This is a genomic window from Idiomarina abyssalis (genome assembly GCF_900116625.1).
GTDB lineage: Bacteria > Pseudomonadota > Gammaproteobacteria > Enterobacterales > Alteromonadaceae > Idiomarina > Idiomarina abyssalis.
Genome location: NZ_FPBE01000004.1, coordinates 115,344 through 171,418 on the forward strand (window position 1 = coordinate 115,344; position 56,075 = coordinate 171,418).

Sequence of the window (56,075 nt, forward strand, 5' to 3'; positions counted from 1 at the left end):
AGCTGACTCTCCCTACGTGATTTTGTCAGCTCCCTTGTTGTTGGAAAACGGTCTGGAAAAATACTGCCAGCGAGTGCTGGTGATCGATGTTCCTGAATCTTTGCAAATATCGAGAACTATTCAGCGCGATGACAGTCCTAAAAAAGAAGTGGAAGCTATTATGAAGGCACAGCTAAGTCGCAGCGAGCGGCTAAAAAAAGCAAATGATGTGCTAAACAATGATGGCAGTCTGGAACAGCTGAAACAACAGGTACTTCAGTTACATCAGCGCTACCTGGCGGCAACCGTTGCACAGGAAAAGTAATACGCTATTATAGGAACAGAGTTCACCAATCGGCAATCGCATGGCATCGACTGATAACGACAACATTCTCTACGAATACCCTCTTCAGGAGCGCATGCGAACCTATTTGCGATTGGAGCACGGCTTTGAGCAGCTAAAAGCCAGTCAACTTTGTTTTGAAGAACAAGCTGAACCCTTCTTTAATGCGTTATTCGCCGTTACCGAGCTACTGGAACGCTTTGATATTCGGACCGAACTCAGTAAAGACTTAGATCTCGATAAACAACGTTTGCAAAAATGGGAAGCGCATCCTGACGTTGACCGCGAAGCGCTGCGCAATACCATTCAGGAAATTGAGCAGTGTCTTAACCAGTTACAGGATATTCCAAAATACCTTCGGCAACTTAAAGACGATGCTCTGCTAGCCAGTATCAGGCAACGTTTTAGCCAACCCGGCATGAGCGGTTTATTTGAATTACCACAACTGCAGCTTTGGTTAAGCCAGTCCACTGAAGACAAAGCCAAACAATGCGAAGAATGGCGCAAGACGTTAGCTTTTGTGGAGTTAGCTATCACGCTGAAGCTGACGCTGTTACGCGAGCAATCTGTTTTTGTTCCCATGCAGCTACAAAATGGTTTCTTACAGGAAAGTTCGGATCAGCTACTGGCAATGTTGCGCATTAAAGTTCCTCGCTCAGCCAATATTTACCCCGTCATTAGTGGGCACAGACAACGTTTTACGGTACGATTCATGCCCTTACCGGGGGAGAGTAATGAAACCTCTCTTCAAGACATTGAATTCGAAATCGCAAGGTGTAGTCCATGAGTGTTAGCGTTAACTGCCCAACCTGCCAAAAACAAGTTGAATGGTCAGAAGAATCACCCGCCCGCCCCTTTTGCAGTGAGCGTTGTAAACTGATTGATTTAGGTGAATGGGCTAACGAAGAGAAAAGTATTCCTGGCGAGCCTGTTGTCATTGCTAATGATGATTACAACAACGACGAACAGGATTATTAATAGGCGTTTAAAGACTGCATAATGCATTCAACAATGGGCTGGTTAGCTTCAGGAAACTGAAATGCGTCAAGTTGGTTTTTATCAACCCAACACCAGTCCTGACCTTCTAACTGACGCACTTCACCGTCGTAAGCAAGAACCCACCAGACATCGAGTAAGACCCGTTTATCTTTATACTGATGCTCGATAACCGTTAGTGGGGCCATATCGGTCACATCAATACCGCACTCTTCTTTTAGTTCGCGTTGCAGCGCTTGCTGGACATTCTCTTCGGCTTCGACTTTACCGCCCGGGAACTCCCATTTTCCACCCTGATGTTGTTCAGGATGACGTTGGGCGATAAAAATTTCACCCTGTTCATTCTCAATAACGCCCACTGCAACATGTACAGCAGGCGATGCTTCGGTTTTCATAGTAACCTACAGTTTACCGTGACAATGTTTGTACTTTTTACCAGAACCACAAGGGCAAGGTTCATTACGACCCACTTTGGCACCTTTACGAACAGGTTGCCCCTGTGCGTCAGCATTGTTTTGCTGCGTTGGCTCTTCTGCAGCGGGACCGCTTTGCTCATGGCGGAACTCACGAGGAGCACTATCCGCTGCCTTACGTTGTTCATCAACCGCATCGACGTCTTCCGGAGCCCGAACCTTAACCTTACTTAAAATGGTTACCACGTCGAGCTTCAATGCCTCCAGCATATCGGTAAAGAGCGCAAAGGCTTCTTTCTTGTATTCTTGCTGAGGGTTTTTCTGCGCATAGCCACGCAGGTGAATCCCCTGACGCAGGTGATCCATTGCCGCCAGGTGTTCTTTCCAGTGTTGGTCGAGGCTTTGCAGCATAATAGACTTTTCGAAACGGCGTAAAACTTCCGGCCCGACCATCTCTTCTTTTTCCTGATAGGACTCAACCAGCTTTTCCAGAACGCGTTCACGCAGAACTTCTTCGTGGAAATGCTCTTCCTCTTCCAGCCATTTCTGCAGTGGCACCTCAATATGGAAGTCACCGCGCAGGCGCTCTTCCAGACCTTTTAAGTCCCATAACTCGGCTAAAGACTGAGGCGGAACATACTCGCTAATGACACTGTTGATAACATCTTCGCGAATAGCAACGATGGTCTCAGAAATGTCGCCTTCATCGAGCAACTCATTGCGCTGTTCATAGACAACACTCCGCTGATCATTGGCAACGTCATCGTACTCCAACAACTGCTTACGCACGTCGAAGTTACGGCCTTCCACTTTACGTTGAGCATTTTCAATGGCACGAGTTACCCAAGGGTGTTCAATTGCTTCGCCTTCTTTCATGCCTAAACGCTTCATCATGGTAGCCATTCGCTCTGAAGCGAAAATGCGCATGAGCGAATCTTCTAACGACAGATAGAAACGCGACGAACCCGGGTCACCCTGGCGACCGGCACGACCGCGCAGCTGGTTATCGATACGACGTGATTCGTGACGCTCAGTACCGATAATATGCAAACCACCGGCTTCAATAACAGCATCATGCAGTTTTTGCCATTCTTGCTTTATCTTTTCAATTTTCTCGTTGGTAGGCTCATCCAGCTTTTCAACTTCAGCCATCCAGCTACCACCTAACACGATGTCGGTACCGCGACCGGCCATGTTGGTTGCGATAGTCACCGTACCCGGACGACCTGCCTGAGCGATGATATCGGCTTCTTTTTCGTGGAACTTGGCGTTTAATACCGCGTGAGGAATTTTCTTCTTCTTCAACAGGTTCGACAGCAGTTCAGAGTTTTCGATAGATACCGTACCCACCAATACCGGTCGTTTCTGCTTACGGCATTCTTCTATATCTTCCGCTATCGCTTCGTATTTCTCCAACGTAGTCAGATAGATAAGGTCTGCTCTGTCATCGCGGATCATAGGTTGGTTGGTTGGCAGTACGATAGTTTCCAAGCCGTAAATAGACTGGAACTCAAAAGCTTCAGTATCGGCTGTACCTGTCATACCCGCCAGTTTGTTATACAAACGGAAGTAATTCTGGAAAGTAATAGAAGCTAAGGTCTGGTTTTCATTTTGAATTGGAACGCCTTCTTTGGCCTCGACGGCCTGATGCAGACCTTCGGACCAGCGGCGGCCTTCCATAGTACGACCTGTATGTTCATCAACAATAACGATTTTGTCGTCTTTAATGATGTAATCAACGTCTTTCTGGAACAGGTGATGTGCACGTAATGCCGCATTAATGTGGTGCAGTAAGCTGATGTTGGCCGCCGAATACAGCGAATCGTCCGCTTCCAGCATGCCTTTTTCTTTCAACAGCTCTTCAATATGCTCTTGTCCGTGTTCGGTCAAATGCAGCTGCTTAGCTTTTTCATCGATAGTGAAGTCGCCGTCGCCTTTTTCTTCTTCCGTATCTTCTTTTTCCTGACGCACCAAATGGGGAACCAGTTCATTCATTTTACGGTACATTTCCGAGCTGTCTTCGGCTGGCCCGGAAATAATAAGCGGTGTACGGGCTTCATCAATTAGAATTGAGTCAACTTCATCGACCAGAGCGTAGTTTAATTCGCGCTGGACTCTGTCCTGTGGAGCAAAAGCCATGTTGTCACGAAGATAGTCGAAGCCAAACTCGTTGTTGGTACCGTAGGTAATGTCTGCCTGATAAGCCGCTTTTTTATCTTCCGGTGCCATGCCCGGAATATTAAAGGCAACTGTCAGCCCCAGAAAGTCGAATAATGGCTGATTGAACTCAGCGTCACGCTTTGCCAGATAGTCGTTCACCGTAATGATATGAACACCTTTACCAGGCAACGCATTTAAATAAGCTGGCAGGGTTGCAGTTAAGGTTTTACCTTCACCGGTTTTCATTTCAGCAATGCGATTATCATTCAGTACCATGCCGCCAATGAGCTGCACATCAAAATGACGCATACCAAAGACGCGCTTACTGGCTTCACGAACCGTAGCAAAAGCTTCAGGTAAAATTTGATCTAAACGCTCGCCGTCATTCAGGCGCTTTCGAAACTCCGTTGTTTTCTCTTTTAGCTCGGCATCACTTAACGCTTCAAACTCGGGTTCCAGCGAGTTGATTCGCTCAACGTCTTTCTTCATGGTTTTTAGAATGCGATCGTTGCGACTACCAAATACTTTTCGAAACAGACTGCCTAGCATGAGATTGATTTATCCTGTGTTACTTTCCTGAACAACAAAAGCGGTACCGAAGTACCGCCTACGTTCTAAATTAATTTACCGAGTTATTTTGAGTCAGCTTTACGATACACAAATTGGTTAGGGTCAATTTGACGACCATTACGCAAAACTTCGTAATGAACGTGCGGGCCAGTAGAACGACCGCTACTACCCATTTCAGCAATTTGCTGGCCACGGGTGACAACATCCCCTACTGATACCGATAGCTTATCGTTATGTCCGTAGCGCGTTTTTAAACCACCGCCATGGTCAATTTCGACCAACATACCGTAACCGTATCGGTCGCCCGCCCAAGTCACTACACCTGCGCCGGTAGCAATAATTTTGACGTCTTCATTATAACTGGCAAAGTCTAACCCTTTATGCATGGCTGGTGTGCCATTAAAAGGGTCTTTACGGACACCATACTGCGACGACAACCAACCATCTGAGATTGGGCGCCCCGCAATATAAGCATCATTATTAAGTTGGTGATTCATCATCACAGATTCAAGTAGTGATAGCTGTTTTTGTTTGTCAGAGATTTGCGACAACATATCTTCAATTTCGCGAATAACGTCTGTACCTGAGCTTTGCGGCAACTCGGCAACTTCAATTTCCGGACCACCTATGGGCAGTTCCTGATTAAAGTTAAACTCGCCGTTATCCAAATTGGCAACGCCAGCTAAACGTTCCCCCAGAGCATCCAGACGACGCATTTGAGCTCTTAATTCACCCAGGTATACAGTCATTGCACCCAAACGCTTTTGGGTATCCTCTTTCAGGTCTTTTAATGCTTGCTCTTGTAGGACAAGCTTTTTCTGCTCTGCAGAAATTTTTGATTGCGCCAGTTCAGGATCGATTCCCTGATACTGCCATGGCTGCCAACTGGCAAGTCCGATAAAAGCAGCAATGCCAACATAGGACAAAAACCGACGTCGACTTAACCGAATACGAAAACGTACTTTGGAGCCTCGATAAAAGACTGATAAACTCATCTGAACTCTCTTATTATTTGCCTACTACGCAATTATGTCACGACACCCGAAAACCCCATCAGAATGGCTCCGTTCCGGACAACGGACTTTGTCGACAACTTTACGACACTATGCACAGTTTGCCGCCCAACTTTCGCATTGGCAACAATTGTTTCAACAATGCGTTGATAAAAACACCAACCAACATTGCCAATTGCTGAATATCCGTGATGGTCAAATGATCATTCAGGTGGATAACGGTAGTTGGGCAACCCGGCTAAAACTTCAGCAAGCGGCCATTATAACGCATTTTCGTGACAATGCGACGGTCCCGGTACACAGCCTTTCTATTAAGGTGTCTCCGTCAATGAACAGTTTTCAGAAAACGATTAAAAATCAGAAGGATTCAAGCAGTTCAGAACGCTTGTTAGCAATGGCGGAAGGCTGCGACGAGCCGTTGAAATCGGAGTTAAAAGCGTTGGCGGCAAAATTTACCGCCAACGATAAAGACTAAGCTGTGGTTGTTGCTGGTGACCAAAAGGCGATAGGCGCTTTTTCCTGCTCACCGTCAAAGGTCACAAATTCCCACGCAGATTCTTGCGCTAATAAAGCCTGAAGTAACTGGTTATTCAGTGCATGCCCTGACTTATAAGCACGCAGGTGACCCAGAATACTGTGTCCCCCCATGTACAAGTCACCAATAGCGTCCAACATTTTATGTTTTACGAACTCATCGTCGTAACGTAAGCCGTCACTGTTGAGAATGCGGAATTCATCCAGCACAACGGCGTTATCAAAACTGCCGCCCAGTGCCAGGTTGTTTTCCCGTAAAAATTCAATGTCTTTCATGAAGCCAAAGGTACGGGCACGACTAATTTCTTTTATAAAGGCATTAGCACTAAAGTCGATGCTGACTGTTTGCCCTGTGTCTGCAATAGCCGGGTGTTCAAAGTCGATAGCAAAGTCGATACGGAAACCATCGTGGGGTAGCAGTTCCGCCCACTTATCACCGTCTTCGACACGCACCGGCTGTTTGATCCGGATGAACTTTTTCGCTGCTGACTGCTCTTCAATACCCGCGCTTTGTAGCAGGTAAACAAACGGGTGCGAGCTGCCGTCCATAATTGGAATTTCATGCGAGTCGACTTCGATTATCGCGTTATCAATTCCAACGCCGGCCAGCGCAGCGAGCAAATGCTCGACGGTAGAGATGCGAACGTTCTCTTCGTTGATAAGACAGGTACACAGCTGCGTATCACGCACCCAGTCGGCCCGTGCTGGAATATCCACCACAGGATCAAGGTCCACACGACGGAATATCAAACCGGTATTAGCCGGCGCAGGACGTAAAGTAAGGTTTACTTTATTGCCTTTGTGCAGCCCAACACCCGTGGTTGATATTGCTTGCTGTAATGTACGTTGCTTAATCATGGTACTTGTTCACCTACCTTTTCTATTCGGTTCGCCCTGGCTGACGCCAAAGCGGCCGCATATTATACGACATTTGTCATGGTTCGATCAAATTTTACGCATACTTACACAGAGTTACGCCAAATTAGTCGACCTGTTTTCGTAAAAATGCCGGAATATCCAGGTAATCGAGTTCTTTATCCTGTTTAGCTTTGGCAGCAGGCTGACGTTTTGGTTCAGCTTTTGCTTCCGCTTGAACTTCTTCCTGCTCTTCGTAACGAGGAGCCGCCGCACCGCGGTCTATATCACTGCTACGATATGCCGGCTGAGGTTCGCGCTTAGGCGCAGCCTGGCTGGTATTGTTCACCAGAGAAATATCCGGTTTACGCTCAGCGCCGATGCCGGTTGCAACAACAGTAACGCGCAGTTCGTCGGACATTTCGGTATCGATAACGGTACCCACAATCACTGTAGCGTTATCTGAGGCGAAGGCTTTAACCGTATTACCGACGGTATCGAGCTCTTCAATGCTCATATCCATACCAGCAGTAACGTTAATTAATACGCCACGAGCACCAGACAAGTCGATGTCTTCCAGTAACGGGCTGTTAATTGCCATTTCTGCAGCTTCCTGCGCACGGTCTTCACCGCTGGCAACACCGGTACCCATCATGGCCGTACCCATTTCCTTCATAACCGCGCGAACGTCGGCAAAGTCAACGTTGATAAGACCCGGACGAGTAATCAGCTCAGCAATACCCTGAACCGCACCCAACAATACGTTGTTTGCTGCGCTGAAGGCATCCAGCAAGCTGGTTCCACGACCCATAACTTTAAGCAATTTCTCGTTTGGAATGGTAATTAACGAGTCGACACTTTGTGCCAGTGCGTTAATACCTTCGTCGGCGACAGCCATGCGCTTTTTCCCTTCAAACGGGAAAGGCTTGGTCACAACGGCAACAGTCAGAATGCCCAGTTCTTTGGCAACTTCAGCAACCACAGGTGCTGCACCGGTTCCGGTACCACCGCCCATGCCAGCTGCAATAAAGACCATATCAGCGCCTTCTAAGTGGACTTTGATGTTCTCGCGGTCCTCTTCTGCAGACTGGCGACCCACTTCAGGGTTGGCGCCAGCGCCAAGCCCTTTAGTGATGTCCTGCCCTAATTGAATGGTGACATCTGCCGTATGATTACGCAGAGCCTGCGCATCGGTATTGGCTGCAATAAACTGCACACCTTCAATTGATTCTTTTACCATGTGCTGAACAGCGTTTCCGCCGCCACCACCGACGCCAATCACCTTAATGACGGCTTCGCTTTCATAATTGTCCATCAGTTCGAACATAATAATTCTCCCTACCTGCTTTTAACGTGCTACCCCAAGTTAAAACTCACCTTTGAACCAACTCTGCACTTTTTGCCAGAGTCCGATCACGTCAGTTTTAGAGCTTTCTTTTTGTGACACAGCGGCATCTTCCTGCCCATACCGTAACAGTCCCACCGCTGTGGCATAAACCGGATCTTCGACGTAATCCCGCAGGCCTTTCATGCCCAGAGGAACGCCGATACGAACCGGCATTTGAAAAATTTCTTCAGCAAAATCGACGCAGCCTTCCATCTTCGCGCTGCCGCCGGTAATAACTACCCCGGCTGCAATTTGCTCATCTAATCCGCTTTGCTGGATCTCGTCCCTGACCAGCTCAAACAATTCCTGATAACGCGGCTCTACCACTTCCGACAAGGTATGACGTGACATCACCCGTGACGGACGCCCACCCACCGACGGTACTTCAATGGTGTCTTCCATACTGACCATTTGTCGCAACGCACAGGCGTGCTTAGTTTTAATTTCTTCCGCGTGGTTGGTCGGTGTACGGAAAATTTTGGCAATGTCACTGGTGACCTGATTGCCCGCCGCAGGAATAACTGCGGTATGACGCAATACACCGCCCGCATATATACAAATATCAATGGTGCCGCCGCCTAGATCGACCAGCGCCACACCTAAATCTTTTTCATCATCGGTCAGTACCGATATGCTCGAGGCCAGCGCGGAGAAAATCAGTTTGTCCACCGACAATCCGCAACGCTCAACCGCTTTAATAATATTTTTCGCCATGTCATTCGCACAGGTAATAATGTGCACTTTAGACTCCATGCGAACACCCGACATGCCAATTGGGCTGCGAATGCTTTCCTGAGAGTCAATCACATACTCCTGCGGTAACACATGCAAAATACGACGCTCTTTTGCAATAGGTACTGACTGTGCGGCGTGAATCACGCTGTCGACATCGTCCTGTGTCACTTCGGCTTCGTTAATCGGTACCATGCCACTTTCGTTCTGGCAGGAAATATGACGGCCGGAAATGTTCAGGTACACCGATGCCACGCGACAGTCAGCCATCAGTTCGGCTTCATCAACAGCACGCTGGACCGACTGAACAACCAGGTTAAGGTCGTTAACGCCGCCTTTGTCCATACCACGCGAGGTCGCTGTACCAACGCCAACAACGCTGATCTCATTATCTGGCAGCAATTCGCCAATAAGCGCCGTCACTTTGCTGGTACCTATATCCAGACCTACAACCATATTGTGTTCCGATGTTTTCGACATAACCGTCTAACTCTCACTTTTTGCTTCACGCCAGGCCACTGCAGCCCCGGTGTCATATCGTAAATCCACAGTATCGATTTCGTTGTTTTTACTTTTTTCATGTTCAACGATGCTGGGAAACACATCGATAAACCGTTTTATTCTCTCTAGCGTTGCTTCGCGCCCCAGTTTCACTTCAATTCCCTGAGCTAAAACTACGCTCACGGCAAATCGCTCTGTTAACCTTAGTGCCCTTACCTGAAAGCCATTCACTGCCAACATTTGCTGCACCCGGTTAAATTCTTTCCAGGTTTCCTCTACGGCGTTTTCCGGCCCAAACAACTGCGGCAAAGCCGTACCCACCTGTTCTATATTTGCCCGAAAAACGTCACTTTCCTCATTTATCAGGCGGTCACCGTTCCACATGGCTACCGGTTTGTGTTCCGTCACATAAACCGACAATTTGTCAGGCCAGACTTTGCGAATCGAGACTTTTTGTATCCAGGGTAACTGCTCTACCCGGCGTCTTAATTCGTTCACATCTGCCGTAAAAAAACTTCCCAACGGCTCTGCCGTTAAGGCCTTTCTGACCTCTTCGTTGGCGGTATACTGCAACTCGCCTTGTACATTTAATTCAGCTAACGGCACTTGTTGCTCGTCAGTCAGCACCTGGTTTAACTGATAAATACCAACCAGGGCACCTGCTATAGTCAGGCATAGCACTGTCACACCCGACCAAAAGTTCACAGAACGCAGGCGCTGTTCAGCTGCCATCATCAGCGCTCCAGTGTTTGCGCTAAAATGCGCTCCACTAAATCGTTAAAACTTAATCCGGCGGCTCTTGCAGCCATAGGTACCAGGCTCTTTTCGGTCATGCCGGGAACGGTATTGGCTTCGAGTAAGAACCACTCGCCATTGCCGTTGCGCATAACATCGATACGCCCCCAACCACTCGCTCCAATCGCTGAAAATGCCCGCTCAGCCAAGCTGCGAAGTTTCGCTTCGTCTTCATCACTTAACCCGGCAGGGCAGTGATACTGCGTGTCATTCGCCTGGTACTTCGCCTCAAAGTCGTAAAACTCATGCGGTGTCTGCAGACGAATAACAGGTAAAGCATTTCCGTCTAGCAGGCCGATGGTGTACTCAGGGCCTTCAATCCACTGCTCAACCAGAATGTCGTCATCAAACTGTGCCGCGTGCTTTAAAGCTGCCGCCAGTCGCGGTGCACTATCGGCACTGCTCATACCAATGGATGAGCCTTCGCGAGCCGGCTTAACGATGACGCGCCCACCAAGCTCCAACAACAAGGCCTCGGCGTTCACTTGTTCTATTTCATCTTGGGTAATGACCCGCCAGCTGGCTGTCGGTAACCCCAAAGCGTGCCAAATTTGTTTGCAACGCACCTTATCCATACCCAGAGCACAGCCAAGAACGTCACTACCGGTATAAGGGATTCCCAGCACTTGCAGTGCACCCTGCATAGCGCCATCTTCGCCACCACGCCCATGCAGCGCGATAAATACACGTCCGTAGCCATCATCAACCAGTTCTTGCAGGCTATGTGCTGCCGGGTCAAACGCGTGCGCATCAATACCTTTAGCCACTAAGCCTTTTAACACGGCCATTCCCGATTTTAACGAGACATCTCGCTCTGCCGAGCTACCGCCCAGCATGACAGCGACTTTACCAAAGGTCTCAGCGTTCATTGCTCAGCACCTCCGTCGCTATGTTTTTTGCCAGCGCACCAATGTTTCCGGCTCCCTGAGTTAACAGCAGGTCTCCGGCAGCCAAAACCGACTCCAGCACCTCAGGCATATCATCTACTGTGGCGACATAGATAGGGTCTATTTGACCTCGCTGTCGTATCGAGCGACATAAAGAACGACTGTCCGCTCCGCTAACCGGTGTCTCTCCTGCGCTATAAACTTCCAGCATCAGCAGCACATCAACTTGCGAAAGCACGTTGACGAAGTCCTCATATAAGTCACGTGTCCGTGAATATCGGTGTGGCTGAAATGCCATTACCAGACGACGCTCAGGCCAGCCTTCGCGGGCGGCCTGTATGGTCGCCGCAACCTCAGACGGATGATGCCCGTAGTCATCCACCAACATGACTTCACCTTCGTTTTTACCCGGTACAGGAAAGTTTCCGTAATGCTGAAAACGCCGTCCAATACCTTCAAATTTATTTAACGCCGACTGAATTGCCTGGTCATTAATGCCTTCGTCCGTAGCTACTGCTACCGCTGCCAGTGCATTCAGTACATTGTGCTTGCCCGGCAGATTAAGGCAGACATCTAATGGCTGCAGGCCTTTCCGTAAAATAGTAAAACAGCTCTCACTGGCGGTTTGCTTATAGTTAATAGCCCGAATATCTGCGGCTTCACTAAAGCCGTAAGTCATGGTCTGACGACCCAGGCGCGGAATTAAGTCGGCTACCACAGGGTCATCCACACACATAACCGCTAAACCATAAAATGGCAGGTTATGCAGAAACTCAACATAGGTGTCCAATAACTTATTAAAGTCACCTTCGTAGGTGTCCATATGGTCCGCTTCAATGTTGGTCACTATGGCGACCATCGGCTGTAAATGCAGGAACGACGCATCGCTCTCGTCGGCCTCAGCAATCAGGTACTTACTGTTACCTAACCGGGCATTAGAGCCGGCACTGTTCAGCAAGCCTCCGATGACAAAAGTTGGATCGCGATCCGCTTCAGCAAAAATACTGGCCACCAATGACGTGGTTGTGGTTTTACCGTGTGTTCCGGCTACCGCAATACCGTGACGGAAGCGCATGAGCTCGGCCAGCATCTCTGCACGGCGGACAACCGGTACACGTAACTGATGAGCGGCAACGAGCTCCGCATTGTCGGTTTTAATGGCGCTGGACACCACAACCACACTGGCACCTTCAATATTCTCAGCCATATGGCCTAACACGACCGTCGCACCCAGACTGCGCAGACGCTCGGTATTGGTATTCTCAGCAATGTCAGAACCCGATATCTGGTACCCCTGGTTCAACAGAACTTCCGCAATACCCGCCATACCGGCACCGCCGATACCAACGAAGTGTATTCGCTGTACCCGGCGCATTTCCGGTACGTTCACAATAGTAAATGGCTGTGCGTTGGTTGCGGTCATGCTAGTCATCGCTCTTCTTATATTCCATACATTCATTTGCTAGTCGTTGCGTCGCCTCTGGCATAGCGCACTGACGAGCGAAACGCGCCATTGTCCACAGTTGTTGCCTGTCATGCAATAAACGTTTTAACTGTTGCTGCAATGCACCTTTGGTAACTTCAGTTTGCGGTACTAAAACTGCCGCACCGCGGCTTTCCAGGACTTTCGCATTTGCCGTTTGGTGGTCATCTACCGCGTGAGGCAGAGGTACCAGAATGGAAGCGACACCCATAACAGCCAGTTCAGAAATGGTTAAAGCACCCGCACGGCATATCACCAAATCTGCCCGGCTAAAGGCTTCGCCCATATCGTCAATAAATTCAACTACGGTCAGCGCTTTTAGAGCCGGTGCATTCCCGTACGCTTTTTCTGTGGCTGCTTCACGATCCACACCGCACTGATGCATAACATTTAGCTCTACACCATCTAATACTTTGACGGCTTCCGGTACCGCTTCGTTCAATACCTGCGCCCCTAAACTGCCGCCAACCACCAGTAAATTTAATTCACCGGTCATTTTTGAATTCTCGGGCTGTTCAGCTGCTTGTTTCAATAAATCACTGCGCAAAGGGTTACCCACCACCGGATAGCTTTTCCACTGCGGCAAAGCAACAGGCAGCCCCAGCAAGACTTTATCGGCTTTAGGTGCAAGCAAGCGTGTAGTCATACCCGGTATAGCATTTTGTTCGTGCACCACTAATGGCACACCGCAGAGTTTTGCTGCTAAGCCCATTGGGGCACAAACGTAACCACCAAAGGTGGCGACCACTTGCGGCTGAAGCGTTTTAAGTAAACGTCGACACTGCAAAACTGCTTTCGCTAAAGTAAATGGCATTAACAGCTTTCTTTTCAGGCCATGACCCCGAACCCCGGTCATACTAATACTGTGCAACGCAAAGCCTGCCGCCGGAATAACACGGCTTTCCAGACGCCCTTCGCGAGTACCAAGCCAGTCAACTTGCCAGCCGTTACTCCGCATTTCTTCAGCCACAGCTAAAGCCGGGAAGATATGTCCGCCGGTACCTGCGGCTGCGATTAGAACGCGGTTCATTCAGCACCTCCGCGCGGCGCTACTTTGCGACCCGTCATGCGGCGCTCGTGGTCAATCCGTAATAACAAACCAACGGCTAACGCCGACACAATCAGGCTGTTACCGCCATAACTGACCATGGGCAGGGTTAACCCTTTCGTTGGCAGAGCACCAGAAGCAACGCCAATATTCACGAAGGCCTGAATACTGAACCAAACACTGATACCGTATGCGAGGTATCCACCATAGCGCTGCTCCAGCATTAAACAGCGACGACCAATAACTAATGCCCGCCAAACCAGCATCAGTACAGTAGCAATGACAGCCAGAACACCTAAGAAACCAAGTTCCTCGGCAATAACTGCCATAATAAAATCGGTATGAGCTTCAGGCAGATACTGAAGTTTCTGAATACTGTTACCCAGGCCTGCACCACTAAACTGCCCTTGTCCAAAGGCAATAAGCGACTGCATTAACTGATAACCGGCACCAAAAGGGTCTTTTTCCGGTTCTAAGAAGGTTAATAGTCGCTGCATTCGGTAAGGCTCAACAATAATCAAAAGAATGAGCGCCAACACGCAGGTAAGAAATACCGCGAAGAACTGCCATAACCGGGCACCGGCCAGGAACAACATGGCGACAGTGGTCGCCGACAGAACCACAACAGTACCGAAGTCCGGCTGCATCAACAGCAGTACTGCCGCGATAAACAGCAGGAACAATGGCTTAATAAAGCCTTTGGCAGCTTCGCGCACTTCGTCTTCACGACGGGACAAATAACTGGCCATGTAAATACAGAAAAATAATTTAGCCATTTCTGCGGACTGAATAGTGATAGGCCCCACTTTTATCCAACGCTGTGAGCCATTCACCTCGTGGCCGATAATCAACACCAGCAGTAACATCAGCAAACCAACAAGTAGTAGCTTACCGCTGTGCAAATTCCAGCTTTGCGTAGGAACCCTCAGAGTCGCCAGCATAATCCCTAAGCTGATAACAATATAAACGCCGTGACGTATCGCAAAATGAAAAGGGTTACCGGTTAGCCGCTCGGCTGTTGGCAGCGAGGCTGATGTCACCATAATAAAGCCAAAAGCCAGTAACGACATGGCAAGAACAAACAGTACCCGGTCGTACAGAGGCTCACTGGTTGTTCCGCGGAACCAGTCGAATAGCTGCTGTAACCGAGTACTGGCCTGACCCTCAGGTATTTCGAGGTTCAGTTGTTCTTCACGCACTGTCGACATAAAGCGCCTCCACTGCCTGACGGAAACTCTCGCCACGGTGCTCGAAATTATCAAACTGATCGAAACTGGCACAGGCCGGAGACAGCAGAACCATATCCCCTGCCTGAACGAGAGAGGATGCCAGCTCAACAGCCTGCTGCAGACTCTTAACCTGACGCGAGCCGTTGAACAGCTGCCCCAAACGCGGACCGTCTTCGCCTATAGTCAGCAAAATATCGACGCGCTCCAGAGTTGACTGTAGCTCCCGGAAGTCCGCACCTTTGCCATGGCCTCCGGCAATAAGCAATAGGCGTCCATTAACGGTTGGTCGGAGACCTTCGACAGCCGCTGCCGTTGCGCCAATGTTGGTTGCTTTTGAGTCATTAACCCAAAATACACCACCGTCACTGCTGACGAGTTCACAACGGTGTGGCAAGCCGTTAAATTCTTTCACCGCGTTGGCTGCTTGTTCAATATCAATTGAAATGGCCTCACACAAGGCCAGAGCAGCCTGCACATTGATTAAATTATGAATACCCTGCAGTTTTAACTGATCGGCCCGGAGCACAACATTACCGCGGTAAGTAACGGCCACCGGACCACTGGAGCGATCAACATTGCCGGACAATAGTCCGAAATGCTGGGGATGAGCGTCATCACCAAAGCTCATTAACTTACCGGTAATTGGGTGTGGCCAGGTGTCCTGTTGCTGTCGATTTAGTACCCAAGTCTTCGCGTTAGTAAAAATGCGTTGTTTGGCTTTAACGTATTCTTCTATGGAGCTGTAGCGATCCATGTGATCGGCGCTAATATTCAGAAGTGCCGCAGCTTTTAGATTTAAACTACTTACAGACTCCAGTTGGAAGCTGGACAGTTCCAGCATGACAGCGTCAGGCTGATCTTTTTGTTGTAGTAACTCCAGCACCGGCAGACCAATATTGCCGGCTGCAACCACATTCTTACCGCATTTCTGAGCAATAAACTCAACCATTCGGGTAACAGTGGATTTACCGTTAGAACCGGTTACTGCAATGACGGGTAAATTCGACTCTTGAGCAAAAAGTTCGACGTCGCCAACCACCGGAATATTTGCATCCCGGGCTAAAACTATCGGCTCTTCGCGCAGATCAATGCCCGGACTTGTAATAATTAAGTCAGCCGCCAGCGTGTCTTCTAACTCCCAGCGACGATTCAGGAATTCAGTATCGCCCAATATTTGTTTGGCTTCGTCGAGACCAGGAGGGTTACTGCGCGAATCGAATACCCGAATCTGAACATTTGCCAGCTTTTTGTCCTGTTGTTTCTTATTTTGTAAATAGCGCAGCACAGAAACCCCGGTCTTTCCAAGACCGAGGACAACAATGTGTTTCATATTCTGCCAGGCTATCTTTTTCATTATTTTTTAACGCAACTTCAAGGTTGCGAGTCCTATCAGTACAAAAATTAACGACAATATCCAGAAACGCACGATGACCCGTGGCTCAGGCCAACCTTTTAATTCGTAGTGGTGGTGAATTGGCGCCATGCGGAAAACACGTTTGCCCCGCAGTTTGTAGGAACCCACCTGCAGCATCACGGAAACCGTTTCCATGACAAATACGCCGCCCATAATAAACAGCACCAACTCCTGGCGGACCAGTATCGCGATAATGCCAAGTGCAGCACCTAAGGCCAGAGAGCCTACATCGCCCATAAATACCAGCGCCGGATAAGTGTTGAACCATAGAAACCCCAGACCAGCACCAACAATAGCGGTGCAGACCACCAACAACTCGGCGGTTAAGGGTAAATAAGGAATTTGCAGATACTCAGCAAAGTTCACGTTGCCGGAAACATAAGCGAAAATCCCCAATGCAGCGGCAACCATAATGGTCGGCATAATTGCCAGCCCATCTAAGCCATCAGTGAGGTTCACCGCGTTACTGGTACCGACAATGACAAAATAGGCCATCAACAAATAGAGCATGCCCAGTTGCGGCATAACGTCTTTAAAGAAAGGAACAATCAGTGCCGTCTCGGCGCCCTGAGTGCTGCTCCAATACAGATAGACCGCTGCGATACTGGCAATAACCGACTGCCAGAAGTACTTCCATTTGGCGATTAAACCTTTCGGATCTTTGCGCACTACTTTGCGGTAGTCATCAACAAAACCCACAATGCCAAAGCCAGTAACTACTAATAACACAACCCATACATAGCGATTCTCCAGGTCGGCCCAGAGTAGTGATGAGCCTAGCACCGCGGCTAGTATCAAAACACCGCCCATGGTCGGTGTACCGGTTTTACTTAGATGACTTTCGGGGCCATCGTCCCGTACCGTTTGTCCTATCTGCAGACGTTGCAAACGGCGAATCAATGTTGGTCCTAACCACAATGACAAAACTAAAGCGGTTAAAACGCTCAGTATTGCCCGTAAGGTCAAGTAGGAAAACACGTTAAACGCGCTTTCAAACTGGGTTAGGTACTCCGCCAACCAAACTAACATGCGTGCTTTTCCTCTGTGCTGTCATCAACTGTGACAGCCTGCTGTATTGCTGCAACAACGCGCTCCATATGTGCAGAGCGTGAGCCTTTAACCAGCACTGTGACAGGTTGTTTACCTGTCTGTTCTGTAAGTCTTTGTAAAACAGAGTCAACCAGAGACTGCAGGCTTCCAAAGTGCTTTCCTCCATTGCCGTTAAAGACTTCGCTGGCACTTTGGCTGAGTACACCCAGGCTATATAAGTTGTCGATACCGGAACCAATAGCATGTTCACCAATTTCTTCGTGGTAGGCTCTTGCGTCAGCTCCTAGTTCGCCCATGTCTCCAAGGACAAAAATTCGATACCCCTCGTAGCTTCCGAGTAAATCAAGAGCAGCTTTGGTGGAAGCAACGCTGGCGTTGTAAGTGTCGTCAATGATACGTAAGTGATCACTCACTTTTATGGGGGTTAAACGCCCTTTAGCAGGCTGAACCTTCTCCAAACCGGTAACAATATCATCCAGAGAGATACCCAATTCGCTAGCCGCAGCCGATGCAGAAAGCGCATTTAAGACGTTGTGCTGACCGCTTAATTTTAAAGTCAGTTGTCGGGCTTCCCTATTTAAATGAAGCGTAAATGAAGGCTGCCCTTCTCCATTAAGAGTGATATCTGTGGCAAACACGTCCGCACTGTCGCTTAAACCAAAGGTCTTCCAGTTCATACTAGTGCAAGCGCGTTCCCAGCATGGATAAAACTCGGAATCGCGGGGGGTTACAGCCGTTCCCTGGCTCCCCACTCCACGGAAAATTTCGGTTTTCGCACGTGCCACGCCGTGTAAACTGCCAAAACCTTCAACGTGTGCTGCACTTACGTTATTTAAAATAGCGACGTCGGGCTTGACCAGATTAGTGGTGTAGCCAATTTCTCCGGGGTGGTTCGCTCCCAGCTCAACCACCGCGTATTTATGTTGCTCTTCCAGTCGCAGCAAAGTCAGAGGAACACCAATGTCATTATTAAAGTTGCCCTGAGTCGCCAATACCGGATGACGAATTGATAAAATAGCCGCCAGCATTTCTTTTACTGTGGTTTTACCATTACTGCCGGTAACTGCGACGGTTTTTGGAGCAACCCTGGCTTTAACCGCTGCGCCCAGGCGTCCCAGTGCATGGCGGCTGTTCTCGACAATAATTTGCCGACAGTCAATGTCCTGCTGCTTTTCACAAATAACGGCAGCGGCACCTTTGGCTATAGCTTGCTCAACGAAGTCAAGCGCATCAAAGTTCTTTCCTTTTAGGGCAATAAAAAGTGCGTCCTGCAAATCCGCCCGCGTATCCGTTGATACTTTGTCTATTTTACAATCAGAGCCAACCAGGCGGCCTTCCACCTGTTCCGCGATCCACTCCAGTGATACTGAAATCATGCGCAGTCTCCTTGCAGCCATTCACTCACGACTGCTCTTTCGTTGTAATCCACACGTTGGGTGCCGATAACCTGATAGTCTTCATGTCCCTTGCCGGCCAGCAAAACCACATCGTCTTGCGCTGCTTCCTGCATGGCTTTTATCACAGCTTCGCGGCGGCCGGGCCAGACTTTAACCCGCTCTTTATCCGCAATACCTGTCAAAATATCTTCGATAATCTGCTGCGCTGGCTCGGTTCTTGGGTTGTCGTCTGTAACAACCACAACGTCAGCGTAGTCCGCAGCAACTTTGCCCATTTGCGGGCGTTTACCGCGGTCACGGTCACCACCGCACCCAAAAACGCACCATAAACGGCCTTTGCAATGGAGCCGCAAAGCACTTAATACCTGATGCAAAGCGTCTGGTGTGTGCGCATAGTCAACCACCACTAATGGCGACTGCTTGTTATGGAAGGCTTCCATGCGCCCGGGAACCGGTAGTAAATGGCGACAGGCTTGACCGATTTCTGCCAAAGGCTTGTTGAGCTTTAATAAAACCGCTACGGCACACAGCAGGTTATAAACGTTAAAGCGCCCCAGTAGAGGTGTTTCAACGGTGCAGGATTCGCCCTGCCAATTGATCTGAAATACTGACCCTTGCTCATGAAACTGAAGCCCCGTTGCACGCAAACAAGGCTCTACCGAGCTTTCATTAAGGCTTATCCATAGATCCGCTAAGTTGTCTTTATGCCACTGACTGAGGGTGTCATCATCGGCATTCACTATTCGGTTTTGCACACCAAAGTCAGCGAATAGTCGTTGCTTCGCTGCAACGTAGTTTTCCATGGTGCCGTGGTAATCCAGATGGTCACGGCTGATGTTGGTAATAGCTGCTGCGGAAAACTGCAGTGCTTCTACACGGCGCTGAATCAAAGCGTGCGAAGACACTTCCATAGCCACAAGCTCTGCGCCTTCTGCAAGTAATGTCGCCAGTCGGTGTTGCACGGTAACTGCATCTGGCGTCGTATGCCGTTCAGGCAACAAACGTCCGATGAGCCCACTACCTGTGGTACCAATAACCGCCGCTTCCATGCCCAGAGTTTTTGCCAACTGAGCCATGATATGAGTCACCGACGTTTTACCGTTAGTTCCGGTAACACCAACCAGCTGCATTTTCTCTGACGGGTGACCAAAGAAGGTCCCTGCAATATGAGACAGGTGTTCGCGCACACCACTAAAGCCGACCACCACCGCACCTCGGCGATGTTCCAGCGCAAGCCCGGGGGCTTCAGCAATAACCGCTACCGCGCCGGCATCTATAGCGGCATCAATATAGGCCCGCCCATCGGTTTCATAACCGGGGATCGCAACAAATACGTCGCCGTTAGCTACTTGTCGGCTATCTAACTTTATTCCACTGACAGTAACATCCGGAATAGCGAATGAAACAGGCAGCATGGTGAGTAACTCAGCCAATTTCATCATTCATCACCCCCGAAGCCCGCGGCACGAACTCGGGTGTCGTCAATGTTATCTGGCGCGACATTCAGCAAGCGCATGGTCTGAGACACAATTTTTGAGAATACGGGTGCCGCCGCTGTACCACCATAATAGTCATCGGTACCCGGCTCGTTTATAGTGACCACAACAACAATTTTCGGGTCGCTGACCGGCGCAATGCCAGCAAATAAAGCAACATACTCGTCTCCGTAACCACCACCAGTTTTCGTTTTTCTTGTTGTCCCGGTTTTGCCCGCTACGCGATACCCCGGAACCTGAGCGGCTTTGGCTGTGCCGTCCCGCACCACCTCTTCCATCATATGCATGACAGCTCGAGTGTTGTCCGGATTAAACACCTGCTCAGCGGGTAACGGTGATTCCTGACGGAATATTGTGAGCGGCCGTTTCAAACCACCGTTGGCAATAATGTTATAGGCATTCGCCAGTTGCAGAGTCGTTGCTGACAGCCCGTACCCGTATGAGAGCGTCGCAATTTCAAATTCAGACCAGCGTCGACGATCGCCTAAAATGCCGATACTTTCACCCAATAAAGCAATACCGGTATCGTTACCAAAGCCTGCGTCGGCATAGGTTTGCAATAGTGGTTCAATGCCCAAATCCAGAGCTATTTTGGTCACCCCGACATTGGAGGAATGTTTCAGCACCTCGGTCAACGACAGTTCGCCATAGTTGCGAGGGTCACTGACACGACGTCCGCCAATTCTCAACCAGCCGGGGCTGGTATCAATGCTATCGCCCGCTTTGTGGCGGCCATTCTCGAGCGCGCTGAGAATCACCAGCGGTTTCATCGTTGAGCCTGGTTCGTAGCTGTCGGTTACCGCCCGGTTACGCATTCTGAAAGACTGCAGTTCCGCACGGTTGTTAGGGTTAAAGGACGGGCTATTGACCATAGCCAGAACTTCACCGGTTTCGACATTAAGCACTACCGCCGAGCCTGAAGTTGCCTGATTGTAGCGCACGGCTTTTTTCAGTTCGGTGTAAGCAGTTGCCTGAACACGTTGGTCGATACTCAGTGTCAGCTGTTTTGGTTGTTGTGCGTCTGTCTGACTAATCTCTTCAACAACCCGCCCTTGCGCGTCCTTGCGATAAACTCGTTTGCCCGGTGTGCCGGTTAAATGCTCGTCATACAATAGTTCGAGGCCTTCTTGGCCTGCACCATCGATATCAGTCAGCCCAATTAAATGAGCACTGATTTCACCTGTTGGGTAATAGCGCCGAGACTCAGTTTTTAAATACACACCCGGTATTTTCAATTGCTTCACGTAATCCGCTTCTGACGGCGTCACTTTTCGCTGTAGGTAAACAAAGCGTTTTGACTCATCGTCCACCTTGCTCACCAGCTCATTACGATTCATACGGAAAGTTTCCGCCAGAGCCTGCCAGCGACGTTCGTCTGCCAACGCTTCTTTTTCTGCGATCCGCTTTGGATCTGCCCACACGGTTTCTACCGGAACACTCACCGCTAATTCTCTACCGTTGCGATCAACAATGGTTCCTCGTTCAACCGCAACGCTGGCTGATCTTAAACTGCGCATATCGCCCTGTAGCGAAAACGCATCGGGACTAATGACCTGGATATAGGCAGCACGTGCAATGAGTACAGAAAAAACACCGAACAGTAAAAATACTGCGGTATAAAAGCGCCAGCGAGTGCCGGCTGGCTCTGCACGTTTCTTGCGACGAATCACTGCCATGAGACAAGTACCTCCTGCTCTGGCTCAACGTCACGCATACCCAACTGTTCCTGCGCGATACGTTCCACCCGACTGTGCTCAGTCAGCGAGTTCTGCTCAACCACAAGGTGCCGCCACTCTCTGTCCAGAGTGTCGCGATACGAAAGCAAGTCGTCGCGCTCAGCAGTTAATTGCCGATTCAAATGCGCGATATAAACAATGCTTAAGGCATTAACAATAACCACCACGCTCAGCAACACTATCCACTTATGCTGCAGCAGATCTTGCAGTAACATTTTGGTCAGGCTTGGGTAACGCTGTTTAGTCATTGCGAACCCTCCTGGCAATACGCAGCACAGAGCTACGTGAACGCGGATTTTCCTGAACTTCTGCCTTGCCCGGCTTAATCGCTTTACCCACTTTTTCCAGTGCTTTGTCTTTATTCCGTTCAGCCTCAGTCACCGGTAGCCCCGGCGGCAGTTGCTTGCCTTCACTGTGCTTACGGATAAAGCGTTTAACTAAGCGATCTTCCAGACTATGGAAGCTAATAACCACCAACCGCCCGTCTTCTTTCAAACCAGAAAGCGACGCTTCGAGAGCTTGTTCTATTTGCTCTAACTCGCGGTTGATATGAATTCGTATGGCCTGGAATGTGCGCGTTGCCGGGTGTTTATGCTTTTCTTTTACCGGGCTCACACGGGCAATCATTTCCGCAAGCTGCTTCGTGCGGGTGAATGGCTTTTTCTCGCGGTCCATAACTATGGCGCTGGCAATACGGCGAGCAAAACGTTCCTCACCATACTCTTTAAGAACCCAGCTAATGTCGTCTTTTTCTGCACGATTAAGCCATTCAGCCGCTGTTTCGCCGCTGCTGGTGTTCATCCGCATATCCAGCGGACCGTCACGCATAAAGCTAAAGCCTCGCTCAGCATCGTCCAATTGTGGGGAGGAGACACCAAGGTCAAATAAAATGCCCGTCACTTGCTGGTTCAGTTGCAAGTCATCAAGCACCTGTTGCAGGTTTGAGAAAGGAGTGTGGATAATTTGAAAACGGGGGTCGTCTTCGAAGGATTTTGCCGCAGCAATGGCCTCAGGGTCCTGGTCAAGAGCAATTACCCGGGCCTTGTCACCTAACTGATTAAGAAGCGCACGTGTATGTCCGCCACGACCAAATGTGGCGTCAATATATGTGCCTTGCGGATCAGTCGCTAATGCTTGTATCGACTCTTCCAGTAGCACCGAAACGTGTTGCGGTGACGTTGTTATCATTATAATGAAAAGTCTTCTAGTCGTTCGTTGAGAGTAAAGTCACCTTCGCGTTCAACATCCATATCTTGCGCCACCTGTTCGTGCCAGGCGTCTTCATCCCAAACTTCAAATTTATTCAGCTGCCCGACAAGCATCAGTTTTTTTTCTAAACTGGCGTGTTGTCTCAATGGCGCTGACAGTAACAGACGACCGTTTTTATCCATTTCACAGTCGTCAGCATGACCTAGCAGAAGCCTCTGTAGTCGACGCTCTGCGGGATTCATACTGGATAATCGAGTGAGTTTTTGTTCTATGATTTGCCACTCGGGAAGCGGGTACAACAAAAGGCACGGTTGCTTAATATCAATCGTGCAGACCATTTTGCCTTCACAGTCTAATGACAACGCATGACGGTACTTGGCCGGTATGGCCAAACGTCCTTTGCTATCCAGACTTAATGTTGTTGCACCTCGGAACATGATCCCACCTGATCATTGCGATCCACTATTATCCACAAATCCCCACAATGTTACAGTCTAGGTGTCACTGTTTCCCACTGTCAAGAAAAAACCTCTTTATTTGTCAGGGCTTCACAGAAATTTACATTAAGCGCTTGATGCAACGTGCAAAATAGTTTTTCCGCTATGGGTTGTGCGATTTTTATGCGATACTCGACTGAGTTTTAGCTAGCTGTGATACTCAATGAAGCGCTACTTATTTGTCATATTGGTAAGCTTTTGCGTGCTGGTGACCGGCGTTATCTGGTTTGCGGAGAATCAACACTCGCAAGTGATAGAGTCACGTAAGCGTGTGGCTACCGAACGCTTAGGCAGGTTACGCGCCGCACTCGAAGGCCAGATTAATTCCTCGCTGACCACCGCTCGTGCGCTGCAGGCTGAAATAAAACTTTCCCCTGACATTTCCGCAGAACGTTATCGTTTACTGGTGCAAGAGCTAATAGACAATGACCTCCCTGTTCGTCATGTGGCTCTGGCCCCTGATCTTATTATCGAGTTTCTCTATCCTTTAGTGCCAAACCAGGACGCGCTAGGTTTTGATTACCGAGCTTCACCCGAACAGTTCAAGAGTGTTCAGGAAGCCATTCAACGCAAAAGCATCATTATTGACGGCCCTGTCAAATTAGTACAAGGCGGCTGGGCGCTAATTGCACGGGCTCCGGTTTTTATCGATAACTCGCTGTGGGGCGTTATTGCGATTGTTATTGATATTGACCAGTTAATGATCAGTAGCGGCCTGACCTCGGTTGATGATTACCTCTTTGCGGTACAGAAGAAGAATGCAAATAACAACGATTTATTTGAACGAGGCGATCCATCCGTATGGCAAAAAGACTATGTTGCCATTGAAATCGATGTATCCTCCGGTCAATGGACACTGGCTCTTGCGCCGAAAGATAATGGCTGGGCTAAACGCGATAATATTTATTGGATCATCATAGTTGCCGGCTGGACACTCTCATTTTTAATGATTGCCTTTATGTATAATTTGGTCGCAACCCAGAGTCGTTTACGGACAGCTTTGACAACAATTGACCGGCAGGCCAACTTCGATTCAATCACCGATTTGCCTAATCGACGAGCCTTTGTTGACTATCTCAATCAATTAACTCAGAGCGGCAATGATCAGCATTTTGCTATTTTGTTTATCGACCTTGACCATTTTAAAGAAGTTAATGACAGCCTGGGCCACGACGCCGGCGACGAATTACTGGTATCGGTTGGTGAACGTTTAAGAAGTCAACTGCGGGGTTCTGACTTTATCGCCCGTATTGGCGGCGATGAATTTGTTGTGGTGATTAATCGCTTCAAGTCACATGAAGTCATTAATGATTTGGCAACCCAAATTAATCGTCATTTAAGCGAACCTTTTACATTACGTCAGAACCAAATACAAACCACCTGCAGCATTGGTATCGCGTTGTACCCTGACGATGGCATGAAAGCTGCCGAGCTTCTCAAAAATGCAGACTTGGCCATGTACGCCGCAAAAACCGCAGGGCGTCGCACCCACTACTTCTTTAATGACGAACTAAGAGCACAAACCGAACGCCAGAATACCATTCACAACCGAATGCGGGACGGCCTAAGGCGACATGAATTCTCGCTAGTTTATCAGCCTATTGTTGATTTTAGTTCCGGCAAAGTCACCAAATGTGAAGCCTTACTTCGTTGGAAAGATGAAGATGGAAACGTCATTTCTCCCGCTGAGTTCATTCCGGTTGCTGAACGCACGGGGTTAATTCACGAACTGGGGCAATTTGTTCTGGAGCAAGCTTGTATTGACTGGGTTACCGTTCATAAGTCCGGGTACCCTATTGAGGTTTCAATTAACCGCTCAGAGCGAGAGCTGAACGATATGAAAGTCGCTAAACAGTGGCTGGCTTGCATCAAGCAACACGGTATACCAACTGAAAGCATCACTTTCGAAATTACTGAATCCTTGTTAATGAGTAATAAGCAGCGGCAATTACAAATTTTGCATTACCTGCGCTCGCAAGGAGTACAACTGGCCATTGATGATTTTGGTACCGGTTACTCAAGCATTAATTACCTGCAGCGTTACCCTGTCGACTATATAAAAATAGACAGAAGCTTTTTGAATCAGGCACCTGATGACCGCGTGCAGGTTGCTTTATTAGACGCATTACTGCGAGTGGCCAGAGCCCTTGATATCGACGTTATTGCTGAAGGTGTGGAAACTAAGCCCCAATGGGAATTATTGCAGCAACAACAATGTGACTTTGCTCAAGGTTACTTTATTAGTGAACCTCTGACTTTGGATAAGCTATTAGATTTTTTGAGAAAATGGCAGTTCTGAAGTCAAAACGAGAAATAAGGTGGAGAGCCGGCCGATAAGCCGGGTTCTGTCGTGGACAATCATTCATCTAGTGATCAGGTTGCCCTGACCCTCAAGCAGTCTACCCGGGTTCAACGCGGGCCGCGCCAAAGAACCCCTATTTGACCTTGCTCCGGGTGGAGTTTACCGTGCCGCAAACTGTTACCAGTTGCGCGGTGCGCTCTTACCGCACCCTTTCACCCTTACCTGTGCTGCAAGCAGCCATCGGCGGTTTACTCTCTGCTGCACTAGTCGTCGGCTTACGCCGCCCAGGCGTTACCTGGCACCCTGCCCTATGGAGCCCGGACTTTCCTCCCCCTTTAAACAGGCGGCGATTGTCTGGCCAGCTCTCCGCGGGGGATTCTACGCTGCGTCAGGCTTTAACTCAATCTTTGTTTTTATTCTCCAGCCCCCACTGATACAGCACATTTTTTCGTTCATCATGAATTTTCGCAGTGACAGCAGCCGCTTTCTTTAACGGCAATTCTTCAAGTAGCAACAGCAAGGTACGCTTAGCCGCCTCCCCGGGGCCGTCACTGGCTTCAGTTTCTTGCTGCAAGGGTGATATCAGTAACACCATTTCTCCCCGCTGCTGGTTACTGTCGTCCGTTAAAATCTGCAATAACTCTGCAGCACTGCCTTTTAAATAGGTTTCAAACTGCTTCGTCAGTTCACGCGCTAATACCAACTGCCGGTCCTGTCCCAATACGACATTCATATCGGCCAGGGTATGCAGAATTCTGTGTGGGCTTTCATAAACAACAACGGTTCTTGGTTCTGTTTTTAACGCTTCTAATTTTGCTCTGCGTTGCTGCGGCTTAGAAGGCAAAAAACCTTCAAAAGCGAAACGGTCGGTAGGCAAGCCAGCCGCAGACAGTGCTACGGTTACGGCACAGGCCCCCGGCAGTGCAACCACTTTGAGTCCATGCTGACGACACCGTTGTACCAGCACATAACCCGGGTCATTAATAAGTGGTGTGCCCGCGTCGCTGACTAATGCCAGGGAGTCGCCTTGCTGCAGACGTTCAATAACCGCATCGGCACGCTGAGTTTCGTTATGCTCGTGCAGCGCAAACACGTCGTTTTGTATACCGTAATGCTGCATTAACTTCCGCGTATGTCGCGTATCTTCTGCGGCTATGGCTGCTACATCGGCTAATGTTTTTATTGCCCGCTCGGTCATATCGCCTAAATTGCCAATAGGCGTGGGTACAATATAAAGGGTCCCCGGGTCTGTCATAATGAGTCTCAGTTTGTTTCCAACGTCAATGCCGTTTATAGTATCACCGAACAGGCACCAAAGCGGAACCTTACAGTGTTTAGAACTCAGTCATTTGTATTTTTAGCTCTACTGGCACTCATGGTACTCACTCAGTGTACCTCTGCCCCTGACCGGAAAACTGAAACGCCCGATAAAACCGCAGATGTCGCCGACCAGGACTTGAGTTTAACTGAAGAAAAATCGGCTCAGGACTGGTTAGATGAAGCCCGCGCTGCCGCTAACGATATCGAGCAGCACTCCGCTTTAATACGCGCAGCTAATGCGTTTCAGAATGAACAAAAATGGCAGCAGGCTGTAGCCGTGTTGTCTCAATTAAGCCCTCAAAAAATTACCCGGCATAGTCAAAAGTACTATCACCTGGCTAAAGCTCGTTGGGCTGCAGAACAAAAACAATGGCCTCAGGTTATAGATGAACTGGAGAGCGTTTATACACAGTTTAATCAACGCGAATTTCGCTCTTTAAGCTTACAATTGCTGTCTCAAGCCGCTTACCAACAAGAAAACTACTGGAAAGCTTTGGTGTGGCAGGTAGACGCTCAACGTTTTGCTGAGCAGTCCAGTGCAGAAACCATATGGTCTGTTGCCAGCCGTGTCACCCAGTCTGAACTTCCACAGCAACGTCCTACTGATTTAGCTCTAGCGGGTTGGTGGCGTTTAGTTGACTACCATCATCAGGCGATGACCAACCCGGAGCAACTGTCCGTTTACCTAAGCCAATGGTTGCAAGGCTATAGCGAGCACGCTGCTGTCGATATGGTCGAAAGATGGCAGGAAACAGATATCAGGAATGATAACGAAAAGACATCCCAGCCAACCATTGCGGTCTTATTACCCTTGTCCGGAAAATACCAACAACAAGGCCAGGCCGTACGCGACGGCATTATTGCCCGCACAGGAGAATTAAAAGAAGTACAAGTGGTCTTTATTGATAGCGAACAAGGTGACATTGCAGCACATAAAGAGCAAATAGAGTCGTTAAACACGGTTGGTATTATTGGCCCTCTCTTAAAAGAAAACGTTTCGCTTTGGACGGAGCAAGCCCCTAGTGATGTACCTCAGGTTTTTCTAAACCAGGTTGAAAGAGAATCAACGGACTATCCTGCTAACAGCGCATTTTTTGCCTTAATTCCAGACACAGAGGCCCGCCAAGCTGCGCAGCGCATCAATCAGAAACTTCCAGGAGCTAAAAATGCCATGATCATCGCGGCCGATACATCCAACGGACGCAGAATGGTAGATGCCTTTAAATCGAGTTGGGATAATGACCAGGTGGGAGACCCCGACGTTTCTTACTTTTCAGAACGTGCGGATATGAAAGCGACGGTTGAAGGCTCTCTGGGGTTAACTGACAGTCAGCAGCGCATTCGGGCAGTGAAAATTGCTGCTGGAAAAATTATTGTTGATGAGCAGGAACGAAGCCGTAGAGACATCAGCGCTATTTATTTACCGGGAAACCTACAACAGACTCGTCTGTTAAAACCTTTTATTGATGTCAGTGTTTCACCTTTTGCTTCACCAATTAGAGTCTACGCCAGTTCCGCTACTCACGAACTTAAAAACCGCTTAGGGGATTCTGATCTTAACGGTATTATCTTTTCTGACATTCCCTGGTTGGCTTCAGATGCCGGTAATAATTTGCTTTTAACTCAGTGGCTTGAGCTACGAAATGGGTGGGGGCTTTCACTAGCACGGTTAGCCGCAATGGGATATGACAGTGTGTCATTAATACAACGATTAGAAATGATGAACCGTATGCCGGGGCTCACCTGGAGCGGACTGAGTGGCAACCTCCACATCAATGACTCAGTGGTTCGACGTGAACTAACCTGGGCTACCTTTACTAAGGGGAAAATAACCTTAGCTAAGGAATCAAATAATGCAGGAAGTAGCAACAGGTAAGCACGCGGAGTTACTGTCAGCAGAGTTTCTGGAAAAGAATAGCCTTACAATTATTTGCAAAAATTACCGCATTGACGGCGGTGAAATTGATATTATAGCCCGAGACGGAGATTACTGGGTCTTTTGCGAGGTTAAGTATCGGCAACATGAGCACTTCGCTTCAGTACTTGAGCAAATTAAGCCGCAACAGTGCAGGCGTGTAAGGCATACTGCTCGTTACTATTTACTCAGTAATAATATAGACGAACACACCGCAGCAATACGTTTTGACGTTATTGCAATAGTCGGTCACCCAACAAAAATTGAATGGTTTAAGGACGCATTCTAATTATGAATGACGAGCTAATTAAAGCGCTTTTCACAGAGAGCATACAGACACAGATCTCCGCAGTTGAGAGCCTGACTGATGACATGGCAACCACAGTGGAATTGTTAGTGGCTAACCTGCTCAATGGCCAGCGCGTTTTTTGCTGCGGTGACCGAACGACAGCAGTGGTTGCACAGCATTTTGCCAATCTTATGACGGAAGGGATGAAGCTCGAACGGCCTTCTTTTCCAGTGCTGGCTCTGAATGCGGGCAAGCAAAAGCAACTGGCAGCCTTAGGTCAGGCTAGCGACATTTTGCTCGTCATAGCCGATAATCAGGAAAATGAAGAGCTGACCTCCGTTATGGAAACAGCAATTAGCCGCGACATGTTAATCATCGCTTTAACCGGCGAAGGTAATGACTCCGTTTCCGGTTTATTAGGGGCTAATGACATAGAACTGCGTGTGCCAAGTTTAAATCCGGCTCGTATACTGGAAACTCAGTTATTTATTGTCCATGGTCTCTGTGAACAAATAGAAAATACTATCTTCCCTCAGGAGCACTGACGCGTATGACTTTATCTAAACTCGCTTTACCCGTCATTTTTATTAGCTTGTTGGCCTTACAAGGCTGCGCTGCTGTTGCAGTTGGCGCTGCCGCAGTTGGTATCTCATCGGCAACCGACCCTCGTACCATAGGCACACAGGTAGACGATCAAACCATTGAAATGAAAACGAATGCCAAGCTGGGGAACGACGAACAGCTTGAGGATTCTCGCGTCATTGCGGTCAGCTATGATACCAACGTGCTATTGATTGGCCAGGTGCCCAGCGAGAGTTTGAAAAGAAGAGCGGAAGATGTCATTAAAGACACCAATGGCATTAATAAAATTTTCAATCAACTGCGTATTGGCTCAAAAGCTTCTGCAACGGTTCGTGCCGGTGACAGCTGGATAACCAGTAAAGTGAAACTAAAGTTTGCGAATAATAAGTCCATAGATGCCACCAACATAAAAGTGGTAACAGAAAACGGCGAGGTCTTCCTGCTAGGCCATGTTAGTCAAGCCGAAGCAGACGCTGCTGTTGAGGTTGCAAGAAATGTCGATGGTGTCGAACGAGTCATTAAAGCACTAACCATTAAGCGTTAGTGCTTTAAATTTTTACTTAACAACTTTTAAGTTGGGCTTTTTCTTCGCTGACTTTTGTTCAGTTTCAGTGTTGCTCTGCTCTTCTTCGTCAAGCTCGGGCATTTTATCCAGCTCGGGCTCAGCCTCAAACATAGCACCGGCCCCATTTTCACGGGCGTAAATGGCTAATGCCGCCGTCATAGGAACAATAACTTGCATGGGCTTCCCACCAAAGCGCGCGTTAAAACGCACCTCATGGTCTGCCAACTGCAAGTTCTGAACGGCTGTTGGTGAAATGTTTAGAACTATCTGGCCTTCACTCACAAAGTTTTGTGGTACAACCGTGCCGACAATGGTTGCGTCAACAACCAAGTGCGGGGTCAGATCGTTATCAACAATCCATTCGTACAGTCCACGAAGTAGATAAGGTCTTTTCGGCGTCATAGCACTACTCCTCGACGTCGATGAAATTAATGACGGGCGAGCTCTTTTTCTTCTTCCGTTAAAGAGTCCTGGAACGTTTTGCGTTCAAATAAACGTACCATATATTGCTTGATCTCTTTTGCACCTTGCCCTTCTAGGTCAATGCCGTAAGCTGGCAAACGCCATAGCAGAGGTGCCAAATAACAATCAACTAAGCTGAACTCTTCACTCATGAAGTAAGGCGTGTCGGCAAATATAGGAGCCAAAGAAAGTATGCCTTCTTTCAGTTCCTGCCTTGCCTGTGCATCGCCTTGCTGAATTTTTTCAGCCAGACTGTACCAGTCACGCTCAATACGGTACATCATAAGACGACTTGTACCGCGGGCAACAGGATATACCGGCATCAATGGAGGGTGCGGGAAACGCTCATCAAGATACTCCATGATAATCTGTGCGTTATATAACACCAGTTCACGGTCAACAAGAGTCGGCGTAGCCTCTGGGTACGGATTAAGCTGTAACAGATCCTCCGGCGTACTTTCGTCGGTCACATATGTAATTTCGACACCAACGCCTTTCTCAGCTAACACCAGACGTACCTGATGACTCTTTAAGTCATCCTTTCCTGAATATAACGTCATTACTGAGCGTTTATTTGCTGCAACAGCCATTCCTTTCTCCAGATAATATCAACGGCAAAAGGGTGGCAAGCCACCCTTTGTTAAGTCGTTGTCTAACAGACTGATAAGCCTCGATTATTTGAGGTCTTTCCAAAACTCTTTCTTCAGTAACCATGCCAAAATAGTGAATACCAGCAGGAAACCAAAGACAAACCAACCCATTCGACGCTGCTCTAACAACATAGGCTCACCGGTGTATACCAGGAACGCTGTTAAATCTAGCATCGCTTGGTCGTACTCGCTTTCAGACAGGCGACCGTTTCCATCGGTTTTAATACCAACGTAAACGTCTTTCATTTCGCCGTCTATCATACGCTCTTCGTAGGTTTTTTCAGGAAGCCCCTGAAGTTCTTCCAGCACATGCGGCATACCCACGTTAGGGAATACTGCGTTGTTAACCCCAAATGGGCGACTTTCGTCTTTATAAAATGAGCGTAAATAAGTATAAATCCAGTCCGCACCACGTACACGAGCAACATTGGTTAAATCCGGTACAGCTGTACCAAACCAATTCGCCGCGGAATCTGAGTTCATATTATTGGTAATAAGGTCACCGGCTTTATTGCCAGTAAACTGTAAGTGCTTCTCACCCAGCTCTTGTGGGATACCAAGATCTTCAAAGGTGCGGTTATAGCGATGATACTCCAGCTGATGACAACCCAGACAGTAGTTCATATATAACTGCGCACCGCGTTGCAACGAGGCCTTGTCATGTAAATCGACTTCGGCCTTATCTAATGGAACTTCAGGACCCGCCGCAAAAACCAGCGACGGAATCAAAGTTATAAGAGCGATTAACAGTTTTTTCATTTCGACGTCACCCTTTCTGGTACCGGTTTAGTCTTCTCGCGCTTACTGTAGAACCAGAGCAGCCCGAAGAATGCAAAGTACAGGAACGTAAATATCTGTGCGAACACGGTTGCAACAGGAGTTGCAGGCTGAGTTCCCAGATAACCCAGTACAACGAAGCTGATCGCGAATACGGTTAAGTTCAGCTTATGCAATAGGCTACGATAACGAATTGAGCGTACTCGACCACGGTCTAACCAAGGCAATAAGGCCAGGAAGGCAATGGCAGCAAACATGAGAATGACGCCAAATAGCTTATCCGGAACCGCACGTAAAATAGCGTAGAACGGAGTGAAGTACCATACCGGAGCTATGTACTCTGGTGTTTTCAGCGGGTTCGCTGGTTCGAAGTTCGGTGGCTCAAGGAAAAAGCCGCCCATTTCCGGATTGAAGAAAATAACGTAACAGAAGAAGAACAAGAAGATACCAAAACCGAACATGTCCTTAAGGATGTAATAAGGATAAAACGGGATGGAATCAACAATGTCTTTCTTGTTCGTGAAGCGCTCATGGAACTTAAATTTCGGCTTCTCTTCGTCAGGAACCGAGCCTTTAGGCTTCTTCGTATCAACACCATCGGGGTTGTTAGAACCGACCTCGTGCAAAGCGACGATGTGCAAGAAGACCAAAATAACCAGCACTAATGGTAAAGCAATGACATGCAGTGCAAAGAAACGGTTTAACGTAGCGCCCGAAATAACGTAGTCACCGCGGATCCACAAAGTTAAATCATCACCAATAACCGGAATTGCACCGAACAAGGAGATAATAACCTGAGCACCCCAGTATGACATTTGTCCCCATGGTAGCAAGTAGCCCATGAAGGCTTCCGCCATTAATACCAGGAAGATGAACATACCAAACAACCAGATTAATTCCCGTGGTTTTTGGTAAGAACCGTACATCATGCCGCGGAACATATGCAGATAGACCACCACGAAAAACGCTGATGCCCCAGTGGAGTGCATGTAACGCAACAGCCAACCGTATTCAACGTCACGCATGATGTACTCGACCGAAGCAAATGCGCCTTCGGCACTTGGTACGTAGTTCATGGTAAGCCAAATACCAGTCAGAATTTGGTTAATTAATACAATAGTTGCCAAGAAACCGAAAACATACCACATGTTGAAGTTTTTCGGAGCTGGATACTGTGCCAGGTGGATGTTCCAGGTTTTTGTCATGGGGATGCGGGCATCCATCCACTCTACAAATCGCTTAAACATTATGCTTGCCCCTTATCTTCACCCACCAAAATGGTGTTCTCGTCGATAAAATAATGCGGCGGCACGACTAAGTTCAGAGGTGCTGGAACGCTTTCAAAAACACGACCTGCAATATCAAACTTCGAACCGTGACACGGGCAGAAGAAACCAGATTCAACGCCATCAACATGGTCTCCCATTCCCTTTTCGAGATAGGACGGGGAACAACCTAAATGGGTACAGATACCAACGGCGACAAAGAATTCTTCCTTGATTGAACGGTGTTGGTTCTGAGCGTACTCAGGCTGCTGTGGTTCTTCCGAATTAGGGTCGCGAAGCCGATCTTCAACTTTAGACAACCCTTCCAGCATATCGGGGGTACGACGCACCACCCAGACTGGCTTTCCGCGCCATTTCACACGGACTAGCTGGCCAGGTTCAGCCTTGCGTATATTCACTTCTACGGGCGCACCCGCGTTTTTCGCTTTCGCACTCGGGTTCCATGATCTTATGAAGGGAACGGCTACTGCTACCGCTCCGGCACCACCTACCACAGAGGTTGCGACAGTCAAAAAACGACGGCGGCCTTTATCTACAGGCGCATTGCTCATCCATCTACTCTCCAGTTTTGGACGCTCCACGATACTTTGTCGCGAAGTCGGGAATTAGCTGCTGCTTTGTCCGCTTATGCGGATTACAGAAAATGCTTTGAGATGATAATGAAAAGACACACTTTTTACAAGCTTAATAGCCGCTATTATCGCGGTATTTCTATTTCGATCAGACATAAAAAAACCCAGCCGAAGCTGGGTTTTGCCACAATAAATGAAGACGAATTAACGCTTCGAGAACTGTGGACGTTTACGTGCTTTATGCAAGCCGATTTTCTTACGTTCAACCTGACGAGCGTCACGAGTAACGTAACCTTCTTTACGTAGCGGACTACGTAGAGCTTCGTCGTACTGCATTAATGCACGAGTAATACCGTGACGAATTGCACCAGCCTGACCCGTAGTACCACCACCACTTACAGTGATGTACAAGTCAAACTTTTCAGTCATTTCAACTAACTCTAACGGCTGACGAACAACCATTTGAGCCGTTTCACGACCGAAGTATTCGTTCAGTTCACGGTTGTTAATTTTGATGTTGCCGCTACCAGGACGCAAAAATACGCGAGCCGTGGAGTTTTTGCGACGACCAGTACCGTAGTATTGATTATCTGCCATAGTGTTCTTGCTCCGTATTATATATCCAGTTGTTTAGGTTGTTGAGCAATATGGTTATGCTCAGTACCTGCGTACACTTTCAGTTTACGGAACATGGCACGACCCAATGGACCACGGGGTAACATACCTTTCACCGCTTTCTGAATGACCATCTCTGGTTTCTTAGCAATCAGTTTTTCAAAGCTGATTGATTTGATACCACCCGGAAATCCAGTGTGCGAGTAGTACATCTTGTCCTGAGCTTTGTTACCGGTAACGGCAACTTTCTCAGCGTTAATTACGACGATGTAGTCGCCAGTATCAACGTGAGGAGTGTACTCAGGCTTATGCTTGCCGCGTAAACGACGAGCGATTTCAGTAGCTAAACGACCTAAAGTTTTGCCTTCAGCGTCTACTACGTACCAGTCGCGTTTTACCGTTTCTGGCTTGGCTACAAATGTTTTCATTGTATAAAACCTACATTTTAAAAGTTCACGGACAGTAATTCCGGGCTTCCCCGCGAATCACAACAATAAAAAAAATGATGAAAATCATTTAGTTATCTGCTGCGACCGCTGCATTACGTTAGGTAACACAACGGACTGTAACGTGGGCTGCGCGGATTATAGGAAAAATGCGGTTAAAGATCACGCATTTTCTGAAATTTATGCTTTATGTGCCATAGCGAGGTACTCCTGACTCTGCATTTCCTGCAAACGGCTGACGCAGCGACGGAATTCAAAAGTTAACTGGCCTTCGGTATACAAGGATTCGATATCGACTTCAGCGGATAAAATCAGTTTCACCCGACGCTCGTAAAATTCATCCACTAACGCAATGAAACGTCTGGCGGTATCGTCTTTTCCCGCGCCCATTTGTTCGACATTGCTGATCAGTACTGCATGATAAATTCGCGCTATTTCCATGTAGTCATTTTGACTGCGCGCGGTTTTGCAAATAGAAGTAAAATCAAAGAACACAACGTCGTCACACTCGGCTCTTACGTCAATATCCCGACCTTCGATATCAATACAGTCTGACTCGTAACGGTCTTTGCACTCCGGTGCCAGCTCTTTAAAATATTGCCATAAGTTTTTATCAGCCTGGTCATCCAGCGGTGCGTGAAAAATTTCAGCTCGTGTCAGTGTTCTTAAGCGATAGTCGATACCACTGTCGACATTCACCACCTCACAGTGCCGTCTAATAAGTTTTATCGCCGGAATAAAGCGCGCTCGTTGCAGGCCGTTTTTATAAAGGTCATCGGGAATAATATTGGACGTAGCAACCAGCACCACACCCCGTTCAAATAAATACTCAAACAGCTTACCCAGCAACATAGCATCGGTAATGTCCTGTACGAAAAACTCGTCAAAACACACAATAAGTGCTTCATCGGCAATCTTGTCCGCCACAATACGTAACGGATCGCTTTGCTTATCCAGCATTTTTAGTTCGTTATGAACTCGATGCATAAAGCGATGGAAATGAATGCGCCATTTACGTTCAACTGGCAAGCTCTCAAAAAAAGTATCAACCAAATAGGTTTTACCACGGCCCACGCCACCCCAAAAATAAATTCCCTGAGGCCGTTCAGGCTCTTTGCTTAGTAGTTTTCGCCAGGCCGATAAGGTGTGGTAATGGTGCCACTCGATAAGCTCATCATGCAGTCTTTGCAAATGTTTAACGGCATTAAGCTGGGCTTCATCTTCCGAGAAGCCATTGTGTTCGATATCATACTGATAACGTTCTAATGGAGACATTTGCTGTTTGGACACTACCACTTCACCTCAGTTGGGATTATCCTAATAGGTAATATGTTACCATGAAGGTGAAGCGCAGCAATCATTCGAAGCTGTAGCAGCTTGTTCAGGAGTTAATTATGAGTTGGATTATTGGAGTTCTGTTGGTCATTGCCGGTGCAATCATTGGCTTTTTCGCAGCTCGTTACAGTCAGTCAAAAGGTCAGTCAGGCGACCTTGAAGAGCAAGTTCAGCAAAGCCAACAGCGTTTAACCGACTACCAGCGAGAAGTTGCCGAACACTTTGCAACGGCCAATGCCATGGTAGAACAGCTGGCCGACACACAACAGCGTCTGCAAAGCTATTTGAACCAAAGTGCTGAGTTACTTGAAAAAGGCGATGTTCAAAGCGACTTACCTTTTTTCGCTGAAGATACCCTTAAGCAGTTGCGCGTAGCCAACTCTCTGAACAAAGACCACCGCTCTGGTCGTGACAGTTACAGTGCTAACGACATGCCTCGCGATTACACCGAAGGTTCCAGCGGCTTATTCTCAAATAGTTACGAAGAAAAACCGGAAAAAGAGTCCTCAAAAACATCTTGAAACACTTTTAGAGTGAACTCATATAACCAGCAAGCGGTCTTAACTCGCAGACCGCTTGTTAGTGCTTTATTAAGGAGTCACTCAAACCATGAAACGAGTATTAGCTTTATTCAGTTTACTCTTTGTTTTTAGTTTTACCCCTATTACTTCGGCTCAGGCCGGTATCCCATTTTTTGGCAATGACGACGAACAACCTACTCTGGCACCTATGCTGGAAGAGGTTACACCTGCTGTTGTCAACATTTCCGTAAAAGGAAAGCGCGAGGTCAGACAACGACTACCGGATGCGCTTCGTTTTTTCTTCGGACCTAATGCACCGCGCGAACAAGTGCGCGAGCATCCATTTCAGGGGCTGGGTTCCGGCGTGATTATTGATGCCAAGAACGGTTATGTCGTCACAAATAACCATGTCATTGACGATGCAACTGAAATTCTGGTTACCCTAAAAGATGGCCGCGAGTTTGACGCCAAGGTTATTGGCACCGATAAACGCAGTGACGTTGCACTGCTGAAAATTGAAAATGGTGACAACCTTACCGCTATCGAACTCGGCCAGTCTTCAGACCTGCGTGTCGGCGACTTCGTGGTTGCTATTGGCAACCCCTTTGGTCTTGGACAAACGGTCACCTCGGGTATTGTGAGTGCATTAGGCCGTGGCGGGTTAGGTATCGAAGAATTAGAAAACTTTATACAAACCGATGCAGCGATCAACAGTGGTAACTCGGGCGGCGCACTCGTCACCTTAGACGGCAAGTTAATTGGCATAAACACCGCAATACTTGGCCCCAATGGCGGTAATATCGGTATCGGTTTTGCCATTCCGTCGGACATGATGAATAACCTGGTTCAACAGCTGATTGAATTCGGTGAAGTTCGCAGAGGCGTTCTGGGTGTGCGAGGCAACGACCTGACGCATGATGTGGCTCAGGCACTGAATATTCCCGTTAATCGCGGGGCCTTTGTTTCTCAGGTAGTACCCGGTAGCTCGGCAGCTGAGGCAGGTATTGAGTCTGGCGATGTCATCATATCGGTAAATAACCAGACCATTCGCTCATTCTCCGAGCTTGGAGCTATGGTTGGCTCGATAGGCTCCGGTAAGTCAATCGAACTTGGTATTATTCGCGACGGCGAGGAGCAGTCAATCAGCGTCACTTTAGGAGCGCAAGACACCTCAGTAACCGCAGCCTCTATCCACCCGGCTCTGGAAGGAGCGACTCTTGCCGCAGCTGATTCCGGCAAAGGTATAGAGGTGTCGGAACTCGAAGATCGCTCGCCTGCAGCCCGAATTGGCCTTGAGAAAGGTGATGTTATTCAAGGTGTGAATCGGCAGGCCGTCAGTTCTGTCGCTGAACTCAGAGCTGCCATTGAAGATAAAGCCGGCGTCATTGCGTTAAATATAAAACGCGATAACAGCTCACTCTTTATTGTGTTGCGCAACGCTAACTGAGATTGTGACAGACAGGTGGTATCAGTGCTATGCTGATACCACTTAATTTAATCGGAAACAGGTATGCAGCGACTCTCTTCAACCCTACGATTCTTGTTTCAGTCAGTCGGTTTAGGCCTGGTTGTTGCGGCCGTTGTCATTATCACTCAACCTTTATGGGGCCAGTCTGAGTCTTTAAGACAAACCAATTCCGAGGTTATTTCTTTTAACCAGGCCGTTCGTAAAGCCGCCCCTGCAGTGGTTAATATATACAGCATGGGTGAGATACAAGGTTCATACTACCAGCCACAGTCATCTCGCGTCTGGCGCCTGGGCTCCGGCGTTATTATGGACTCTCAGGGGTACATTTTAACCGCTCACCATGTTGTTGATAATGTCGATCAAATTGAGGTCGCTTTACAGGACGGACGTCGTTACGCCGCTCAGTTAATTGGCAGCGATCGATACACTGACCTGGCCGTACTTAAAATTGATGCCGACAACCTTCCCGTTATTCCGGTTCAGTCAACACGCCGCATTCAGGTTGGTGATATTGTTCTTGCTATAGGTAACCCCTACAACATCGGTCAAACAATAACTCAAGGAATCATCAGTGCCAGCGGAGGACGCGTAGGCGTCAGCAATTCCTACTCTGATTTAATTCAAATGGATGCTGTTATCAACCAAGGCGCATCTGGGGGGGCATTGGTAAATACCGCCGGAGAGCTAATAGGAATTAATAACGCCCGATACAACTCAGCTTTCGGTGATGGCGGCGAAGGGATTTATTTTGCCGTGCCCTATGAAAATGCACGCAAAGTGATGACAACACTCATTCGTGAAGGTAAGGTGGTTCGCGGCTTCATCGGCATTAGCGTTAATCCAAACTTCAGCGAAGAGCAATCTTTATCGGGGATATTGATTACCGACGTTGAAGCTGGAGGCCCCGCCGCGGCTGCCGGTCTAAAACGTAATGATTTTCTGGTCGCTATTGACGGAGAGCCTGTTCGTTCAGCTCCCGAAGGGTTGGATAGAGTAGCCAATAGCGAGCCGGGTACGGAGTTAGAAGTAGAGTTTTACCGTGACAACAAACGCATGACAACCACGGTAACCGTTGCCGAACTACCTCGTTAAGGAGCGGACGGCGATTAAGCCGTCACTCGCTCAATATCAGCACCTAAACCTTGTAGTTTCTTCTCAATGCCCTCGTAGCCACGGTCGATATGATAAATACGCTCGACGACCGTTTCTCCAGTAGCAACAAGGCCTGCAATAACTAGCGATGCCGAAGCGCGTAAATCAGTACACATAACTTCAGCACCGGTTAGTTCTTCTACACCATGACATAAGGCGGTATTGCCTTCTGACTCTACATTTGCACCCATACGTCTTAGCTCAGGAATGTGCATAAACCGATTTTCAAAAATCGTTTCACGAATACCTGCGGTGCCTTCGGCAATTGCATTTAATGCACAAAACTGGGCTTGCATGTCAGTCGGAAAAGCCGGATGAGGCGCGGTAATAATATTCACCGCTTTGGGCCGACCCTGGCTTTTTAACGTGATCCAGTCTTCACCTTTTTCAACCTCAGCGCCAGCTTCTTCCAGTTTTTTCAGTACAGCATCCAGACTGGCCGGGTCAGTGTTTTCGCACCGTATAGAACCGCCCGTTGCCAATGCAGCAACCAAAAAAGTACCGGTTTCGATACGGTCGGGCATGACGCTGTATTCACCGCCATGCAATTTTTCCACGCCGGTAATATGAATGATATCGCACCCGGCGTCGCGCACATTCGCCCCCAGGCTATTCAGAAAATTTGCTAAGTCGATAACCTCGGGTTCACGAGCCGCGTTCTCAATTACCGTTTCGCCTTCTGCCAATACCGCCGCCATCATCAGGTTTTCGGTACCAGTAACACTGACGGTATCTAATAAAATTTCCGCGCCTTTCAAACGGCCTTCGACAGATGCCTTAATGTAGCCATTTTCAACATCAATGTGTGCCCCCATTTTGCGTAAACCTTCAATATGAAGATTAACGGGACGGGCTCCTATTGCGCAGCCACCCGGAAGCGATACTTCAGCTTTTCCGGTTTTCGCCAATAGTGGCCCCAGAACCAGAATAGACGCCCGCATCGTTTTCACTAAGTCATAAGGCGCTTTAAAATGGTTAAGCGTGGTTGGGTCGATAGTCACACTGTTATCGTTCAGGCTACTGTGGCAAATGCCAAGGCAGTCTAACAACTCCAGAGTCGTATCAACGTCATGTAAGTCGGGAACATTGGATAACATGACTTTATCAGAAGGCAAAAGCGATGCCATAAGGATAGGCAAAGCCGCGTTTTTTGCACCGGAAATTTTGACCGAACCGGAAAGAGGCTGCCCACCCCGTATTTTAAATTTATCCATCAACTAACCAACAACCTTAAGGCATCATTAATTTTTTATCACGCGCCCAGTCTTCAGGCGTGTAAGCTTTAATTGAAACTGCGTGAATAGAGCCATCCGCAATTAAGGGGTTTAGTGGTCCATAAACGGCTTGCTGACGCTTAACCCGGCTCATGTCTTTGAAGTCTTCACTGACAGCGATAATTTCAACATTGGCACCTTCCGCTTTGACCAATAATTCTTCCAGTGAAAGCGCTTCGTTAAGCAAAGTTTTTAATTCTTCAGTATCCATTTTTATCTGCCGTTAGCTTAAAAGTGAGTAATGCGGCCTAGCTTAACGAAAGCAACGACTCGACGCCACTAACGCGGGCAATTTGTTTCAACTGTTCAGAAGCCCCAATACAGGTCAGAGGCCCTTTACCATCACCTACTAACTTAAGAATCTCAAGCAAGAAGGCAACCCCGGCTGTATCGATGACATCCACATCCGTTAAATCGACTTTTGTTTCCGAGCCAATGGACCAGCCTTTTCGTTGAGACCACAGTTTGGCTACACTATGGCGGGTCAATGAGCCGCTAAAAACCAGCGTTTTATCACTGCTTACTTTAACTGATGTCAGGCCTGTCTGCTGAGCACTCATTAAATTCCCTCTGCCGGATTCTCAACTTCGTCATCTGCTTTAATAGGTTCAGAAGCTTTCTTCTCAATCAGCTCTATCGTTTTATCAATACCATTAGCCCGAATAACCGATGAAATTTCGCTTTGCTTACTGTTAAGCAGACTCACACCTTCCACGACCAAGTCATAAGCTTTCCAAATTTCTTCATCCGAGTCATAGCGAATACGAAAATCCAGACGAATTTCAGGACGCCCTTCTTCTTTTACCCGAGTGCGCACAATTGCAGAGCGCGCATCGTCGGCCAAATCATTACTGGGCTCAAAGCTGACGCTGTGCTTACTCTCATCATATTGTGTGAATGCGCGCGCATAGGTCGCTACTAAATAATCGTAAAACGCACGGTAGAAACGCTCTCGTTGCTCCTTCGTGGTATCACGCAGATAACGACCTAATACCTTTTTAGAGGCATACAAACTATCGACGTACGGCATCATCTCATCTTCGACGATTTCCTTCAGATAGTTAGGGTCATCATCAATTTTGTCCCTATCGGATGCGATACGGTCAAAAGTTGTTTCAGCAACTTCTTTTAGTAGTTCGTGTGGATTCTCGTTTCGTATTAAATCAGCCGATGCCGATGCCACAAACAGGAGCATCGCCAACGTCGCTGTTACCCATTTATTTACTGCCATGGTGCTCTCCTTACAACCTAATCGTTACCCTGACTAAACAAGAACTGGCCTATTAAATTCTCCAGTACAAGTGCAGATTTCGTGTCTGTAATCATGTCCCCGTCTTCCAGCATATCAACGCTGTCATCAATAAAGCCGGGTTCAAGTCCGAGATATTGTTCACCTAATAGACCAGAGGTTAGTACCGACAAGGTGCTGGTTTCAGAAAACTGGTCGTACTCTTTACTGATACTCATTTCAACGCGCGGCTCATAGTAGTCGCCCGATAGCGAAATATTGGTAACTCGACCAACAACGACGCCGCCAACCTTGACCGGAGAGCGGACTTTCAGGCTACCAATATTGTCAAACTTAGCGTACAGGGTGTAAGTATCACCCGATGTCGTCATGGTGCCGCTTGCTGCTCTTAATGCGATAAAGAACAAAGCTAAAATTCCGACGACAACGAAAACGCCTACCCATAACTGTGTTTTTCTTGATTCCATGGTTATCCACCAAACATGATAGCTGTAAGAATAAAATCGAGTCCTAAGATTGCCAGCGATGCCGTCACTACAGTTGACGTTGTCGCGGCACTGATTCCCGCCGAAGTTGGTACAGCGCGATAGCCCTTATACAAGGCTATCCAGGTAACAACAAAAGCAAATACTATTGATTTAATAATGCCGTTGAGTAAGTCGTCCTGCCAATCAACCGCTGACTGCATTACTGACCAAAAGGCACCCTCGTCAACACCCAGCCAGCCCGAGCCAACCAGATAGCCACCATAAATACCAACAGCTGAAAACATCAGCGCCAGCAATGGCATACTGACTAAACCGGCCCAGAAGCGCGGAGCAACAACACGACGCAGCGGATCAACCGCCATCATTTCCAGACTGGACAATTGCTCAGTTGCTTTCATCAAGCCGATTTCTGCAGTGAGAGCAGAACCGGCACGTCCGGCAAAAAGAAGCCCGGTAACAACAGGCCCCAACTCACGTAATAACGACAAAGCCACCATGGGGCCAAGACTCTGCTCAGCGCCATAATCAACCAAAATAGTATAGCCCTGAAGGCCTAGAACCATTCCTATAAACAAGCCACTGACAATAACAATCAGCATTGACAGTACGCCAACAACGTACATTTGTTTCACAAACAGCGGCCAGGACTTGCTCGGTTGAGGCTTGCCAATAATAGCGCTCATTAACATGGCTAATGCGTATCCAATACCCGCCAGACTGTCTAAGACTTGTCGTCCGATAGACTGTAAAAACTGGATCATGCTTCGCCCCTTAACAAGTCTGTCGTAAAGTCATCGTCCGAGTAATGGAATGCTACCGGGCCGTCTGGCGCACCTTTTAAAAACTGCTGGATAATTGCGGTATCGTTTTCCCGCAACTCGTCCGGTGTGCCCTGACCGACCACCTTTTTATCAGCAATAACGTAGGCGTAATCAGCAATAGACAGAACTTCTTTGACGTCATGGGACACAACAATAGACGTAAGCCCCAGTGATTCATTCAGAGATTTAATGAGTTTTACAATCACGGCCATAGAAATAGGGTCCTGGCCAGCAAATGGTTCATCGTACAGAATTAGATCCGGATCTAATGCTATAGCCCTTGCTAAAGCGGCTCGGCGAGCCATCCCCCCAGACAACTCAGAAGGCATCAGATGACGGGCACCGCGCAGGCCTACAGCCTCCAGCTTCATTAATACAACGCTACGAATGAGTTCTTCGGGTAAGTCCGTATGTTCGCGTAGCGGAAATGCCACATTTTCGTAAACCGACATGTCGGTAAAAAGAGCGCCACTTTGAAACAACATGCTCATACGCTTTCGCAATTGGTACAGCGCATCGCGTTTTAACTTAGGAACTTCTTCACCGGCGACTTTAATGCTGCCACTGTCAGGCTTAAGCTGCCCGCCAATCAGACGCAGCAACGTGGTCTTGCCGATTCCGCTGGGGCCCATTACAGCAACCATTTTGCCTTTGGGAACAGTAAGCGACAAGCCGTCATAAACCCGGTGGCTTCCATGCGCGAAAGTTAGATCCTTAAGTTCTACCAAATTTGTCACGACAATTTCCTGTTAGGAGTTTCCATGCCATTATTTTAGCGGCATTCGGCATAACCTGATACCGATAAAGTGTTGCAAATCTTATCAGCGAATCGATTCAATTTCTGTCAATTCATCGACAAGTTTCAGTAAATATTGTGCAAAGTCCTCACGTTCATGTACGCAGGCATCGCATAAGTTTAGCTGTTCAAACAAACGAGCACCATGAACAGCATAGAACAAGGTCTTACCGACTTTTTTGCCGGCGATACGTTCAAGTCGTTGCAAAGTAACAGCAATATGCTCTTTTAGCGGCCCCAGCAGCTCAGGGTTGGTTGCAGCGGCGGCCAGCATGCCACTACCCAGGCGTGAACATTCGGCGTCAGTATCAAGAGCTGCTAGTAAGATACTTTTTAACTCCCCTTTTGGGTCATCGCTAAATTGTTGGTGATAGGATTCGCGTAAAGCTTCATACCTTTCAACTCGTCGTTTGAGCATAGCCTGTAATAAACAGTCTTTACTGTTGAAATGGTAGAGCAACCCGCCTTTACTTATTCCTGTCACCTGGCTTAAAGCATCAAACGTCAGGTGTGCAGCCCCTTCTGCCGCGACCAGCTGGTCTGCCGCATCCAGAATGACTTCCCTGTTACTGGGTCGCCCTGCTCCTTTTTTCTCTACCATAACGTCTTCACTTTACCTGTAGTCACTTTATTAACCGTCTGGTTGGTATAGTAATTATTTTTACAATAAAATACAAGATTTACCTGAGTACGGTAGGCAGAGTTGTATTGAATGACGTATTATACAAGGCAAAAGCACAACGCCAGAGGCATGACAATGAAGCAAGTAACCCAGAATTTTCGGCTGCTGGGCGAACAGGTACTGGATATCGAAAAGAAAGCGATAGAAGGTTTATACCAATATTTAGACGATAACTTTGACGCTGCCTGCCAAACGCTGTTTAACTGCAAAGGTCGGGTTATCGTTACCGGCATGGGAAAGTCCGGCCATATTGGCGGGAAAATAGCCGCAACACTTGCCTCTACCGGCACGCCTGCTTTTTTTGTTCATCCGGGCGAAGCCAGTCACGGTGACCTCGGCATGGTGGCAGCCCAGGATGTTGTCATTGCCATATCAAACAGCGGCGAAACAGCCGAAGTACTGAACATTATTCCGGTCATAAAACGCCTTGGTGTTCCCTTAATATCAATGACAGGCAAACCGGACTCCACTCTGGCAAGACTTGCCGACACCCATGTTTGTATTGCTGTTGAGCAAGAGGCGTGCCCACTGGGCTTGGCGCCAACAGCCTCTACCACAGCAACGTTGGTTATGGGTGATGCATTTGCCGTCGCTCTGCTGAACGCCCGCGGCTTTACTGCCGATGATTTTGCCTTGTCTCACCCTGGTGGCTCTTTAGGCAAACGGTTGTTGCTTCGCCTGCAAGATGTCATGCACACAGGCGACAGAGTTCCGATGATTCCGGCTGACGCTATTATCAGTGATGCCTTGTTAGAAATGTCGCGCAAAGGTCTGGGTATGACCGCTGTAGTGGATGAAAATAATCGCCTGGCAGGCATCTTTACAGACGGTGACTTGCGCCGCATTCTGGATAACCGGGTGGATGTCCACAAAACACCGATAGCTGATGTCATGACCCGCTCCTGCACGACCGCTAATGCAGATATGCTGGCCGCAGAAGCATTAAAACTGATGCAGGACCGCAAAATTAACGGGCTTATCATCACCAATGATGATGGTCAGCCGTGTGGGGCAATGAACATGCATGACTTACTACAGGCGGGAGTACTCTAATGGAGTGTATTAATACTTGGTACGGTGATATTGATAAGAGCCTGTTTAACCGCTTTTCCGAAATTAAGTTACTGGTTCTGGATGTGGACGGCGTTTTTTCTGACGGTCGAATCTATTTAGGTAACGACGGTGAGGAACTCAAGGCATTTCACACCCGTGATGGATTTGGCATGAAAGCGTTAAAAAAGTCCGGTGTTGAGACCGCGGTCATAACCGGCAGAACCTCACGCATTGTCGAACACCGCATGGAACATTTAGATGTTGGTCACATTTATCAGGGCCAGAACGACAAAATAGCTGCTTTCAATGAGCTGCTGAAGAAATTGAATTTGAGCACCGACCAAGTCGCCTATGTGGGCGATGATACCCCCGACTTAGCTCTGATTAAGGCAGCCGGCCTGGGTATTGCAGTACAGGATGCTCACGCATCGGTGCAGCAGCAAGCCGATTATATTACCCGTTGTCACGGCGGATACGGAGCAGTGCGGGAAGTCTGCGATCTCATCATGCTCAGTCAGGGCCAACTGCACCTGGCAACAGGAGCCAGTGTGTGAGCCGACGAGTTACTGTCATTCTTATTCTGCTATTCGGTGCCGGACTTTTGCTTGTCTGGCGCCCTTTTGGTGATGACACAGACGACGGTAGTGCAACGGCAACGCGCATGATGCGACCGGATTTCACCGCTTTTGGTCTGGAAACCCGCATTTTCGAGAGTGACGGCTTACTTGCGCATAAAATCAAGTCAGAGAAGATGTCGCATTATAATCAAATAGGCTTAACCGAACTTGAGCAGCCTACCTACACTGTCTTCTCGGAACAGGGTGACGAAATTTGGGAGGTCAGCTCTGCACAGGGCACTTTCTACGATGATCAAACTCTGATTTTAGAGCGCGATGTTGAAATCCTTGCGTTAGAGCCTGATACTCGAATTAAGCAAGTGTTAACCGAATACCTGATTGTTGATTTGAAAAACCAATCAATGAGCACCGAACACCCGGTGAGCATTCACGGACCCCGGCTATTAATTCGCGGTAACGGAATGAGTGCTGACCTGAAAGCTGAACGAATGGAGCTAAAAAGACATGTTAAAACGATTTTCCAGCCTGCTGAGTAGTTTTGCCCTTATTGCCTTAGTGCCTTGTGCAGTTATGGCTCAGGGTAAGTCCGACTTTAGCCAGCCTATGGAAGTAGAGTCGAGCCAGGAAGAGCTGGACATTAAAAACAACCGATTAGTTTTAACTGACAATGTCATTATTCGTCAGGGGTCGTTATTAATCCGGGCAGACAGACTTGAAGCCTCAGCCAGCGAAAATGCAGAACAAGCCGATACTTTTGTTGCAGAAGGCACTCCGGCTACTTACAGTCAGACTCTGGACGACGGCAATAAAATAAACGCAGAGGCCAACAAAATTACCTACTTTCAATCGGAACAGCGCCTGGAGCTTAGCGGAAAAGCCCGTATTTCCCAGGGCAGCAGCAGCTCCAGTGGTGATCTCATCACCTATGATTTAGACAAACAAACTATAACGGCGACCAGTTCCGGTGAAGAAGACAGTCGCGTCATCACCATTTTTACGCCAAAGGCAAAAACTGACTCCAACGAGAACAATAACGAGAACCCTTAATATGGCAACCTTACGAGTTAAACACTTAGCCAAAAGCTATAAAAGTCGTCAGGTTGTTAAAGACGTCAGCCTGGAGGTCAGCCAGGGACAGGTTATTGGGTTATTAGGGCCTAATGGAGCCGGCAAAACAACCACCTTTTATATGATTGTGGGGCTGGTTAACAGCGATAAAGGCCAAATTTTACTGGATGATAACGACCTCACTTTACTGCCAATGCATGAGCGGGCGCGCAGAGGTATTGGTTACCTGCCACAGGAAGCTTCTATTTTCAGAAAGCTAACGGTACGTGACAACCTGATGGCCATTTTAGAAACCCGCAAAGCGTTATCAGACAACGACAGAGAAGAACAGCTCGATGCCTTACTCGAAGAGTTTAATATTGGGCACATTGCCAACAGCCAGGGAATGAGTCTGTCAGGCGGTGAGCGCCGACGGGTTGAAATAGCCCGGGCGCTGGCAGCAGAACCCACTTTTATTCTTTTAGATGAGCCTTTCGCCGGTGTCGACCCCATATCCGTCATTGATATCAAAAAAATCATTGAGCATTTAAAGCAACGTGGTATTGGCGTATTGATTACCGACCATAATGTTCGTGAAACCCTATCGGTTTGTGAACACGCCTATATTGTTAGTCATGGCGAACTTATTGCCAGTGGGGACGCAGAAAGTATATTATCGAATCAACAGGTTAAAGACGTTTACCTCGGTGAGCAGTTCACCTTATAACGTGAAACCGGGACAGTCATTATGAAGCAAAGTCTGCAGCTAAAAATTGGTCAGCATCTGACCATGACGCCACAACTTCAACAGGCCATTCGCCTGCTGCAGCTTTCCTCGCTCGACCTTCAGGCTGAAATTCAGGATGCACTGGACGGTAATCCTCTGTTAGAAGTTGAAGGCGATGCCAGCAACGAGGCTGACAATTCCGACACCCGAAATATAGAAGAGCGGGATGACAGTCAGCGAGAAACCTCAGACGTTATAAAAACTCAGGAAATGCCGGATGAGTTACCGGTAGACAGCAGTTGGGATGACACCTACTCCAGCCAGACACCGGTCAATGGAGCCGCGCCCTCGGGTAAGTCGTTTGACGGTGACTTTGAAGTTTACCAGGGCTCGACCAGTGAGTCGTTGCAAGATCACTTGCTTTGGCAAATGCAGCTTTCCCACTTTTCTGAGGAAGACACCGCCATAGCCGAAGCCATTATCGAAGCTATAGACGACAACGGCTACCTAATGGTCGATGTTGATGAAATTATTGAAGCGGTGCGCCTGCCGGAAGTAGAAGCAGAAGAAGTTTGTATGGTGCTTAAACGCATTCAGCACTTCGACCCAATAGGTGTGGGAGCACGCAGCGTCAGCGAATGCCTTGCCATCCAATTGCGTCAACTGAGCGACGACACTGAGTACAAAGAGGTTGCTCTGTGCTTAGTGACTGAACATATGGATTTACTGGGTAGCCGGGACTTTCGCACCATTCAGCGTAAATTAAAGCTCTCGGAAGACGACTTGCGTCAAACCATGCGCTTGATTCAGCAGTTACACCCCCACCCGGGTGAGCAAGTTGCACAACAACCCGTTGAATATGTCATTCCGGATGTTGCTGTGACAAAAAAAAATGGGCGTTGGATGGTCGAATTGAATCCCGACAGCGTACCTAAATTAAAGGTCAATGAAGAATACGCTGCATTGAGTAAAGCAGCAAAGTCGGTAGCAGACAGTCAGTACATAAAAAACCACACGCAGGAAGCGCGTTGGTTTATAAAAAGCCTGGAAAGTCGAAATGACACGTTGCTAAAAGTTGCCAACTGCATAGTACAACGCCAACAAGGCTTTTTTGAGCATGGCGAAGAAGCCATGAAGCCTATGGTTTTAAATGATGTCGCCGAAGCGGTGGATATGCACGAAAGCACCATTTCGCGGGTGACAACACAGAAATACTTACACTGTCCGCGGGGCGTGTTTGAGTTAAAATACTTTTTCTCAAGTCATGTCAGCACTGAGGGCGGTGGTGAGTGTTCAAGCACTGCAATACGTGCTTTAATTAAGAAGATGGTCGCTGCAGAAAACCGCAGTAAACCGTTAAGTGACAGCAAAATTGCTGAACTGATAGCTGAACAAGGTATCCAAGTAGCAAGGAGGACAATTGCGAAGTATCGGGAATCGTTAAACATTCCATCATCGAGCCAACGCAAAAGTCTTTTGTAACTTTGTTAACTGCAAGAAGGAAGACGTTATGCAAATTAATTTGACCGGTCACCACATCGATATTACCGAAGCTTTACGTGACTACGTAGACACAAAATTTGCCAAGCTGGAACGACATTTTGACCACATTACTAATGTTCACGTCATCCTAAATGTTGAAAAAACAATTCAAAAAGCGGAAGCTACGCTGCACGTGAATGGCGGTGAAATTTTTGCCGACGCAAAACACGACGATATGTACGCGGCCATCGACGGTTTAATCAATAAACTGGACCGTCAGGTGATTAAACACAAAGAAAAAATGAAACAACATTAACCCATGCAACTGAGTGAATTGTTAAGTCCCGACTGCACCAAGTGTGCAGTCGAGGGCGCAAGTAAAAAACGACTGCTTGAAACCATTAGTCAAATCGTAGCTCCTAAGTTGTCCGGCATTACCCGCCACGACATTTTTGAGAGCCTATTGAACCGTGAGCGCCTGGGCAGTACGGGAATTGGCTTAGGTATCGCAATTCCTCATGGCCGATTGCCCAATGCTAACCACCCGGTTGCGGTATTGCTCACGTTAGATGAGCCGATTGAGTTTGACTCTATCGACAATCAACCCGTCGATATTATCTTCGCGCTTCTGGTACCAGAATCCGAACACGAAAACCATTTGCAGACTTTGGCTTCTGTCGCTCGCCGTATGAATGACAAAGACTGCACACGTGCACTACGCCAGGCTGACTCCGACAAAGACTTATACCAATTATTTATTGGCGAAGGTGAGCAGTCGCCATGCAACTGATCATTGTTAGTGGTCGTTCCGGTTCAGGTAAAACCATCGCATTGCGAGTCCTTGAGGATTTAGGTTTTTACTGCGTCGATAATTTGCCAATAAGCCTGCTACCTACGTTAGTACATGCCGTTATCGAGCAATACCAGAAAATTGCCATTAGCATTGATGTTCGTAACTTACCCGAACACTCCGAAGAACTGCTGGATTCACTCAATTTTTTGCCCAAAGGCGTAGAGCCCGAAATTCTGTTCATTGATGCAGACGACAACACCTTATTAAAGCGTTTCGGTGAAACCCGGCGACTACACCCACTCTCTCAAAAAGAACTGCCTTTACTGGAAGCGCTTCAAACCGAGCATAAGATGCTTGAGCCTATTATGGAGCGTGCCACCTGGCGTCTCGACAGTAGCGACTTGTCGCTGCACCAGCTGAGCGAACAGGTTACTGAGCGTGTACTTGGTCGCGCAGATAAAAAACTCATTATTGTCTTTCAGTCGTTTGGCTTTAAATATGGCTTACCCAAAGACGCCGACTTTGTTTTTGACGCGCGAATTTTACCGAACCCACACTGGCAACCTGAGCTAAAGTTGTTAACGGGGTTGGATACCGACGTCCAACTCTTCTTTCGCCAACAACCTTTAGTCACTAAGTTTATCTATCAGCTGGAAAACTTTCTCGACACTTGGTTACCACATTTTCAGCGCAGCAACCGAAGTTATCTGACTATTGCCACCGGCTGTACTGGTGGCCAGCACCGTTCAGTTTATATTTCTCAGCAGCTAGCCGAACGCTTTGAACAAAAAGACCTAAAGGTTCAGGTCAGACATCGGGAGTTAAAGCGCAATGGATAAAGTTTGCAGAAACCTAATTATTCGCAATAAACTGGGTCTGCATGCTCGCGCCGCAACCAAGCTGGCTCAATTAACACAAGAATTTGATTCAACCATAACGGTGCGACAAGGCGAACAATGCGTGAATGCCGCCAGTGTAATGTGTCTGATGCTACTGGCCAGCCAACAGGGTAAATCTGTTGAAGTGTGTGCTGAAGGAAAAGATGCACAAGCGGCGCTGGATGCTGTTAGTGCGTTATTTGAAGATCGCTTCGAGGAAGACGAATAAACATGATTGCGGAACTGTCCGACAAAGAATATGCCATGCAGCGCATCCAGGAGGTTAACTCCGCGCTGTCCGATGGTATGTTCGTTGCTGCTCGCCGTATGCTGCATAATATGCCGGCATGTGACGTGGCACTGTTGTTGGAGTCTTCGCCACCGAAAAGCCGTTCCATTGTCTGGAAACTGGTCGATGTTGAAGAACACGGTGAAATTCTTGAAGAACTGAACGAAGAAGTTCAGAAAGACATTATTCGCCAAATGGCACCGGAGAACCTTGCCGCTGCCACCGAAGGCATGGACACCGATGACCTGGCCTACGTTTTGCGTGGCTTACCTGAGCCAGTCTATCAGGAAGTTCTGAAGTCCATGGACGAGAGCGACCGTGAACGTGCGGAAACAGCGCTCTCATACGCCGAAGACAGCGCTGGTGGTATCATGAACACCGATACTATCACCCTGCGCTCAGACGTCACTATAGACGTTGTTCTGCGTTACTTGCGTCTTAAGGGCGAACTGCCCGAAGCGACAGACAAACTCTATGTTGTCGACCGCAATGAAAAAGTCACCGGTGAGATATCTCTGACTCAACTACTGACCGTTGACCCGAGCCGCCGTATTGATGAGATTATGTCGTCTGACATTACGACCATACCCGTCGATATGGAAGAAACCGAGGTCGCGAAGCTATTCGAACGCCATGACTGGGTATCCGCGCCGGTTGTCGACAGTGACCAGCAGCTTGTCGGTCGTATTACCATCGATGACGTGGTCGATATTATTCGCGAAGAAGCCCAGCACTCTATGTTGAGTATGGCGGGTCTGGAAGATGACGAAGATACCTTCGCCCCCGTATTAAAAAGTACCCGACGCCGGACAGTCTGGCTGGCGGTGAACTTAGTGACGGCGTTACTCGCCGCTATGGTCAGTTCCTTATTTGAAGATATTTTAGCGCAAATGGCGGTACTGGCTATTCTGAACACCATTGTGCCCAGTATGGGTGGTATCGCTGGTAGTCAGACACTGACGCTGGTGATACGAGGTATGGCTCTGGGCCATATAGGAACCAGTAACTCCCGATGGCTTATCGGTAAAGAGTTAGCTATTGGTTTCTTAAACGGCATTATCTGGTCGGTGCTGATTGCGGCTGTCGTCGCGCTGTGGAAGCAGGACTGGTTAGTCGGTGGGATTATCGCCTTTGCAATGATGATGAACCTGGTAGCTGCCGCGTTAGCCGGTGCGACCATACCACTTGTTCTTAAGCGCTTTAATATTGACCCGGCTCTGGCGGGCGGGGTTATCCTCACTACCGTGACTGACGTTGTCGGTATCTTTGCCTTCCTTGGCTCAGCAACCTTATTACTGTCTTAAATCTTTTTAGTTTAATTACCGGCAACACTCATTTGCTCTAACAATACAGAACCTGTGTGCAGCGCGTGGCGCTCATCGGTGTCATTACCTATGGCAACAATGTTCGCCAGCATGTCTTTTAAGTTACCGGCAATAGTGACTTCTTCTACCGGATATTGAATTTCTCCGTTTTCAACCCAGAAGCCGGCGGCGCCACGTGAGTAGTCACCGTTGACCATATTCACGCCCTGGCCCATTAGCTCAGTTACCAGCAAACCAGTACCCATTTTCTTGCACAATTGTGCTAAAGAATTATCCTGCTGTGTAACTCGCCAATTGTGAATGCCTCCAGCGTGCCCGGTTGGCTGCATACCCAATTTACGCGCGGCGTAACTGGCTAACAGGTAGGTCTGCAAAACACCGTCGGTAATAATATTCTGCTCTTTTGTCGCCAGGCCTTCTGCATCGAATGGCGAGCTCGCCAGGCCACCAATAATGTGTGGTTTTTCCTGAATATTAAGCCACTCGGGCAGTACCTGTTTACCGAGCTGATCAAGCAGGAAGCTGGATTTACGATACAAATTGCCACCGCTGATTGCGCTCACCAAGTGTCCAAACAAACTTCCGGCAATGTCTGCCCGGAAAATGACCGGCACTTTAGCGGTTGGTACTTTGCGTGCACCTAAGCGGGACAAGGTTTCTGCAGCGGCCTCTTCGGCAACGCTTTCGGCAGATTTAAGTTCCTGCATCTTACGCGCAACAGAATAGCTCATGTCGCGCTGCATCTTGTCGCCCTCTTTGGCGATTAAAACGCAACTGAGGTTATGCCGGGACTGTAAATAGCCACCGATAAAACCATGACTATTACCGTAAACCCGAAAGCCGGTATGGCTGCCGTAATGCGCGCCGTCTGAATTAACAATGCGCTCATCCAGATTCAAAGCATGTTTCTCACAAGCCAGAGCCTGCTTTATAGCGTACTCAGCACTCTGATCACCCGGGTGGCACAAGTCCAGATCGGGCACATCGGTAGCCATTAATTCTGCCGGAGCCAAGCCATTGTATGGATCCGGAGAAGTGAACCGAGCAATATCACAGGCTTTATCAACTGCCGCACTAATTGCTTGCTCAGACAGGTCAGTGGTTGATGCCGAACCTTTCTGGTGTCCACGGTAAACGCTAATACCCAGCGCACCGTCCTGATTAAACTCTACGGTTTCAACTTCTCCCAGGCGTGTGCCCACTGAAATACCTGAACTGTGGCTTATTGAGCACTCGGCAGAACTGACACCTTTGGCCTCAGCCAGACGCAGCGCTTCTTTTACCGCAGTCTCTACCTGCTTCATTTGAACCTGTAAGTCACTCAGTTGTACTATCAAAAAACTCTCCTCACTGCTAAACTGACGGCTTTGTAGCGCTAATGAATCGAACTTATGCCTAAACGCCCAGCCGAAAATCCTGAACAATCTGACGACTTCGTCAGCAAGTCCCAAAAAAAACGCGAAATGGCGGAACGCCAGGAGCTTGGGACTCAACTTGTCAATTTAACCGACAGCCAGTTAGCAAAAATGCCACTGGATGATGAGCTGCGCGATGCCGTTTTACTTGCCCATAAAATTCGCAACAAGCACGAAGGCTACCGACGCCAGCTTCAATTTATTGGCAAGCTCATGCGCTTACGTGATATTGCGCCTATTGAGCAAGCTCTAAATAATCTAAAAAATGCGCATCAACAGCAGACTTCTATCTTCCACGAGATTGAAACCACTCGCGATAAGCTGCTGCATGAAGGCGACGACGCTCTGCAAGCATTTATTGAGGAGCATCCTCATGCTGACCGCCAAAAACTGCGTCAGTTAATCCGCCTTGCAGAGAAGCAAAAAGCGGAACAAAAACCGCCTGTTGCCGCTCGTCAACTCTTCGTCTATTTACGTGAACTGCTTGCCTAGCCGCAGGCAGTTCGGTTATTCCGTACCACCTACGGTCATTGAATCCAGTTTCAGGGTTGGCTGACCAACGCCTACGGGTAAACTTTGCCCATCTTTACCGCAAACGCCCACACCTTCGTCCAGCGATAAATCATTCCCAACCATAGACACTTGTGCCATGGCTTCTGGTCCGTTACCAATAAGTGTTGCACCTTTTAATGGTGTGGTGATTTTCCCGTCTTCAATTAAATAAGCTTCAGACGCAGAAAAAACGAACTGCCCTGAAGTAATATCGACCTGGCCACCCGCAAACTGGGGGGCGTAAATCCCTTTTTTCACACTACCGATAATCTCTTCCGGACTGTTCTCGCCGGCGAGCATATAGGTATTGGTCATTCGCGGCATCGGCAGATGAGCAAAGCTTTCGCGGCGTCCGTTTCCGGTCGTTGCCTGACCCATTAAACGCGCATTCATTTTGTCCTGCATGTAACCGCGCAGCACGCCATTCTCAATCAATACGTTGTAACCACTCGGCGTGCCTTCGTCATCAATACTCATTGAGCCACGGCGATCACTCAGTGTGCCATCATCGACAATAGTGCAAAGTGGTGAAGCCACTTGCTCGCCAATTTTACCGGAATAAGCGGATGACCCTTTACGATTAAAGTCACCTTCTAAACCATGGCCAACCGCTTCATGCAACAGCACACCCGGCCAACCCGATCC

Annotated in this window: 62 protein-coding genes and 1 other RNA gene (2 of these 63 cut by a window edge); 24 read left to right on the forward strand and 39 right to left on the reverse strand. The window is 48.2% G+C overall.

Going from position 1 to position 56,075, the window contains the following annotated elements; all coding sequences use genetic code 11:
* The 3 genes in view from coaE to yacG are tightly spaced (at most 40 nt apart) and all read left to right on the forward strand, a layout consistent with a single transcriptional unit that may run on beyond the window.
* Window positions 1-304: the 3' portion of a dephospho-CoA kinase gene (gene coaE / locus BM359_RS08955; RefSeq protein ID WP_054489898.1), read on the forward strand. Its footprint begins 305 nt before the window's first position; only the last 304 of its 609 coding nucleotides appear in the window; the start codon falls outside the window, past its left edge; it ends in the stop codon at window positions 302-304.
* A gap of 40 nt (window positions 305-344) precedes the next feature.
* On the forward strand, window positions 345-1,109 hold the full coding sequence (gene zapD, locus BM359_RS08960) for a cell division protein ZapD (RefSeq protein ID WP_054489896.1): 765 nt from the start codon (window positions 345-347) through the stop codon (window positions 1,107-1,109).
* Window positions 1,106-1,300, forward strand: a complete 195-nt coding sequence (gene yacG / locus BM359_RS08965) for a DNA gyrase inhibitor YacG (RefSeq protein ID WP_054489894.1) — start codon at window positions 1,106-1,108, stop codon at window positions 1,298-1,300. The genes zapD and yacG overlap by 4 nt, the downstream gene beginning before the upstream one ends.
* Here the strand turns inward: yacG and mutT are convergent.
* The 3 genes from mutT to BM359_RS08980 form a co-directional block, all read right to left on the reverse strand.
* Complete coding sequence (mutT, locus tag BM359_RS08970; RefSeq protein ID WP_054489892.1) at window positions 1,297-1,713, reverse strand: 8-oxo-dGTP diphosphatase MutT; 417 nt, start codon at window positions 1,711-1,713, stop codon at window positions 1,297-1,299. The two genes, yacG and mutT, sit on opposite strands and share 4 nt — an antisense overlap.
* A gap of 6 nt (window positions 1,714-1,719) precedes the next feature.
* On the reverse strand, window positions 1,720-4,440 hold the full coding sequence (gene secA, locus BM359_RS08975) for a preprotein translocase subunit SecA (protein ID WP_054489890.1): 2,721 nt from the start codon (window positions 4,438-4,440) through the stop codon (window positions 1,720-1,722).
* 83 nt (window positions 4,441-4,523) lie between these two features.
* On the reverse strand, window positions 4,524-5,456 hold the full coding sequence (locus tag BM359_RS08980) for a M23 family metallopeptidase (RefSeq protein WP_054489888.1): 933 nt from the start codon (window positions 5,454-5,456) through the stop codon (window positions 4,524-4,526).
* Between the two features lie 88 nt (window positions 5,457-5,544).
* Here BM359_RS08980 and BM359_RS08985 point away from each other — a divergent pair, with 88 nt between their 5' ends.
* Complete coding sequence (locus BM359_RS08985) at window positions 5,545-5,949, forward strand: DUF721 domain-containing protein (RefSeq protein ID WP_234972485.1); 405 nt, start codon at window positions 5,545-5,547, stop codon at window positions 5,947-5,949.
* Here BM359_RS08985 and lpxC read toward each other — a convergent pair.
* The 16 genes from lpxC to mraZ form a co-directional block, all read right to left on the reverse strand.
* Window positions 5,946-6,866, reverse strand: a complete 921-nt coding sequence (gene lpxC, locus BM359_RS08990) for a UDP-3-O-acyl-N-acetylglucosamine deacetylase (protein ID WP_054489884.1) — start codon at window positions 6,864-6,866, stop codon at window positions 5,946-5,948. The two genes, BM359_RS08985 and lpxC, sit on opposite strands and share 4 nt — an antisense overlap.
* Before the next feature lie 124 nt (window positions 6,867-6,990).
* Complete coding sequence (gene ftsZ, locus BM359_RS08995) at window positions 6,991-8,190, reverse strand: cell division protein FtsZ (RefSeq protein WP_054489882.1); 1,200 nt, start codon at window positions 8,188-8,190, stop codon at window positions 6,991-6,993.
* 39 nt (window positions 8,191-8,229) lie between these two features.
* A complete protein-coding gene (ftsA, locus tag BM359_RS09000) occupies window positions 8,230-9,462 on the reverse strand; it encodes a cell division protein FtsA (RefSeq protein ID WP_054489880.1) in 1,233 nt (410 codons plus the stop codon).
* A 6-nt stretch (window positions 9,463-9,468) separates the two neighbouring features.
* Window positions 9,469-10,218, reverse strand: coding sequence for a cell division protein FtsQ/DivIB (locus BM359_RS09005; RefSeq protein WP_234972486.1), 750 nt, complete (start codon window positions 10,216-10,218; stop codon window positions 9,469-9,471).
* Complete coding sequence (locus BM359_RS09010; protein WP_054489877.1) at window positions 10,218-11,147, reverse strand: D-alanine--D-alanine ligase; 930 nt, start codon at window positions 11,145-11,147, stop codon at window positions 10,218-10,220. Before BM359_RS09010 ends, BM359_RS09005 begins: the two co-directional genes overlap by 1 nt.
* The gene (gene murC / locus BM359_RS09015; protein WP_054489875.1) at window positions 11,137-12,597 is read right to left on the reverse strand and encodes a UDP-N-acetylmuramate--L-alanine ligase; all 1,461 of its coding nucleotides are present in this window, start codon (window positions 12,595-12,597) and stop codon (window positions 11,137-11,139) included. The genes BM359_RS09010 and murC overlap by 11 nt, the downstream gene beginning before the upstream one ends.
* Window positions 12,590-13,678 carry an undecaprenyldiphospho-muramoylpentapeptide beta-N-acetylglucosaminyltransferase gene (gene murG / locus BM359_RS09020; RefSeq protein ID WP_054489873.1) on the reverse strand — a complete coding sequence of 363 codons (1,089 nt, stop codon included), beginning with the start codon at window positions 13,676-13,678 and terminating at the stop codon, window positions 12,590-12,592. Before murG ends, murC begins: the two co-directional genes overlap by 8 nt.
* Complete coding sequence (gene ftsW / locus BM359_RS09025) at window positions 13,675-14,904, reverse strand: putative lipid II flippase FtsW (RefSeq protein ID WP_054489871.1); 1,230 nt, start codon at window positions 14,902-14,904, stop codon at window positions 13,675-13,677. Before ftsW ends, murG begins: the two co-directional genes overlap by 4 nt.
* On the reverse strand, window positions 14,888-16,279 hold the full coding sequence (gene murD, locus BM359_RS09030) for a UDP-N-acetylmuramoyl-L-alanine--D-glutamate ligase (RefSeq protein ID WP_054489869.1): 1,392 nt from the start codon (window positions 16,277-16,279) through the stop codon (window positions 14,888-14,890). The genes ftsW and murD overlap by 17 nt, the downstream gene beginning before the upstream one ends.
* A gap of 6 nt (window positions 16,280-16,285) precedes the next feature.
* Window positions 16,286-17,368, reverse strand: coding sequence for a phospho-N-acetylmuramoyl-pentapeptide-transferase (gene mraY / locus BM359_RS09035; protein WP_054489867.1), 1,083 nt, complete (start codon window positions 17,366-17,368; stop codon window positions 16,286-16,288).
* Window positions 17,362-18,765 (reverse strand): UDP-N-acetylmuramoyl-tripeptide--D-alanyl-D-alanine ligase, encoded by a 1,404-nt coding sequence (locus BM359_RS09040; protein ID WP_054489865.1) that lies wholly within the window; start codon window positions 18,763-18,765, stop codon window positions 17,362-17,364. The genes mraY and BM359_RS09040 overlap by 7 nt, the downstream gene beginning before the upstream one ends.
* The gene (gene murE / locus BM359_RS09045) at window positions 18,762-20,228 is read right to left on the reverse strand and encodes a UDP-N-acetylmuramoyl-L-alanyl-D-glutamate--2,6-diaminopimelate ligase (protein ID WP_234972487.1); all 1,467 of its coding nucleotides are present in this window, start codon (window positions 20,226-20,228) and stop codon (window positions 18,762-18,764) included. Before murE ends, BM359_RS09040 begins: the two co-directional genes overlap by 4 nt.
* A complete protein-coding gene (locus BM359_RS09050) occupies window positions 20,225-21,958 on the reverse strand; it encodes a peptidoglycan D,D-transpeptidase FtsI family protein (protein WP_054489863.1) in 1,734 nt (577 codons plus the stop codon). The genes murE and BM359_RS09050 overlap by 4 nt, the downstream gene beginning before the upstream one ends.
* Window positions 21,949-22,266, reverse strand: coding sequence for a cell division protein FtsL (gene ftsL / locus BM359_RS09055; protein WP_054489859.1), 318 nt, complete (start codon window positions 22,264-22,266; stop codon window positions 21,949-21,951). Before ftsL ends, BM359_RS09050 begins: the two co-directional genes overlap by 10 nt.
* Window positions 22,259-23,206, reverse strand: coding sequence for a 16S rRNA (cytosine(1402)-N(4))-methyltransferase RsmH (gene rsmH / locus BM359_RS09060; protein ID WP_054489857.1), 948 nt, complete (start codon window positions 23,204-23,206; stop codon window positions 22,259-22,261). The genes ftsL and rsmH overlap by 8 nt, the downstream gene beginning before the upstream one ends.
* Window positions 23,206-23,664, reverse strand: coding sequence for a division/cell wall cluster transcriptional repressor MraZ (mraZ, locus tag BM359_RS09065; protein WP_054489855.1), 459 nt, complete (start codon window positions 23,662-23,664; stop codon window positions 23,206-23,208). The genes rsmH and mraZ overlap by 1 nt, the downstream gene beginning before the upstream one ends.
* A 223-nt stretch (window positions 23,665-23,887) precedes the next feature.
* Here mraZ and BM359_RS09070 point away from each other — a divergent pair, with 223 nt between their 5' ends.
* Entirely contained in the window at window positions 23,888-26,023 is a 2,136-nt protein-coding gene (locus tag BM359_RS09070; RefSeq protein ID WP_054489853.1) for a putative bifunctional diguanylate cyclase/phosphodiesterase, read from the forward strand.
* 19 nt (window positions 26,024-26,042) lie between these two features.
* Here BM359_RS09070 and rnpB read toward each other — a convergent pair.
* Both rnpB and rsmI read right to left on the reverse strand, forming a co-directional pair.
* Window positions 26,043-26,392, reverse strand: an RNA gene (rnpB, locus tag BM359_RS09075) — RNase P RNA component class A.
* Between the two features lie 34 nt (window positions 26,393-26,426).
* On the reverse strand, window positions 26,427-27,281 hold the full coding sequence (gene rsmI, locus BM359_RS09080; protein WP_054489851.1) for a 16S rRNA (cytidine(1402)-2'-O)-methyltransferase: 855 nt from the start codon (window positions 27,279-27,281) through the stop codon (window positions 26,427-26,429).
* Window positions 27,282-27,356: 75 nt separating this feature from the next.
* Between rsmI and BM359_RS09085 the strand changes: the two genes are divergently transcribed.
* From BM359_RS09085 to dolP, 4 genes are read left to right on the forward strand one after another with little or no spacing between them, the layout of a single operon-like run.
* Window positions 27,357-29,222: a penicillin-binding protein activator gene (locus tag BM359_RS09085; RefSeq protein WP_054489850.1), complete on the forward strand. Its 1,866-nt coding sequence runs from the start codon at window positions 27,357-27,359 to the stop codon at window positions 29,220-29,222.
* Window positions 29,200-29,550: a YraN family protein gene (locus BM359_RS09090; protein ID WP_054489849.1), complete on the forward strand. Its 351-nt coding sequence runs from the start codon at window positions 29,200-29,202 to the stop codon at window positions 29,548-29,550. Before BM359_RS09085 ends, BM359_RS09090 begins: the two co-directional genes overlap by 23 nt.
* A 2-nt stretch (window positions 29,551-29,552) precedes the next feature.
* Window positions 29,553-30,095, forward strand: a complete 543-nt coding sequence (locus BM359_RS09095; protein WP_054489847.1) for an SIS domain-containing protein — start codon at window positions 29,553-29,555, stop codon at window positions 30,093-30,095.
* Between the two features lie 5 nt (window positions 30,096-30,100).
* The gene (gene dolP / locus BM359_RS09100) at window positions 30,101-30,676 is read left to right on the forward strand and encodes a division/outer membrane stress-associated lipid-binding lipoprotein (protein ID WP_054489845.1); all 576 of its coding nucleotides are present in this window, start codon (window positions 30,101-30,103) and stop codon (window positions 30,674-30,676) included.
* Between the two features lie 12 nt (window positions 30,677-30,688).
* On the opposite strand, the gene BM359_RS09105 is transcribed toward dolP, so the two are convergent.
* The 8 genes from BM359_RS09105 to zapE form a co-directional block, all read right to left on the reverse strand.
* Complete coding sequence (locus tag BM359_RS09105) at window positions 30,689-31,099, reverse strand: ClpXP protease specificity-enhancing factor (RefSeq protein WP_054489843.1); 411 nt, start codon at window positions 31,097-31,099, stop codon at window positions 30,689-30,691.
* A 26-nt stretch (window positions 31,100-31,125) separates the two neighbouring features.
* Window positions 31,126-31,749 (reverse strand): stringent starvation protein SspA, encoded by a 624-nt coding sequence (sspA, locus tag BM359_RS09110; protein WP_054489841.1) that lies wholly within the window; start codon window positions 31,747-31,749, stop codon window positions 31,126-31,128.
* A gap of 84 nt (window positions 31,750-31,833) precedes the next feature.
* Window positions 31,834-32,568, reverse strand: a complete 735-nt coding sequence (locus tag BM359_RS09115; RefSeq protein ID WP_054489839.1) for a cytochrome c1 — start codon at window positions 32,566-32,568, stop codon at window positions 31,834-31,836.
* Window positions 32,565-33,833: a cytochrome b gene (locus BM359_RS09120; RefSeq protein WP_054489837.1), complete on the reverse strand. Its 1,269-nt coding sequence runs from the start codon at window positions 33,831-33,833 to the stop codon at window positions 32,565-32,567. Before BM359_RS09120 ends, BM359_RS09115 begins: the two co-directional genes overlap by 4 nt.
* Window positions 33,833-34,423, reverse strand: coding sequence for a ubiquinol-cytochrome c reductase iron-sulfur subunit (gene petA, locus BM359_RS09125; protein ID WP_054489835.1), 591 nt, complete (start codon window positions 34,421-34,423; stop codon window positions 33,833-33,835). The genes BM359_RS09120 and petA overlap by 1 nt, the downstream gene beginning before the upstream one ends.
* Window positions 34,424-34,648: 225 nt before the next feature.
* Window positions 34,649-35,041, reverse strand: coding sequence for a 30S ribosomal protein S9 (gene rpsI / locus BM359_RS09130; protein ID WP_054489832.1), 393 nt, complete (start codon window positions 35,039-35,041; stop codon window positions 34,649-34,651).
* 17 nt (window positions 35,042-35,058) lie between these two features.
* Complete coding sequence (rplM, locus tag BM359_RS09135) at window positions 35,059-35,487, reverse strand: 50S ribosomal protein L13 (RefSeq protein WP_054489830.1); 429 nt, start codon at window positions 35,485-35,487, stop codon at window positions 35,059-35,061.
* A 198-nt stretch (window positions 35,488-35,685) separates the two neighbouring features.
* A complete protein-coding gene (gene zapE / locus BM359_RS09140) occupies window positions 35,686-36,780 on the reverse strand; it encodes a cell division protein ZapE (protein ID WP_054489968.1) in 1,095 nt (364 codons plus the stop codon).
* Between the two features lie 119 nt (window positions 36,781-36,899).
* Here zapE and BM359_RS09145 point away from each other — a divergent pair, with 119 nt between their 5' ends.
* The 3 genes from BM359_RS09145 to BM359_RS09155 all read left to right on the forward strand — a co-directional run bounded on the left by BM359_RS09145 (window position 36,900) and on the right by BM359_RS09155 (window position 39,921).
* Entirely contained in the window at window positions 36,900-37,361 is a 462-nt protein-coding gene (locus BM359_RS09145; RefSeq protein WP_054489829.1) for a Z-ring associated ZapG family protein, read from the forward strand.
* 88 nt (window positions 37,362-37,449) lie between these two features.
* Window positions 37,450-38,808, forward strand: a complete 1,359-nt coding sequence (locus tag BM359_RS09150; protein ID WP_054489827.1) for a DegQ family serine endoprotease — start codon at window positions 37,450-37,452, stop codon at window positions 38,806-38,808.
* Window positions 38,809-38,871: 63 nt separating this feature from the next.
* On the forward strand, window positions 38,872-39,921 hold the full coding sequence (locus BM359_RS09155) for a trypsin-like peptidase domain-containing protein (protein WP_054489825.1): 1,050 nt from the start codon (window positions 38,872-38,874) through the stop codon (window positions 39,919-39,921).
* Between the two features lie 14 nt (window positions 39,922-39,935).
* Here the strand turns inward: BM359_RS09155 and murA are convergent, their stop codons facing one another.
* The 8 genes from murA to BM359_RS09195 all read right to left on the reverse strand — a co-directional run bounded on the left by murA (window position 39,936) and on the right by BM359_RS09195 (window position 45,210).
* Window positions 39,936-41,195 (reverse strand): UDP-N-acetylglucosamine 1-carboxyvinyltransferase, encoded by a 1,260-nt coding sequence (murA, locus tag BM359_RS09160; protein ID WP_054489823.1) that lies wholly within the window; start codon window positions 41,193-41,195, stop codon window positions 39,936-39,938.
* A gap of 16 nt (window positions 41,196-41,211) precedes the next feature.
* Entirely contained in the window at window positions 41,212-41,466 is a 255-nt protein-coding gene (locus tag BM359_RS09165; RefSeq protein ID WP_054489821.1) for a BolA family protein, read from the reverse strand.
* A 37-nt stretch (window positions 41,467-41,503) separates the two neighbouring features.
* Window positions 41,504-41,815, reverse strand: a complete 312-nt coding sequence (locus tag BM359_RS09170; RefSeq protein WP_054489818.1) for an STAS domain-containing protein — start codon at window positions 41,813-41,815, stop codon at window positions 41,504-41,506.
* Complete coding sequence (locus tag BM359_RS09175) at window positions 41,815-42,486, reverse strand: MlaC/ttg2D family ABC transporter substrate-binding protein (RefSeq protein ID WP_054489817.1); 672 nt, start codon at window positions 42,484-42,486, stop codon at window positions 41,815-41,817. The genes BM359_RS09170 and BM359_RS09175 overlap by 1 nt, the downstream gene beginning before the upstream one ends.
* Before the next feature lie 17 nt (window positions 42,487-42,503).
* A complete protein-coding gene (gene mlaD / locus BM359_RS09180; RefSeq protein ID WP_054489816.1) occupies window positions 42,504-42,971 on the reverse strand; it encodes an outer membrane lipid asymmetry maintenance protein MlaD in 468 nt (155 codons plus the stop codon).
* A gap of 2 nt (window positions 42,972-42,973) precedes the next feature.
* The gene (gene mlaE, locus BM359_RS09185; RefSeq protein WP_054489966.1) at window positions 42,974-43,750 is read right to left on the reverse strand and encodes a lipid asymmetry maintenance ABC transporter permease subunit MlaE; all 777 of its coding nucleotides are present in this window, start codon (window positions 43,748-43,750) and stop codon (window positions 42,974-42,976) included.
* Complete coding sequence (locus tag BM359_RS09190) at window positions 43,750-44,550, reverse strand: ATP-binding cassette domain-containing protein (protein ID WP_054489813.1); 801 nt, start codon at window positions 44,548-44,550, stop codon at window positions 43,750-43,752. The genes mlaE and BM359_RS09190 overlap by 1 nt, the downstream gene beginning before the upstream one ends.
* Before the next feature lie 84 nt (window positions 44,551-44,634).
* Window positions 44,635-45,210: a TetR/AcrR family transcriptional regulator gene (locus BM359_RS09195; RefSeq protein WP_054489808.1), complete on the reverse strand. Its 576-nt coding sequence runs from the start codon at window positions 45,208-45,210 to the stop codon at window positions 44,635-44,637.
* A 156-nt stretch (window positions 45,211-45,366) separates the two neighbouring features.
* Here BM359_RS09195 and BM359_RS09200 point away from each other — a divergent pair, with 156 nt between their 5' ends.
* Genes BM359_RS09200 through mgtE form a run of 11 tightly spaced genes read left to right on the forward strand, consistent with a single transcriptional unit; the run spans window position 45,367 to window position 53,442 of the window.
* Window positions 45,367-46,344, forward strand: a complete 978-nt coding sequence (locus tag BM359_RS09200; RefSeq protein ID WP_082332156.1) for a KpsF/GutQ family sugar-phosphate isomerase — start codon at window positions 45,367-45,369, stop codon at window positions 46,342-46,344.
* Window positions 46,344-46,898 carry a 3-deoxy-manno-octulosonate-8-phosphatase KdsC gene (gene kdsC, locus BM359_RS09205; protein ID WP_054489806.1) on the forward strand — a complete coding sequence of 185 codons (555 nt, stop codon included), beginning with the start codon at window positions 46,344-46,346 and terminating at the stop codon, window positions 46,896-46,898. The genes BM359_RS09200 and kdsC overlap by 1 nt, the downstream gene beginning before the upstream one ends.
* The gene (lptC, locus tag BM359_RS09210; protein ID WP_054489805.1) at window positions 46,895-47,458 is read left to right on the forward strand and encodes an LPS export ABC transporter periplasmic protein LptC; all 564 of its coding nucleotides are present in this window, start codon (window positions 46,895-46,897) and stop codon (window positions 47,456-47,458) included. The genes kdsC and lptC overlap by 4 nt, the downstream gene beginning before the upstream one ends.
* Entirely contained in the window at window positions 47,427-47,969 is a 543-nt protein-coding gene (gene lptA / locus BM359_RS09215; protein WP_054489803.1) for a lipopolysaccharide transport periplasmic protein LptA, read from the forward strand. The genes lptC and lptA overlap by 32 nt, the downstream gene beginning before the upstream one ends.
* A 1-nt stretch (window position 47,970) precedes the next feature.
* Entirely contained in the window at window positions 47,971-48,696 is a 726-nt protein-coding gene (gene lptB / locus BM359_RS09220; RefSeq protein WP_054489801.1) for an LPS export ABC transporter ATP-binding protein, read from the forward strand.
* 21 nt (window positions 48,697-48,717) lie between these two features.
* Window positions 48,718-50,178, forward strand: coding sequence for an RNA polymerase factor sigma-54 (locus BM359_RS09225; RefSeq protein WP_054489799.1), 1,461 nt, complete (start codon window positions 48,718-48,720; stop codon window positions 50,176-50,178).
* Between the two features lie 28 nt (window positions 50,179-50,206).
* Window positions 50,207-50,494, forward strand: a complete 288-nt coding sequence (hpf, locus tag BM359_RS09230) for a ribosome hibernation promoting factor (RefSeq protein WP_054489797.1) — start codon at window positions 50,207-50,209, stop codon at window positions 50,492-50,494.
* A 3-nt stretch (window positions 50,495-50,497) separates the two neighbouring features.
* Entirely contained in the window at window positions 50,498-50,968 is a 471-nt protein-coding gene (gene ptsN / locus BM359_RS09235) for a PTS IIA-like nitrogen regulatory protein PtsN (protein WP_054489794.1), read from the forward strand.
* Window positions 50,959-51,810 carry an RNase adapter RapZ gene (gene rapZ, locus BM359_RS09240; RefSeq protein WP_054489790.1) on the forward strand — a complete coding sequence of 284 codons (852 nt, stop codon included), beginning with the start codon at window positions 50,959-50,961 and terminating at the stop codon, window positions 51,808-51,810. Before ptsN ends, rapZ begins: the two co-directional genes overlap by 10 nt.
* Complete coding sequence (locus tag BM359_RS09245) at window positions 51,803-52,078, forward strand: HPr family phosphocarrier protein (RefSeq protein ID WP_054489788.1); 276 nt, start codon at window positions 51,803-51,805, stop codon at window positions 52,076-52,078. The genes rapZ and BM359_RS09245 overlap by 8 nt, the downstream gene beginning before the upstream one ends.
* A gap of 2 nt (window positions 52,079-52,080) precedes the next feature.
* Entirely contained in the window at window positions 52,081-53,442 is a 1,362-nt protein-coding gene (mgtE, locus tag BM359_RS09250; protein ID WP_054489786.1) for a magnesium transporter, read from the forward strand.
* An 11-nt stretch (window positions 53,443-53,453) separates the two neighbouring features.
* On the opposite strand, the gene pmbA is transcribed toward mgtE, so the two are convergent.
* Window positions 53,454-54,800, reverse strand: a complete 1,347-nt coding sequence (pmbA, locus tag BM359_RS09255; protein WP_082332155.1) for a metalloprotease PmbA — start codon at window positions 54,798-54,800, stop codon at window positions 53,454-53,456.
* 54 nt (window positions 54,801-54,854) lie between these two features.
* Between pmbA and yjgA the strand changes: the two genes are divergently transcribed.
* The gene (gene yjgA / locus BM359_RS09260) at window positions 54,855-55,370 is read left to right on the forward strand and encodes a ribosome biogenesis factor YjgA (protein ID WP_054489784.1); all 516 of its coding nucleotides are present in this window, start codon (window positions 54,855-54,857) and stop codon (window positions 55,368-55,370) included.
* A gap of 15 nt (window positions 55,371-55,385) precedes the next feature.
* On the opposite strand, the gene tldD is transcribed toward yjgA, so the two are convergent.
* Window positions 55,386-56,075: the 3' portion of a metalloprotease TldD gene (gene tldD / locus BM359_RS09265; protein WP_074930848.1), read on the reverse strand. It continues 732 nt past the right edge of the window; only the last 690 of its 1,422 coding nucleotides appear in the window; its start codon lies beyond the right edge, outside the window; its stop codon occupies window positions 55,386-55,388.

Bases quoted from the DNA above. Each gene is read 5' to 3' on its own strand.
- zapD (WP_054489896.1), top strand. From the start codon at position 345: ATGGCATCGACTGATAACGACAACATTCTCTACGAATACCCTCTTCAG.
- yacG (WP_054489894.1), top strand. From the start codon at position 1,106: ATGAGTGTTAGCGTTAACTGCCCAACCTGCCAAAAACAAGTTGAATGG.
- mutT (WP_054489892.1), bottom strand. From the start codon at position 1,713: ATGAAAACCGAAGCATCGCCTGCTGTACATGTTGCAGTGGGCGTTATT.
- secA (WP_054489890.1), bottom strand. From the start codon at position 4,440: ATGCTAGGCAGTCTGTTTCGAAAAGTATTTGGTAGTCGCAACGATCGC.
- BM359_RS08980 (WP_054489888.1), bottom strand. From the start codon at position 5,456: ATGAGTTTATCAGTCTTTTATCGAGGCTCCAAAGTACGTTTTCGTATT.
- lpxC (WP_054489884.1), bottom strand. From the start codon at position 6,866: ATGATTAAGCAACGTACATTACAGCAAGCAATATCAACCACGGGTGTT.
- ftsZ (WP_054489882.1), bottom strand. From the start codon at position 8,190: ATGTTCGAACTGATGGACAATTATGAAAGCGAAGCCGTCATTAAGGTG.
- ftsA (WP_054489880.1), bottom strand. From the start codon at position 9,462: ATGTCGAAAACATCGGAACACAATATGGTTGTAGGTCTGGATATAGGT.
- BM359_RS09005 (WP_234972486.1), bottom strand. From the start codon at position 10,218: ATGATGGCAGCTGAACAGCGCCTGCGTTCTGTGAACTTTTGGTCGGGT.
- BM359_RS09010 (WP_054489877.1), bottom strand. From the start codon at position 11,147: ATGAACGCTGAGACCTTTGGTAAAGTCGCTGTCATGCTGGGCGGTAGC.
- murC (WP_054489875.1), bottom strand. From the start codon at position 12,597: ATGACTAGCATGACCGCAACCAACGCACAGCCATTTACTATTGTGAAC.
- murG (WP_054489873.1), bottom strand. From the start codon at position 13,678: ATGAACCGCGTTCTAATCGCAGCCGCAGGTACCGGCGGACATATCTTC.
- ftsW (WP_054489871.1), bottom strand. From the start codon at position 14,904: ATGTCGACAGTGCGTGAAGAACAACTGAACCTCGAAATACCTGAGGGT.
- murD (WP_054489869.1), bottom strand. From the start codon at position 16,279: ATGAAAAAGATAGCCTGGCAGAATATGAAACACATTGTTGTCCTCGGT.
- mraY (WP_054489867.1), bottom strand. From the start codon at position 17,368: ATGTTAGTTTGGTTGGCGGAGTACCTAACCCAGTTTGAAAGCGCGTTT.
- BM359_RS09040 (WP_054489865.1), bottom strand. From the start codon at position 18,765: ATGATTTCAGTATCACTGGAGTGGATCGCGGAACAGGTGGAAGGCCGC.
- murE (WP_234972487.1), bottom strand. From the start codon at position 20,228: ATGATGAAATTGGCTGAGTTACTCACCATGCTGCCTGTTTCATTCGCT.
- BM359_RS09050 (WP_054489863.1), bottom strand. From the start codon at position 21,958: ATGGCAGTGATTCGTCGCAAGAAACGTGCAGAGCCAGCCGGCACTCGC.
- ftsL (WP_054489859.1), bottom strand. From the start codon at position 22,266: ATGACTAAACAGCGTTACCCAAGCCTGACCAAAATGTTACTGCAAGAT.
- rsmH (WP_054489857.1), bottom strand. From the start codon at position 23,206: ATGATAACAACGTCACCGCAACACGTTTCGGTGCTACTGGAAGAGTCG.
- mraZ (WP_054489855.1), bottom strand. From the start codon at position 23,664: ATGTTCCGAGGTGCAACAACATTAAGTCTGGATAGCAAAGGACGTTTG.
- BM359_RS09070 (WP_054489853.1), top strand. From the start codon at position 23,888: ATGAAGCGCTACTTATTTGTCATATTGGTAAGCTTTTGCGTGCTGGTG.
- rsmI (WP_054489851.1), bottom strand. From the start codon at position 27,281: ATGACAGACCCGGGGACCCTTTATATTGTACCCACGCCTATTGGCAAT.
- BM359_RS09090 (WP_054489849.1), top strand. From the start codon at position 29,200: ATGCAGGAAGTAGCAACAGGTAAGCACGCGGAGTTACTGTCAGCAGAG.
- BM359_RS09095 (WP_054489847.1), top strand. From the start codon at position 29,553: ATGAATGACGAGCTAATTAAAGCGCTTTTCACAGAGAGCATACAGACA.
- dolP (WP_054489845.1), top strand. From the start codon at position 30,101: ATGACTTTATCTAAACTCGCTTTACCCGTCATTTTTATTAGCTTGTTG.
- BM359_RS09105 (WP_054489843.1), bottom strand. From the start codon at position 31,099: ATGACGCCGAAAAGACCTTATCTACTTCGTGGACTGTACGAATGGATT.
- sspA (WP_054489841.1), bottom strand. From the start codon at position 31,749: ATGGCTGTTGCAGCAAATAAACGCTCAGTAATGACGTTATATTCAGGA.
- BM359_RS09115 (WP_054489839.1), bottom strand. From the start codon at position 32,568: ATGAAAAAACTGTTAATCGCTCTTATAACTTTGATTCCGTCGCTGGTT.
- BM359_RS09120 (WP_054489837.1), bottom strand. From the start codon at position 33,833: ATGTTTAAGCGATTTGTAGAGTGGATGGATGCCCGCATCCCCATGACA.
- petA (WP_054489835.1), bottom strand. From the start codon at position 34,423: ATGAGCAATGCGCCTGTAGATAAAGGCCGCCGTCGTTTTTTGACTGTC.
- rpsI (WP_054489832.1), bottom strand. From the start codon at position 35,041: ATGGCAGATAATCAATACTACGGTACTGGTCGTCGCAAAAACTCCACG.
- rplM (WP_054489830.1), bottom strand. From the start codon at position 35,487: ATGAAAACATTTGTAGCCAAGCCAGAAACGGTAAAACGCGACTGGTAC.
- zapE (WP_054489968.1), bottom strand. From the start codon at position 36,780: ATGTCTCCATTAGAACGTTATCAGTATGATATCGAACACAATGGCTTC.
- BM359_RS09145 (WP_054489829.1), top strand. From the start codon at position 36,900: ATGAGTTGGATTATTGGAGTTCTGTTGGTCATTGCCGGTGCAATCATT.
- BM359_RS09150 (WP_054489827.1), top strand. From the start codon at position 37,450: ATGAAACGAGTATTAGCTTTATTCAGTTTACTCTTTGTTTTTAGTTTT.
- BM359_RS09155 (WP_054489825.1), top strand. From the start codon at position 38,872: ATGCAGCGACTCTCTTCAACCCTACGATTCTTGTTTCAGTCAGTCGGT.
- murA (WP_054489823.1), bottom strand. From the start codon at position 41,195: ATGGATAAATTTAAAATACGGGGTGGGCAGCCTCTTTCCGGTTCGGTC.
- BM359_RS09165 (WP_054489821.1), bottom strand. From the start codon at position 41,466: ATGGATACTGAAGAATTAAAAACTTTGCTTAACGAAGCGCTTTCACTG.
- BM359_RS09170 (WP_054489818.1), bottom strand. From the start codon at position 41,815: ATGAGTGCTCAGCAGACAGGCCTGACATCAGTTAAAGTAAGCAGTGAT.
- BM359_RS09175 (WP_054489817.1), bottom strand. From the start codon at position 42,486: ATGGCAGTAAATAAATGGGTAACAGCGACGTTGGCGATGCTCCTGTTT.
- mlaD (WP_054489816.1), bottom strand. From the start codon at position 42,971: ATGGAATCAAGAAAAACACAGTTATGGGTAGGCGTTTTCGTTGTCGTC.
- BM359_RS09195 (WP_054489808.1), bottom strand. From the start codon at position 45,210: ATGGTAGAGAAAAAAGGAGCAGGGCGACCCAGTAACAGGGAAGTCATT.
- BM359_RS09200 (WP_082332156.1), top strand. From the start codon at position 45,367: ATGAAGCAAGTAACCCAGAATTTTCGGCTGCTGGGCGAACAGGTACTG.
- kdsC (WP_054489806.1), top strand. From the start codon at position 46,344: ATGGAGTGTATTAATACTTGGTACGGTGATATTGATAAGAGCCTGTTT.
- lptA (WP_054489803.1), top strand. From the start codon at position 47,427: ATGTTAAAACGATTTTCCAGCCTGCTGAGTAGTTTTGCCCTTATTGCC.
- lptB (WP_054489801.1), top strand. From the start codon at position 47,971: ATGGCAACCTTACGAGTTAAACACTTAGCCAAAAGCTATAAAAGTCGT.
- BM359_RS09225 (WP_054489799.1), top strand. From the start codon at position 48,718: ATGAAGCAAAGTCTGCAGCTAAAAATTGGTCAGCATCTGACCATGACG.
- hpf (WP_054489797.1), top strand. From the start codon at position 50,207: ATGCAAATTAATTTGACCGGTCACCACATCGATATTACCGAAGCTTTA.
- ptsN (WP_054489794.1), top strand. From the start codon at position 50,498: ATGCAACTGAGTGAATTGTTAAGTCCCGACTGCACCAAGTGTGCAGTC.
- rapZ (WP_054489790.1), top strand. From the start codon at position 50,959: ATGCAACTGATCATTGTTAGTGGTCGTTCCGGTTCAGGTAAAACCATC.
- BM359_RS09245 (WP_054489788.1), top strand. From the start codon at position 51,803: ATGGATAAAGTTTGCAGAAACCTAATTATTCGCAATAAACTGGGTCTG.
- mgtE (WP_054489786.1), top strand. From the start codon at position 52,081: ATGATTGCGGAACTGTCCGACAAAGAATATGCCATGCAGCGCATCCAG.
- yjgA (WP_054489784.1), top strand. From the start codon at position 54,855: ATGCCTAAACGCCCAGCCGAAAATCCTGAACAATCTGACGACTTCGTC.